The sequence below is a fragment of the Pseudoalteromonas sp. Z9A6 genome (assembly GCF_011378805.1).
Classification (GTDB): domain Bacteria; phylum Pseudomonadota; class Gammaproteobacteria; order Enterobacterales; family Alteromonadaceae; genus Pseudoalteromonas; species Pseudoalteromonas distincta.
The window spans coordinates 1-49,156 of the sequence record NZ_WTKZ01000032.1 but is presented as its reverse complement, the minus strand read 5'-3'; the positions used below and the strand labels follow the sequence as shown (position 1 = coordinate 49,156).

The window sequence follows — 49,156 nt, the reverse complement described above, 5'->3', positions numbered from 1 at the left end:
AGTGGCCTGACTTAAACAAACTGGTCTCCGATGAACTCGGGGCGATTCATCATTCTCTCTACAAGCATGCAAATATAAATAAACTGTATTATCTGCAATACTAAATACATCACCTTCGCGTTTAATATGAAATAAATGCAAAGGGTGTATTGGGTCAATTCTTGGCAGTAGTTCTAACTTAACTAGCACACCACTTACGCCTAAGTTGACAGCTGAATCACTATGAACTTCTACTTGTTTTGTAAATTCTATGAAAGGTAGGTAACCTTTCGAAAAAGTGTTCTCGGTGTATTTTAAAACATCTTCAACAGAGGGAGGTAAAGGTCTTGAAAACTGAAAACCTTGAATAGATTGAATTTGTGAGAGCAACCTAGAAGGCTCTGAAAAGCTATACAAGATAAGGTTTACACCCAAGGTTAAAAATAAACACTCATCTTGATGGCGAATAACACCATCTACATTTTGAATAACAAGTTTTAACCAGCGTCCGCAGTTTTTTCTAAGTTCAAAACACTGCTTACCCAATAGCGCCAAATCGGTGTAACGCGTAACTGCAAAAATTAAGGTGGCTGCTTCTACTTTTGGGCCTTTATTAAATAAATCATTATTATCTTTTACGCTTTTATAATGCATCGGTAACTTAGTACCTTCGGGCACAGCACTTTGCACGAGCCAAACATCGTCTTCATCGGAAAAGTCTGAGTGTTTAAGTGTTTTACTTTCGCTTGGCGTTCCAGTTTGAACAACAAACTGATTACCACTTAATAATAATTGGTAATGTTCACCAGCGATAACCCCCCTACTGTGACGCCAATAATCATATTCAAGTACTCGAACCGCAGAATCGTTATCAACAAATACCAGCCCATCAAATACATTGTTTAATCGTCTAAATAAAAAGCGATAATTTGCAATATCAGGTCCCGAAATTAAAAATAATAATGTAGCTCCCGTACTACGAACAAAATCGTTGTACTGCCTCATCATCAGCTCTAAGCTTTTCTCGTCAGTACTGCTTAACTGTGCTGTATTAAAATGAACAAAAATAAGCGCTTTGTTTAGGCGTTTATAAGCACTTATTTCTTTTATAATACCTGAATTAATTTTCTCTATAGAATGATTCTGTGTTTCTGAGGCCAACGAAAAAGGGTGTACTCTATTATGCTTATAAGCATAATTTAACGATGCGGAAAAAGAAGAATCAAAAAATGATTCAACCTCTTGGGAAACTATATATATATCATTAACCAAGCTTTGGTTAATTGAATGTAACGCCAATTCGATTACAAAATTGTCTAAAGGGGCTAAAACAGCATAACTTGAAGCCGATTTTAACTCTTTTGCAGCAGGCTCTAATCCCGTTATGTTAAAGTTATGCACTTAAAACGCCCTATAAAAAATACTTTTTTACTAGTTTTAACCGTTATTCTATATATAATAGCCAAATATTGTCCACTTTTAATCAAAATAATTAAAGTAACTGTAAAGGTAAGAATGAATAACTTGACGCCTAAAAATTCACAAACGTTAACATCAAGTGACATAGAAAACCTTGCACTACGTTTTGGTGGAAAGAGTGATGACTACATAGAAATTGTAAACAAACAGCAAAATAATAATACAATTAATAAGTACGCATTACTTAAAGAAATAAACAACGAACTAAACACATAAGTTAGTTCAATTAAAGATAGGTAAAACTTCCGTTGCAAAGAGTTTTCGTTAAAGGTATCAAAGGCGGTTTAGGCACTACCTCTGTGGTTGCAAATTTAGCGTGCGTGCTAAAAAAGTCTGATGTTGACGTTATTGCAATCGATCTAGATGCAAAAAGTGACCTAGGTTTACATTTTGGCTTGCCATGGAAGTATACCAAAGGCTGGAGTAATGAAGCGAGCTTTGAAGATGCACTTGTGCATTTTCATCAAGATGACGATGGCATTATATTTTTACCATATGGTGACAGCACTAATACTAGCATCGATAACATCACTAAAATGGTAAATAGATGCAAAAACCTAAATTATAGCCAAGAAGCGTGGGTAATTTTTGACTGCCCTGCACATATTAACCTTCCCCACTATCCGTTAGAGAAAAACGATATTGTAATTGAACTGGTTAATTGCGACGCTATTTGTCACAGCTTAATTTATAGACGCCTACAAACACTCAAAAATTCAGATACTGATTGGAAGCATTACTTTTTAGTTAACCGCTATAATTCTGCATCTACGCTAGAATTTGACTTGTTTTCTCTTTGGCAATCTACGCTCCCCCTTATGGCTCCGTTTTTTATCAACAGTGACGAAGTTATTAAAGAGTCAACCGCATACAGAAATGTAGCGCTTAATTGTGCGCCATATAGTGTCGCAAACGATGACTTTGAAACACTAGCTGGTTGGCTAGTTAGTAAAGCGACCTTATAAAATGAGCATTACATCATTTTATCAGCGCCCTATTCACAGCACTTTATACTTGCTGCTGAGCATTTTATTTACTGATAAGTTAGTCCGGTACATTTTATTTAAGTTTCATAGCTACTTTAATCAACATAAAGTAAATGTTATTGAAGCTTTTTTAATGCCTTTTATTACGCTTTTAAGCTCACTGTTTATAAATATTAAAAAGCACAAAATCAGCTTTGAATATACCCTTTATGACTACTACCCTCATTTAAGGTTGCCTTACCGAACCTACATTTACTCAAATATATTACGCTTTATTATACAAAGTGTTTTTTTAGTGTTTTTTAAAAACCAGCTTAAATCTAGTTCTGTAAAAGATGATGCTGTTAATTATTTTTATGATGGTGTTAGCTACCTTTTAAGGCAATTACGTTGGTTTGATTTAAAGCTAGGTAGATTGTTAAAGCGCTTACTATCAAAAAAAAAAGGCCCTAAAAAAAGTGCTTTTAAAGCAATGGCTGATGCACGTGTATGGCAAAATAAATTAGTTAAGTATGTAATTCTCGCATTTATTTTATTTTTACTAGCAATATTCATTACAATTCCTTTTAGTTTGGAAGCTCAAGCCGTTTTTATAAGCTTTATTTTATTAGTTGCGTATGCACTTAAGCGAGTAAAAGGCCAAATGGCAACTATTGTTATGATAACCCTGTCAGTAACTACGTCTTCTCGTTACTTATGGTGGCGCTACACTGAGACTTTAAATTGGGACGATCCACTAGCACTCGCACTAGGTGCCGGCTTATTACTTGCTGAAACTTATGCTTGGCTTGTACTTATTTTAGGCTTTTTCCAAACAGTTAATCCACTTGAGCGAAAACCAGTCCCTTTACCTAAAGACACTGACCTATGGCCAACTGTTGATGTATACATCCCAACTTATAACGAGCCGTTAAGCGTTGTAAGGCCGACTACTCTAGCTGCTCTGAGCATCGATTGGCCTGCAGACAAGTTAAATGTTTATATATTAGATGATGGAAAGCGCCCTGAGTTTAAAGATTTTGCAGCCGAGATTGGAGTGGGTTATTTAGCACGTGCGGATAACAATCATGCTAAAGCCGGTAATATGAATAGCGCTATGCGTTATACCGATGGCGAATATATCGCAATTTTTGATTGTGACCACGTCCCTGCTCGCTCATTTTTACAAATGACAATGGGGCAGTTTTTAAAAGACAGTAAAGTGTGTTTAGTGCAAACACCTCATCACTTTTTCTCAGCCGATCCATTTGAGCGAAACCTTAACAACCACAGCCAAATCCCTAATGAGAACATGCTGTTTTATGGACTTATTCAAGACGGCAACGACATGTGGGATGCAACCTTCTTTTGTGGTTCTTGCGCTGTATTAAAACGAGCAGCACTTGATGATATTGGCGGCTTTGCGTTTGAAACAGTAACGGAAGATGCTCACACAGCACTTCGTATGCAGCGTGCTGGTTATAAAACAGCTTATATAAACATTCCACAAGCAGCAGGCCTTGCCACCGACAGTTTGTCAGCGCATATAGGCCAACGTATTCGCTGGGCGCGTGGTATGGCGCAAATATTTAGACTTGATAACCCATTAATGGGCAAAGGTTTAAGCATTCCTCAACGATTATGCTATATAAACGCAATGCTGCACTTCCTTTCGGGTATTCCTCGTATTGTATTTTTAACAGCACCTTTAGCGCTAATATATTTTAATGCATACATAATTTATGCCCCATTTATAGCTATTTTTATCTATGTAGTGCCAACACTAATTCAAATAAAAGCGACTAACTCACGCATTCAAGGCAAGTATCGTTATTCCTTCTGGGGTGAAGTCTATGAGTCAGTACTTGCTTGGTACATATTAAAACCCACTACCGTTGCTTTATTTAATCCTAATAAAGGTAAATTTAACGTAACCGAAAAAGGTGGTTTAAATGATGAAGAACATTACGATTGGGGCATTTCTAAACCGTATTTAATTCTCTTACTTATTAACTTACTTGGAATAATAGTGGGTGTATTACGTCTGTTTTTAGGTGACTCAAGTCAGATTGGTGTACTTATAATAAGTATGGGTTGGGCTTTTTATAATATTATTATTTTAGGTGCTGCTGTTGCAGTTGCTGCTGAAGCACGCCAAGTGAGGCACTCGCATCGTATTAAGGCAAACTTTCCTGCCGGCGTTCGTTTAGCAAATGGTCATACTTTAAAAGTAAAAATAACAGATTATTCAGATAACGGTGTAGGCATAGAGACTGAACACGCACATTTATGCCGCGTTAACGATAAAATTGAATTATTAATGAGTCGCGGTAACAAGCAATTTTCGTTTACAACTTATGTATGTAATACCCGTAGAAAACAAATTGGCCTTACACTTAAAGATTTATCTCTCGAAAAACAGAGAGCGTTTATACAATGTACCTTCTCAAGAGCAGATGCTTGGTTAGATTGGCAAAATAACTTTAGACATGACCGTCCATCGTATAGCTTCAAAGAAGTGCAAAAAACCAGTTTACGGGGCTTTAGTAATTTACTATTTCATGCTCCAAGAGCGTTACAACCAATTATTAAGTTTATGACTAATACCGTCATTTACATAAATTCATTTACTCCAAAAAAACCGATAGTGCATAATAATCATGATTAAAAAGTTACTTAATACATTTCTAACATTGTTACTTATTAGTAGCGCATATAAAGTGCTCGCTATCGAGCCTATGCACGACAAAACTATGTTCGTAAATGGCTACCCTGAAAGCGCTCAGGTCTCTAGTTTACGTCTTAGTTTTGAAAAGTTAGGGTTCAACGACTATAAACTCGACGGTGTTAATAACAATTCTCGTGTCGATTTTACAAATAGAATCGACAAGTTAAGCACTAATTTAAAACTTAACTTTTCGTACACTAACTCACCTTCATTACTGGCTAATGTATCGCATTTAAAAGTTTACTTTAACGATAACCTAGTCACTGTATTGCCTATTAATGAACAACTAAGTGTTGTAAAAAATACGGTAAGTCACAGCCTAGATCTAAATGCTAAATATATTCAAGACTACAACCAAATCCGCTTTGAGTTAGTCGGTTACTATGACTTACGATGCCAAGATTACTTTAGCCGCTCAATCTGGACTGAAATAAACAAATCTAGCCATATTACGCTTGATCAAAAACAGTTAGCAATTGATAGCCGTCTTGAGTATTTACCAGAACCATTTTTTGATGCTAAAGATTACAATAAACTAAACTTACCTTTTGTATTTGCAAGCACACCTAATACACAAGCTATAGAAGCCGCGGCAACTTTATCGAGTTGGTTTGGCGCTCAAGCTGATTGGCGTGGCGCTAACTTTCCTGTAACCGTAAATAAAACACCAGAACAACATAGTGTGGTGTTTATTACTAATGACTCAAAACCTGATTTTTTAAAAGATTATCCTGATGTCGAAAAACCTACAGTTGAGCTAATTTCAAGCCCAATCCACAGATACAATAAAATGTTGTTAATTTTAGGCCGTGATGAAAAAGATTTAAAAACAGCGGTCACTGGTTTGGTATTTGGTCATAAAATTATGACAGGCAGAAGTGCAAGCATCGAAGCAATTAATAAGCTACCTCTGCGTAAAGCATACGATGCCCCGCGATGGCTTAGAAACGATCGTCCAGTCCACTTTGACGAGCTTATTGACTACCCAACTCAGTTACAAGCTGAAGGTCTTAACAACGGCCCTATAAAACTAAATGTCCGTTTTGCACCTGATTTATTCACTTGGCGTGAAAAAGGGATCCCGATAACTTTGCAATACCGTAATACACCTGAGAGCGAAACCTTAAATTCGCGTTTAAATATGCTAATAAACCAAGAATTTATAAGTGGCTTCTTACTTGATAAAAAAGATACATCGTTAACAACCGCTAAAACGTTGCTGCCTTTAATTGCTAATACAGACACAACACAAAGCGCAGAAGATTTTTCATTGGAAGGTATTAATCTTGCCAATCGCAATGAACTAAACTTTGATTTTAGGTTTGCAGTACTTAAGAAAGGCGAATGTGCCGTTGCTCCCCCTGGCGGCGAATACGGTGTAATTGATGGAAATTCTAATATTGATGTAAGTGGGTTTGACCATTACATGGCTTTACCTGATTTAAATGTATTTGCAAATAGCGGGTTCCCATTTACAAAGTATGCAGATTTACAGCAAACTTTAGTGTTAATAGACGAAGTTCCATCACCAAAAGCACTTTCTGTATTATTTAACCTAACAGGTCATTTTGGCGCTATTACAGGATACCCAGCTCATAGAATAAGCGTTGCTCATTTAAATGAAGATGCAAACTTAGATGACAAAGACATCTTAGTTATCGCAAAACCTAATAGCATTGCTAATAACTTAGATGAAGATGCACAAACTAATATCCTCCTTGATAACAATCAGCGTGCTATAAAACAAGCTATATACAATGGTGCATATGATGAACAAACTACAGATAAAGTAGAAGTAAGTATAAAAAGTAGCGGGGATATGGCCGTTATCACTGGCTTTCAATCACCGTTTGATTCAGAGCGTTCAATTGTATCGCTTAGTGCAACATCACAAAAAGCCTTTACTCTGCTTGATGATGCGTTAATGAGTTCAGAAGCGCTTGCACAAATTAAAGGCAGTGCGGCGGTTATAAACTCCCAAGGTATTAAAACTATTAAAACTGATGAGCAATATTTTGTTGGTCATATTCCAGTGCATACACTAATTTGGTTCCATTTGTCGGATCACCCATTTGTGCTGGCGCTATTGTCTATTTTAACACTACTGCTGATCTCATTTATAATATGGCGATTACTGCAAGCATTAACATACAAGCGCTTAGCTGAAGGAGATAAGTAATGAAGTCACTCATTAATGTATTTTTTACCATGATTGCATTATTTACTTTTAATGCCAATGCACAAGTAGAGCAGTGCCAGCCATGGGATGCATGGCAAACATTTAAAAATAATTTTATAAGCAAAGATGGCCGCGTTATTGATTTGGGGAGTGAGCAAAATATCACAACCTCTGAAGGCCAATCTTATGCGTTATTTTTTGCTGTTGTGGCAAATGACAAAGCAATGTTTGATCTAGTGCTTGATTGGACACAAGAGCATTTATCAGAAGGTGATTTAAGCACTCGTTTACCGGCATGGCAATGGGGTGTTAACAATCAAAATATTGGCGGAATTTTAGACTCAAACCCAGCGTCTGATTCTGACTTATGGATAGCATACAGCTTATCGCAAGCAGCTATTCTTTGGGATGACCGCCGCTACAGTATATTAGCAGCCGTACTCGCACAACGAATAATGCGTGAAGAAACCGCCTATATTTCGGGTCTAGGTTTATCATTACTACCCGCTCCTACAGGTTTTGAATTTGATAATGAGCGTTTTAAGTTAAATCCGAGCTACTCGCCATTATTTATTTATCAGCAGTTTAAAAAGCTCTACCCACACTCGCCTTGGCATCAACTGCACGAAGGCTCAGCAAAGTTGATTTTAGATACAGCAAAACAAGGCGTTAGCCCTGATTGGGTAATGTTTGATGCAAATAACGGCTTTTACTACGATAAAAAAACAACTGACTTGGGCAGTTACAACGCTATTAGAGTATATTTATGGGCAAGTATGATGGCAGACAACGCACCTTATAAAAAAGAGCTATTAGCGCAATTTAGCCCTTTTATAGAAACAATTAATAAACGTGGTTACGTGCCTTTAAATACTTATGCTAAATCAGGGAAATCTGAAAAAAGAGGTCCTCTAGGCTTTAACTCAGCTTTATTACCTTTACTAGCAACTAATAACGACAACTCTACAGTAATGGCAATTCAGCAAAAGCTAATGATTGATAAATCATTTACCCAGACTCGTTATTACGACAGCGTACTTAACTTGTTTGGTGCAAGTGCTTTGAATAAACGTTTTTCAATTACAGCAGATGGGACGCTACAACCGGTATGGAGCACTGAATGCCGTTAAGGTTTGCCCTAGCTTGCACATTAGCGCTTAGCTCTGGATTAAGCGCTAACACAGTCAACGATATTGATACGCAATCTGTTGATTGGTTACTAAGCCAAATAGGTATTGGTGAAGCACAGCAAAATAAAAAACTAGTTGAAGATAGCTTACGAAAGCTAGTCGCTATTGCTCCTGCCCGAATAGAAACACAGTGCGCAGTAGCGCGTTATGATTTTGCCAATGGAGAATCAGCAAAAGCCAACCAGTTATTAAGTAAAATAGATAATGGGCTTACCGAACAGGCTCCGTGCGTTGAAAAACTAAAAGTTCTTTCTCGTACTGAAGGCAAAGATAAATCTTCAATTCAACAAGCTAAATTATTGGCTCGTGCGGGTCGTTATGAACAAGCTCGCGAAATCTATAATAAGATTTTTAAAAATGTCTACCCAACACTAGATTACGAACTTGAACATTTAAGCTGGTATGGACAAGATAGCTCCCAATGGGAGAGTGTAAAAAAAGGCTATGATAGATTAGCTCAAAACTATCCAAGTATTGCGCAAGTAGAAGTCGCTTATGCGCGTCACTTACTTAGGCGTAATCTGACAGATAAAAAAGCGATTGATATTTTAAGTAAATATGGTGCAGGCCCTACTTTTATCAATGAAGTAGAATACATCTGGCTTAGTGCTTTACTAGAAATGCCCTTAACGGATGAAACAGTCAAGCAGTATCAGCGCTATTTCACGCTTTATCCCTTTAGTAGCAAAGGTGAATTGCAGTACCAAGATTTTCTAAAAGATTATAAAAAACGCCAAACACTCCTTGCCGACCCTGCTTATCAATTTTGGGTAAGAGGTGATAAATTACTTGAGAAAAATAAGCTAGCTGCTGCAGAGCCCCTGCTTTTAAAAGCTTTAAGAGGTCGTCCGCAAGACGGCGCTATAATGCGAAGCATTGGCACACTCTATTTACGCCTCGGTCAAAATCAAAAATCGTATCAATACTTTACGCGTGCGCAAAAATACACAACTGAGTTCGCTGAGCGTGAAACACTACAAGAATTAGCAAAAACAGCTAAGCTTTGGCTTTATATACGCGAAGCTAAAAATGCCATTAATAATAAAGAATTTAAAACGGCTAAGCTTAAGCTTGATTTAGCTGCCACCTTAGAACAAGAAACTAATACAGTAATATATAACAAAGGCTTATTACAATTTGCTCAAGGTCAATATTCACAAGCCGCACTTACATATCAAATTGTTTTAAAAAGCGAGCCGCTTAATAGCAGTGCTTTAATAGGCCTACTTGAAATAGCTGAATTAGAGCAGAATGAAAAAGCCCTAACCTCTTTTTATAACAGCTTATCGTTTAATCAAAAGAAACTAATTAAAGAACCTTATTCTGTATCTTTAAGCAGTCAGTACCGCGCAAAGGCAGAGGCGTTAACGCAATCTGGAGATTTAGAGCAAGCTGAAAAAGTATTAAAAAATGCAATTGAAATAGCGCCAGAACAGCCTTGGTTATACTACGATTTAGCCTTTATATATCAACAAAAAGGTCTGACAGAAGAGGCCCGCGCTTTATTTAATAATGTACTGTGGCAATTTCCGTTAAACCCACAGATTCGTTATAGCCACGCGCTTTTTTTACGCTCCCTTGATGACTATCAAGGTGCTATTAAAACATTGCAGTACATTCCATTTAAATCCAGAGATAAAGATATTATTGCGCTTGAACAGCAACTGCAACTCAATGAGTCTTTGACACAAAGTGAGCGCCATCTAGACGCTAAAAATAAAGCCACTGCGATTTATCATTTAAGTAGCTTAGAAGCACAGAACTTAACACCCGCTATGCAGGCAGAGTTATCGCGAAGTTGGTATAGAATCGACGAAAAAAAACACGCTATAAGACTTATAAGCAAAGCACTGAAAGCTGAGCCTTTGCTTTCTGCTTATTGGCATACACTTTATGGTGAATGGCTTTTAGATCAGGGCGATGAAAATAAAACCAAGCAATGGTTTGAAAATTACATATTACCAGAGAGCGCCACTGAGAACGAAACTACTCAATATGTACAGCTACAAAATAGCTATATTACTCAGTATTACAATGGTAGTGATTTAATCGCTAAGCTTAACCAGCTGGATCAAAAATATAAAAATACGCCAGCAACAACTACTGCCCTTATTAATGCAAACTTAGCGCTAGAACAGCGCGAAGCTGCTGTTATTTTATATCAGCAAAAAGTACAAAATAAACAAACCATAGAACCTCAAGCACTACTCGCTATTGCTAATGCATATATAGAACTTGGGGACGACTTTCAGGCAAAAGAAGTTACGCAAAAAGCGATTACGCAAACCACGTCGCAAGAAGGTTATTTACAACGCCAAATCATGTCATCTCTTAATGAGTTTAAGTACTCAGGGGATGCACTTTATTTAGCTAAGCAACTTGTTGAAAAGTCACCCAACGATCAAGAACTACGTTATTTAGGCGCTCAAGTAGCCAGCAAATTCAACGAAACCGAACAAGCACAATCTTGGTACGCACAAACCCTGTCACCTAATCGTACGCTAAATGAAAAAGAGCTTTACGGAGCGCTTTTAAAAATAGATGAAAACGATGAATGGTATGTAAATGGTGCTAAACGTGAGCTAATAAACGAGCAAAACAAAAACCAAGCCTACATTGCCATTGGTGTTAACTTTAGTGGACAAACAAGTACTGAAAGCGAAGCAACACTTGGTGCAGGCTTAGTCCCGATTGAAGCTTACTTTCCGCTTTGGCAAGGCCAGGGATTTATTAAAATAGACCCGACAACTATTAGTGCACAAACAACGCGCTTTGATGAGCAGTTTGCAGGTAGCCGCTACGGACAAGGTGCACTGTGTATTTTTACCTGCTCAATCGATGAAGTAACACCTGAGGAAAGTGGTGTAGATGTAGGTATTGGTTGGCAGAACGAAAACTGGCGTGTAGATGTAGGTACAACTCCACTCGGCTTTTTAATTGAAGACATTGTATGGGGTGTAAATTACGCAGACAGTTTTGGCGATTTTGGATACAGCCTAGAACTTGAAAAGCGCCCAGTTACAAGCTCGGTACTTTCTTATGCGGGCTTAAAAGATGTAAATACGGGTGAAGTTTGGGGTGGTGTACGCTCTACAGGCCTGACTGCTAATGTATCGCATGACTTAGGCGGAAAATGGGGGTTTTGGTCAAGTGCCGACTTTACCCTATATAAAGGCCAAAATGTAAAAGACAACCAACGCTATCGTATGATGGGCGGTACTTATTACCGTGTAATTAGCAATCAAGAGCGTGAATTTACCGCAGGCGCTAGCTTATTACATTGGGCATACAAGTATAATTTAAGTGAAGAAACATGGGGCCATGGTGGTTATTACAGCCCACAAAACTATGTAGGCTTATCTGTGCCACTCACTTATGACGCGCGTTGGGGCGATGATTTTGTTTATCGATTAAAAACCGGTGTTTCGTACTCGCAAACAAAAACTCAATCTATTGATTTTTTCCCTAATGATGGCGATTTGCAAATAGCTGCATATGATAGAGAGTCAATAACAGGTGTTGATCCTGTATTTGAAGGTGAAACAAGTTCTGGTGTTTCGTATAATCTTGAAGGTAGTTTTGAGTATAGAATAACGCCGAATTGGTTCTTTGGTGGTTATTTAGCCATCGATCGTTCTGACTTTTACGAACCAAACTTTGGTCAGCTTTATATACGTTACTACTTTAATCCTGTGTACGGAACACTTGAGTTTCCAGGCACTCCTATTATTCCTTATGCTGAGTTTTAACTTGGCATAAGGTGATATACCGCGAATACTTCCCCTAGCACAAAGGTATATGTATACTTGAGCGCAATTGTAACTAGGATAAGGGTGTGTCTCTTACTTTGTGGTGTTATAGCCATACAGCAAATCATTATCTTAGCTACAAATACTATACTGATGGTCGAGCATTTTAGTGGTTATAAATTCTAAAATAGCTAAAGCAAAAAATTATAAGGCCATCATAACAATACTTAAAGTTAGGAAGTAAATATGAGTTCAACTCCAGATAGTGGCTGGTGGGGCCACCCTAAAGGACTTTCGACATTGTTCTTCACTGAAATGTGGGAACGAATGAGTTATTACGGTATGCGAGCTATGCTCGTATTATTCATGACAGCAAGCTTACAAGAAGAAGGCCTTGCCTTTACTGTTGCATCAGCTGCTGCAATCTATGGCTTGTACACAGGCGCAGTATACTTTTTAGGCTTACCGGGTGGCTGGCTAGCTGATAGATTATTTGGTGGTCAAAAAGCAGTTTGGTATGGCGGCATAATTATTATGATTGGCCATATTATTTTGGCTATTCCACATGATTATTCTTTCTTCATTGGCTTAATATTTGTAGCAACAGGTACTGGTTTACTAAAACCAAATATCAGTGCAATGGTAGGCCAATTATATAGCGATGCTGATGAGCGTCGTGATGGCGGTTACGCTATTTATTACATGGGTATTAACATGGGTTCTTTAATAGGTTACTACGTATGTGGTTACTTTATGGAGAACGTAGGCTGGCACTGGGCATTTGGTGCGGCAGCTGTCGGTATGGCCATTGGTTTAGTTCAGTACAAACTCACACTTAATAACTTACCAGAGCACAGCGCTTTACCTGCCAATCCATTGGGTCCTAAAGGTACTTCACGTGCATGGATTGGTATTGCTGTATTTGTAATTGCAGCAGCTGCAGTTACTACAGCTGCAATGACCGGCGCAATTGTAATCAATCCAACAGTGGTTGCAGGTTACACAGCGATTGTATTTACTATTATCTTTTTTGTTTATTTTGGTGTTATTTACTTTACAGGTAAATTAACTGATGCTGAAAAACAAAGAATGTGGGCACTATTTTTAGTCTGTATTGCATCTGCATGTTTTTGGTCTGGCTTTGAACAAGCGGGTTCATCATTAAACTTATTTGCACGCGATTATACTGACCGTCTTATTGGTACTTTTGAAATCCCTACAACGTGGTTTCAATCATTAAATTCACTATTTATTATTGCCTTATCGCCATTTTTTGCAGCACTTTGGATTAACTTATCTAAAAGCTTAGTATCACCTAGCTACAGCGTTAAGTGTGCAATTGGTTTAATTATCATGGCATCAGGCTTTTTAGTGATGTTTATGGCAGCTCATTACGCAGCTGAAGGCTTAAAAGTAGCGCCTTACTGGCTTGTTACTACGTACTTTTTACATACTGTGGGTGAGCTTTGTTTAAGCCCTGTAGCGTTAAGTGCTGTAAGTAAACTATCGCCTAAACGTTACACAGGCCAAATGATGGGTGTATTTGTATTAACTTACTCAATCGGTAATATTATTGCAGGCTTACTTGCTGGTAATTTCGATCCGAACAATGTTGATGAAATTCCTAACTTATACTTACAAATTGCATTATTTAGCATTGGTGTTGGTGTTGTTTTAGTACTAATGACTTTTAAAGCTAAAGTATGGGAAAAACAAGGGTTAGAAGAGAAAGTCTCTTAATTGTTGTTTATTTAAAATATAACAACATAGCCTAAACATTCCTCCATAGCATCTATGGGGGAATTTTTTTATTCAACTTTGCCCCACTCTCGTTAACTGATATTATGTCCTGATTGATTATTGAATAGACTCAGGGACAGCAGTATATGCATTCATTAACGTTATCACGTACCACTCTAATCGCATTATTTCTCCTTATTTTTTTATCTGCCTGTGGTGGCGGTGATGAAGTAACAGTAAATCCAAATGATCCTGTAGAGCCCGAATCTAGTGGCTTAATTATTACCAATGCTAATGGCTTACAAACGTCATTAGATGAAGGTAACTTTACTATCAATGCCCCTGGGGAAATAGTGGCTACCGATACTGAAATAACCTACGGAAAATTAGTCCTTGATGAAAATAATCAAGCAAAAAATATCATTTCAGATATACATACGCTTACCCCGAATACACTTCAACTTTCTAGCCCAATGACAATCACTATAAAAATACCTGACGACTATGTACTAGGAGGCCAGTTATCTATTGCTCGTTTAAGCGGAGACTCTTGGTCAGGTATTACTAATTCAACGGTATCGCAAGGCTTTGTTAGTGCACAAGTAAACCAACTAGGTAGCTATGCAATCGAAATGCAACGTACAGTTGCATTTTCTGATATTGGCCCAACCTGTGATGCTAATGCAACAGAGCAATCTGTAAGGTTTGTTCACGTTGCCGACATGCATTCTCGCTTTGGATATCAAGAACAATATTTTAGTCGCATTAAAGCTTATTACAAAAAAGCGCTAAGCGAATCTCCGTATACATTATTCACCGATGGTGGCGATGATTACGAAAAAGGAACTGTAGCAGAGCAAATATCACAAGGGTTAGCCTCTGATGAAACCGTAAAGCTAATGGCTTTTGATTTACGTGTTTTAGGGAACCATGACTATGCGTGGGGCCCTGAAAAACTACTTGAATTTTCACAAGACGATAATGCCATTGTACTTGCCAGTAATACCCGCTTTGAGGGAGGAAACAGTCAGAATTTTGGTGGTGTCGATTTTGCTAAGGTGCAGGTTGGTTGCATAACATTAGGTGTGTTTGGGATGACGTCGGTACCATGGGATGAGCTTGACGAACCAATTGAAAACGACCCTATTCCTGACTTTATAAAACAATTTAAAATGAGTTGGAAATGGCAACAAATCGCACAAAGTATTGTAAGCCAATACAGCGATGACGTTGATTACATGATTATGCTAAGCCATTTGGGCAAAGGAACTGACGTTGAGATAGCAACCAATGTACCGGGTATAGATTTAGTGCTTGGTGGGCATACTCATGGTGGTGAAGACTTTATAGAGCTTGAAAATAATGCTTTAGTCATTCAACCAGAATTTTATGCTCGCGGAGTCACCGATTTAAATTTAGTATTTAATACTACCGATAAAGCACTAAGTCGTTACGAGTATCAACATGTAGATACGCGAACATCTATAGAACCTGACGAAGAAACTAAGCTAGCTATCGATGAAATAATGGGCCGATATGCACCCGATGCTGATACAGAAATTGCCATTTCAGAAAACTACCCAAGTAGCTTTGAAGTTGCAGAAATAACAGCACTTGCAACTAAACACTCAAGCTCAATCAACGCAGCGCTGCTTAACCCTGAACTTGTACAAAAAAGATGGACGCCTGGCACTGTTACACAAGAAGATTTTCACAAAGCATTTTATGTTGAAAGACAGCCTTCAAACACACCTGGCTTTAATTCACTGTATCAAGTAACCGTTACAGGCACTGATTTAAACACAATGATTGCCAGCCAACCCGATTGGTTTGTGTTAAAGCCAGAAAATATTCAAGTAACGACAAATTATAATGTCGCTTTATTTAAAGGTGCGGCACTTAATCCAGATTTATTTTTTAGCAGTGTTACTTTTAATGATGTAAAGCCAATTGCCGAAGCATGGTGGCTACTTGATCAATACGCGCGCTTTAGAACAACTCAATGTCTTCACCTTGATACAGACGCACAGCTTAATGCTTGCCAAGATGTTGCAAATATAACAACTTGGAACTTTGACGATCCAACAAACCCACTAACTCCAAACTCAGGCCCATCTGTTTTAAGCTACTTTGACCCAGAAAATGACGGTTGGGGCCCAGAAGATACACGCTATGAGACAACCACTGATCTTAATATTTCCGATTTAACTGATGGTCCTTCTGGTGTAATGGCTTTTACTCGTCACTCCCCAACAGAAGGCCTATTGATTACGTTAAACACAGCTGCAAATGGTGATTTTAAACATGACGGGTTAGTGTCTGACTACACAATAGTTATGGATATAAACTGGCCATTGGAAACAAACGACATTTACCGCGCAATAATCCAAGCCGATACCGAAAACTACGATACAGATGATGCAGATATATTTGCAAGCCCTGACGGTGGGTACGGTGAAGCAACCAGCAATAGTGGATACTTTGGCGATACTGAACCAGGTAATTGGCATCGTATTGCCTTTGTATTTTATGCTGCACCAACAAATGGCGTATTTGAAATATATGTAGATGGTGAACTCGAAGGTGTTAAAGAAGAAGGCGAGATAAACCGTCGATGGGCACTTGATAAAACAATCCTGTTATTTACAGATAACAACTACGAAACCCGGCCTGGTTACTTAAATGCATTACTTTATGCTGGTCGTGCGATGACCAGAGATGAAATTAAAAGTATGGGCGGCGCACAACAAAAGCTCTCTTTTGAGCAATCGACACGAGTGCTAAATCAAACCATTGAGCGCCATTACCAAGCAGCTCCAGCAATTAAAACTAACTTGTGGATAGAGCAGCGAAACAAGTTCTTTGGTAATGGCTCTTAAAGTGTAAACAATTAAATACAAACAGGCTTTGGCTTGTTCATTATAAAAGGGGGGTTGACGCAGTTTAAACCTCCTTTTTAGTATTTAAATACAACAACTTAAAAACAAGTGCTTCCACTTTAATTTTTACCATATAACTTCATTTTATTTAACTGTATTACAAACGCGTAACTTTATAATAACCGTCCTATTAAATTTACACATACCACATTTACTAAATAGTGCCCCCCTCTTCCCCAAATCAAGAATCTGGTTGATTATCTACTGCAATATGACAACAACACATAATCGCAGTGCTTAATTGCGGGAGTAATAATAATGAGTGAAGTAAATAACTATTTAGGTTTAGTCGGTATTGAATTTACCGAGTACGCAACACCTGATGCTGATTATATGGATAAAGTATTTACTGATTTTGGCTTCTCTAAGCTTAAAAAATTCAAAGGTAAAGACATTGTTTATTACAACCAAAACGATATTCATTTTTTACTGAATAACGAGCGTGAAGGTTTTTCTGCAGAATTTGCTAAAAGCCATGGTCCTGCTATTTGTTCTATGGGTTGGCGTGTTGAGAATGCGCAAAAAGCATTTGAAACTGCAGTAGAGCGTGGTGCAAAACCAGCCACTGATTCAACGCATAAAAATATGCCTTACCCTGCAATTTATGGCATTGGCGACAGCCTAATTTACTTTATTGAAAACTTTGGCGACAAAGGCACTATCTACGAAAGTGATTTTGAAGATTTAGAAACGCAAAATGTTGTAGAAGATAAAGGGTTTATCCGAATCGATCATTTAACTAATAACGTCTATAAAGGCACCATGGAAAAATGGGCTAACTTTTATAAAGACGTGTTTGGTTTTACAGAAGTACGCTACTTTGACATTAAAGGTCAAAAAACGGCGCTTATTTCGTATGCACTTAAGTCCCCTTGTGGCACCTTCTCTATTCCAATAAACGAAGGTAAAGGTAACGATAACAACCAAATTGATGAATACCTTGGTGAGTACAACGGCCCTGGCGTTCAACATTTAGCGTTTTTAACAGATGATTTAGTAAGCTCTCTTGATAAGCTTGATAAATCAACAATCGCTACTTTGGATATTATTCCAGAGTACTACGACACTATTTTTGACCGTGTACCTTGGGTTGCAGAAGATAAAGAAAAAATTCGTCAACATCAGATACTCGTAGATAGCCAAAGTGAAAATTGTTACTTATTACAAATTTTCTCTAAAAACTTATTTGGTCCAATCTTTATAGAAATGATCCAACGCGTTGATGATGGTGGCTTTGGTGAAGGTAACTTCCAGGCATTATTTGAATCAATCGAACGCGACCAAGAGCGTCGCGGCGTTTTATAAAATATTTGAGTAAATTAAAAGCAGCGAACTTCGCTGCTTTTGTCGTTTTAATATTTAAAAAGTATTGCGCTAAGTACAAGTATGATTAAATAAACTATACCTTGTCGCCATACAGTAAAATCCAAAGGAAATGTAATGAGCCTAATTAACGAAACCCATGATATTAATTTAACCAGCTGGGTAGAGTCAGCTAATGTTGATAATTGTGACTTCCCAATTCAAAACTTACCGTTTGCAGAATTTCGTCGCAAAGGGTCTGATGAGGCCTTTCGTGGTGGTGTTGCAATTGGCGACCAAGTAATTGATTTAGCAAAACTGAGCAAATTAAACGTTTTAAAAGGTGATGCTAAAACTGCCGCTGATGCAGCAAGTGAAGCAACCCTAAATACATTTATGGGTTTAGGGGAGCAGTATTGGTCAGCACTTCGTTTAGCGCTTTCAAAAGCACTACGAGCAGGCTCTGAGCACCAACAAGCACTTAACGATACGCTTATTTCACAATCTAATATAGAGTTTTCACTACCTTGTCGCATCGGTGATTACACCGACTTTTACACTTCTATTTATCATGCTACAGCCGTAGGTAGTTTATTTCGCCCTGATAACCCATTACTACCTAACTATAAATGGGTACCTATTGGTTATCATGGTCGCTCTTCATCTATTGACGTATCGGGTCAAACATTTCATCGCCCTAAAGGTCAAACCAAAGCGCCAGATGCAGAAGTGCCGTCATTTGGTCCATGTAAGCGCCTTGATTACGAACTAGAAATAGGTATTTATTTAGGTAAGGGTAATGCACTTGGCGATGCAATTGCGATTGAAAATGCAGAAAACCATGTATTTGGCTTTTGTGTATTTAACGATTGGTCAGCTCGCGACTTACAAGCGTGGGAATATCAACCGCTTGGTCCTTTTTTAGCTAAAAACTTTGCCTCAACTGTATCGCCTTGGATTGTTACAACCGAAGCACTAGCACCTTATAGAACAAGCTGGACACGTGATGAAAACGACCCACAGCCTATGGACTATTTAGAGTCAAAAGCGAATCGCGACCAAGGTGCTTTTGATATTCAAATGGATGTTAAAATCCAAACGGAAAAAATGCGTAGCGAAGGCCATAACCCAACGCGCGTATCAACATCTAGCTTTAAGCACTCTTACTGGACTGTGGCACAAATGGTTACTCACCACACAGTAAATGGTTGTAACTTTATGCCAGGTGACATGTTAGGTTCGGGCACTCAGTCTGGTCCAACGCACGAAGAAGCGGGTTCTTTACTTGAGCTTTCTCGTGGCGGTAAGGAGAAAATTACGCTAAGCAATGGCGAACAACGTAGCTTTTTAGAAGATGGCGATAACGTTATTATGCGCGGCTGGTGTGAAAAAGAAGGCTATGCACGTATAGGTTTTGGCTCGGTAGAGAGCACCGTACTGCGTATAAAATAATACATTTTCATAAATTAAACATAAAAGGGCCGCTTGCTAAAAGCAGCCCTTTTTTATTAATTTTTGAACAGTTACAATTTTTTTCTAGCTTTTTTAACTCAAATTGCTATCTTAATTCGGTTAATAACCAGTGTTTATATGCCATGTCAGTATTTATAAAGTCTTTTTATCATAAATTTTTCCCAGCTCGACAGCTACTTATTCGTCAAAATGGCGAAGTTAAGCACGTTGTTTTAGCTCCTTGGTTTCAACTTCTTGTAGCATTGCTTATTTTAGTCACTTTCACTTGGCTGAGCATTTCGAGCTTTCGTGTTTACACACAAACAAATAAAATTTCCGACATAGAACAAAGTCAAATAAACGAGCAAACACTTTGGCAACAAAAAGTAAATGAGCAGCAAGCCCTGCAAGTAACGCAATTAGAACAACTTGCAGTACTTGAGCAAAAGCAGGCGCTACTGCAAAGCATGATAGAGTCCCTTCCCGCTTCAATCAGTAAAGACGTTATTAAGCTTGATACAGATCTTGACGTACCAATCAATGAAAACAGCAATGAGTTTCACGAACCATTAGTCGATGAAAACCTAAAAGATAAACAGGCTCAGTTAGTAGCTCCGATTACATTCGCAGCAAGAATTGCTAACTTGGATAAGCATTATGAACAAAGCTTTAATTTTTTAGATAACCAGATTAGCGAACGTCACCAAGCTATTTTAGCTATGGTGAAAGGTGCAGGGATTGAGTCTGCGCTTGAGCAACATTTAATCTTAAGCGACCAAACAACCGCACAAGGTGGCCCACTTGATACATTTAACGAAACAAAAATCCCAAGCCACTTTTTAGCTATCGTTGATAAGTTATTAGCATTAAATAATTTAGAAAACTTTTTAACTGAGCTACCAAATACCCTGCCTTTAGCTAAAGCTAAATATTATATTTCAAGCAACTTCGGCCTCAGAAAAGATCCAATGAATAGCAATCATGCCTTTCATAAAGGAATAGATTTAGCCGGTTGGCATAAAACCGAAATATTTGCGCCAGCAGACGCTGTAGTGCTTCGTGCCGGTCGTAATGGTGGTTATGGTAACTTTATTGAGCTGGAGCATAAAAATGGCTTAGTGACACGATTTGGACACTTAAATAAAATTAAAGTGAAAAAAGGTCAGCAGATCACTAAACACGACATAATTGGTTTAATGGGCAGCACAGGTAGAAGCACAGGCACTCATTTACACTACGAAGTATTGCTTAACGGTAAACAAGTCAATCCTCTAAAAATAACAAAGGCGCTTTCTCGTGTTTGGTAGAAAAAAACAAAAAACAGTTAGCTCTAATTTAAAAAGAGTAAATCACACACCGTCTATTATTTCACAAGACGTCTGCCTTACAGGCACTTTAATTAGCCAGGGTGAAGTACAACTTGATGGCCGCATTGATGGCGACATAAAAGTGGAGCATTTAGTTATTGGTTCAACGGGTGTTGTTGAAGGTATTGTTGAAGCTAAAAGCGTCATTGTTAAAGGCAAAGTTATTGGCTCAATTAATGCCAGTGAAGTGAAAGTACAAAGCGGTGCGCATGTTCATGGCGATGTGTTTCACGATACATTGAGTATTGATGCAGGCGCAGTAATTGAAGGCAGTTTAAAGCAACGTTTTGAAAAAGAAGAGCCTGAACTAATTTCAAAAGAACTTAAACCTGCAAAAGAAGTTAAAGCATTGTTGAAGGAAGACGGCAGCGACTTATCGTTTGTAAATAAACAAGCCGCTGATAAAAGCTAAGTCAAATCAGCTTAACGTAAGTTACCTTTTTTCAGTAATGTACATTGTAATATCTGCAGTGAAAACAAGTTCATTGCGGGTGTTATAAAGCTTAACCGGTACCACTAAGTCCTCTTTATCAATCCACCTATGTGGTAAATCAATTTCCGCAATTGCAGTCACGTCAGTATCTACTTTTGCTAAGTAGCGGACAGTCATCCCTTTTGGGATCCAACGATGGGTTTTAACTGGCACTGTTGCATCGACCATCACACCCGCACACAACTCAGCTAAGTTACACTGCGCAATAGCATGAATAGTTCCAATATGATTATGAACGCTGCGACGATTTTTAACCACTGCGCTACAATGCCCTTCTCGAAGGTCAAGTACGTAAGGCTTCATCGAACCAAAGTATGGCGCTTTAAAACAAACAGCTTTAGTAAAAAGCCAATTCCCAAAAGGTAGACGCTTAAATTTATGCCATGTTTGTACAAGTGCAGATTTATTACTCATTATTATTTTTTCCATCAACAGTTACTTTTCTCAAATTAACACATCAGACCAGTTTTAAAAAGCGCATTTATACTGCCTTTTTAGCTTAATCTAATCAAATAATAACAATGACAATCTATGCAGGGGCCATAAGCCCTTTCTTTTTTACGAGTGCCCACCTAAAATACTCGGCAAAAGGAGACTCAATGCAAACACAGCCCGCTAAACCTAATATGACTTTATTACTTATCTTAGCGTTACTCGTTATATTTTGCCCTATGGCAATCGATATTTACTTACCCGCTTTTCCTACTATTGCAGAACAATTTGCAGTAACAGAACAACAAGTACAGCAAACCGTTGCTATTTTTATGCTAACAGTAGGTTTAGGCCAATTGATTGCAGGTCCTTTAGCTGATAAATTTGGCCGAAAGCCAGTGGCTATAGTGGGCATTAGTTTATATGCAGGCTCAGCATTACTTGCCTATTACTCACCATCTTTTGAAGTATTAATGATTGCACGTGCGCTTCAAGGTTTTGGAGCGTGTGCCACATTTGTTGTCGCATTTGCGATAGTGCGTGACAAATATGGTAGTGAACGAAGCGGGCAAATGATCACTTATCTTAACGGGATTGTGTGCTTTATTCCGGCAATGGCACCTATTTTAGGGGCCTGGCTTACCGTACAATTTGGCTGGCGTATGAACTTTATGTTTTTAACCGCGTTTGCCATTTTAGGCCTTATTGTTACTCTATTCTTTTTTAGAGAGACCCGTCCTGCTGATAGCCATTATCAGGGCCATATTTTAGATTTGCGTCGCTTTACACCGATTATTAAAACACCAATATTCTTGTTTAATAGTCTAATTTGTATGGTCGCCATGTCGGCTATATTAGTTTATGTAACGCTCGCACCAGGCTGGCTTATTACGCATTTAGGCGGCACAGTAGCCGACTTTACTTTTTGGTTTACGTTAAATGCCGTAATAAGTATTGTCGCAAGTTTTATACTACCAACGTACATTAAACGAAATAGCCAGCGCGCTTTGCGTGTCGGTGTGAGTGTACTGGTTTTTTCAGGCATTTTAATGCTAGCCCTTAGCGGTATAGAAACAGCATTTGCGCTTATGTTACCTATCTTAATTGCAGCATTAGGGTTTGCTTTAAGTTTAGGCTCTGCTGCAGGTATGTCCCTATCTAGCTTTCCTAAACAAGCAGGCACAGCCTCTGCATTACTTGGTGCTATGCAAATGAGTGGCGCGAGTATACTCGTTGTTTTAACCCAATATTTGGGGTTAAGTACACCGTGGTTAATTGCTTTTCATTTATTATTACTAGTTCCGCTTTGGATTATTTTAATGAGCAAAAAAGCACATACTTTACATCCAACTAAAAGCGCTCAATGATCAATCCTGATTTTTTAGTTTCATTTTTATTAGCCAGCTTTTTAATGGCAGTAGCGCCTGGGCCATCAAATGCATTTTTGATGGCACAAACATTTGCTAATGGACGAAGCGCTGGTATGCAAAGTGCTTTTGGTTTTGCATTAGGTGGGGTTGTTCATACACTGTTTGCTGTTGTAGGCCTAAGCGCAGTACTAAAAGCTTCTCCTAGTACCTATGCCGCAGTGCAATATGCAGGTGCTGCATACTTATGTTATTTAGGGCTTGTGATGATTAAAGGCACGTTAAAGCAGCAAGAGCTTGTATCAGAGGGCACGCAAACCGATAAACCGCATATAAATACCAGCAAAAAAAGTAACGTCATGTTTCAGGCCATGATGACTGAAGTACTGAACCCCAAAGTAGCGTTATTCTTTATTGCATTTATTCCGCAATTTGTAGATCCAACGCTTTCATCTGCTACTTTTCAGCTCGCTTTTTTTGGCTTACTTTACCCTCTTTTTGCTTTTCCGATTGACTGCACGTATATTTATTTTGGCGACAAAATTGCACAGTTTTTTAGACGTAACCCAAATAGCCAACTTTGGATTGATAGAATCACCGGCATTGTATTTATTGCCCTTGCTATCAATCTATTATTTTAACTAACCAAAACAGTGGTTAACTAATAAAAAGAATCAGCATGGAACAAAAAACACAATCTCTTCCCGCGCAAAAGAATATTGCTTTAGTTGCACACGACGGTAAAAAAGCAGCATTAAAAGTATGGTGTGAAAAGCACAAAGACATATTAAGCAAACACACTTTATATGGCACCGGTACTACGGGGCATTTAATCCAAAAGACCACAGGGCTTGATGTAGTTCAGCTTCTAAGTGGCCCAATGGGCGGCGATCAGCAACTAGGCGCTAAAATAGCGGAGCATGAAATACATGTTTTAATATTTTTTTGGGACCCATTAGCATCACAGCCTCACGACCCTGATGTTAAAGCACTGCTACGTTTAGCCGCTGTTTGGAATATTCCGGTGGCGTGTAATGAAGTAAGCGCCGATATGTTATTGAGCTCACCGCTTATGGACGTAGAGCTTGAGCGTACCTTGCCAGATTACGAAAAATACCTCGCAACCCGACAAATAGATCTTTAAATTTTTAAGCTACTTATAAAGCATGCTGGCCCATTTAGTCAGGCCAGCGGTTACACTACCAAAGTGATCCCCGTTAACCATTTTTATATTACCTAAGTGCTCACTTAAAGCCGCTTTAATCAATGGTGACTGTGCACTACCGCCTGTTAAGTAAATAATATCTGGCGTGGTTGCAGCGTCGCTGATTGCTTGTTTTGCTAAAGTAACTATTTGGCTAATACTACTCTCAACGGCAACGCTTAAGTCGCTCACCGATACATTTTTATTCAGCCCACTATCTAAAAAGCTTAAATCACAATCAAATGTACTTGCAGATGAAAGTGCTATTTTAGCCGCTTCACCTTGTTGCACTAACTGATGGCCTTGCTTGTTTTGCTGTAAATGTATTAAACGCTTATAAAGCTCTGGCGCACTTACATCACGTAATTGTGCATTCAGCTCTCGGGTATGGCTTTCACTATAGAATTGGCTTTGTAAGTTTACATCGTTAATTTTACACGCTTGCCAAAACGCTTGATTAGGCAAAGGCAAACCCGATTTAAACGTACTGCCTAAACCCAATAACGGCATTAAACCATGATAGCTCAATGCAATATCTAAATCATTTCCGCCAATACGTTTACCGCTGTGGGATAAAAAATCGCCATCGCGCTGGCTATTGCCTCTAAAGCTTGGGCCCATTTGTACAAACGAGCAGTCACTTGTACCACCACCAATATCAATAACAAGTACTTTTTGATCCTGAGTTAAATCACTCTCATAATCGATACCCGCAGCAAGTGGCTCATATAAAAACTCTACGTCTTTAAAACCAGCACGTTTAGCAGCGCGTTCTAAAATACCTACCGCTTGTTGATTTGATTGCTCACCACCTACAGCCTGAAAGTTTACTGGGCGACCAATCACTGTTTGCGTAAGTGTTTTACCTAGAGAGAGCTCAGCGCGTTGCTTAATTTTTAAGATCATCGCTGTTGCGATATCTTCAAAAAAGTTAATTTGACCTTGTTTAAGGCCCGTTGCGCCAAAAAATGATTTAGGGGACTTAACAAAGTAACCTTCTTCAGGAAACTGCACGTACTCGCTAATCGCTTCACGACCAATAAATAGGGTTTCATCTGAAGGTTGTAAATCAAGGTCTGACTTAATACGCGGCAAGGTATTTAATAATGCTTGGCGCTGAGTTAAAAAGTTATGTTCATGGTCTGTGCCGTGTAAATGCTTAGCAACAAAGTCAACAACCAAGGCACTGTGATGAGTGTAAAGTGTAGACGGTAGGTAATGTTTTCCTTGCTCTAGCGGTACTAATTGAACATTACCCTCGCTCATTACACCCATAGCACAATTAGAACTACCGTAATCAAAACCTACAAACATACTTCACCACACATTACCAAAAAGGCCGCGCAATTTAGCACACTTTGTAAAATTTATAAATGTTATAAACTGTCTCTGGCACGTAAAAAACTAGCGAAACGCGGTAAACCATTTTTTGTTAAACCATGAAATCGATATGTTACAGTGCTACCTATCTCGGGCGGGGCTGCGCGCTGTGCATCACTAAACCCAGTACCAATAGAAAACACCTGCCCTTGTGCTGTTTTTACTCTTAATGCCCCTAACATACCTTGGTACTTGCCTTTACCTGGTAAATGCGCAACTACAATCGCTTCAGCATCTAAATAAGGCTTTAATTTTAGTAATGAATTGCTCCGTCCATTACTGTGCTTAGCACTAGCCAAATGAAGCATTACGCCCTCACCGCCCTGTTTAGTTATGTTTTCAAAATACTCTGTAAGCTGCTCATTATTGGTAAAGCTATATTGAACTACAACACTAATATGCGGCGAGTTTAGGCTAGTAATGAGCTCATTATAGTTTTTATAGCGAGTGCTAAAAGGCAAGTTTTTATCTGGCATATCAAATACTTTATAAGTAATAGTTTGCCAATCATGATTATTAGGTTTTTTAGTTCTTACTATGCCACTAAGCACAGAAAAGTGCTTACGCTTGGTCCATAGCTCACCATCAAGCCATACATTTGGCAATGTGGCTGTAAACCAACTTGGCGAATTGATAATATTGCCCTTGCGAGTAACAAACTGCGTGCCAGTCCATATAGCTCTCACACCATCAAATTTTTCACTGACTAAATATTTACTTACATCGTAATTTTTAGTTTCGTCATATACTTTAGCCAGTAAAACAGAGGGTTGTGCTGCACTTATACATTGCGTAAAAAGTACAGCAACAATTAAAAGCAGATGTTTAAAAGTAAACATTGGCGCATCCAAGCAAGTAAAAGTTGGCTTAAACTATAGTTGAGATTGCGCCCATTGCCAAAACTCATCTAAGTTACTCATTTTATAAGTAGCTTGGCTAAAATCATGATCTTTAGTGTGGCTATTAGCAATAGCTACAACACGTAACAAGGCGTTGTTGGCCGCCGTAACGCCGGTAAATGTATCCTCAACAGCAATTGCATTGCCAGCTTGTATATTTATCTGCTTAAGCGCCAGTAAATATGGGTCTCCTGCTGGTTTAGGATTAGTTACATCATCTTTTGTTACCACCGTGTCAAACAGCTCATAAAACCCTAAACCTTTAAGTATTGGCATGGCTTCACTTTTAGCACTACCAGTTACTAGCGCCATTTTTAAGCCACTCGCTTTTACGGCTTTCAATGTTTGCTCTGTAAATGGCATGAGTGGCGGTAAATGTGTTATTACATATTCGCCAAATAGGCGGTATTTTTCATCCGCTAAAAACTGTGCACTTACCGATAAGTTATGCTCTTGCTTAATCTCTATTGCAGCTTCTAAAGTCGGGCGCCCCGAAAAACGCTGACAAAAATCATTTTCTAAATAACTAACACCATAAGGCTTAAGTAGTTTACTCCAACATACAAAATGCATGCTTTCTGAATCAACTAATGTGCCATCCATATCAAATAATACTGCCTGTAATGTCATCCTCATTCCTTATTTAACCTAAGCTAAATTTTGATAATAAAAAAGGCGCCTAAGCGCCTTTATTAAATTGTAGTTATTGCGTTAGACCAGCTGGTGGCTCACCAGTGGCTTCTTCACCCGTATCAACATCAACAAGCTCATAGCCACGCGTTTTACGCATAACTTTAAGTACAGGTTTTTCAAATGCTGTTTTTAAGCGTTCTGAGTCATCTTTCAATTCATCTAAGGTCGTACCAAAAGGGGCTGCGCCAGTTTCTGACCAGTTAGTTACTTTACCATTTAGGTTATATTCTACTTCGTGTATTTGATATTGCGCTGCTTCGTCTTTCGTTGCTTCACAAAAAATTACACGGTAATTCCAAAATCCAGCCATTTTCTTATCTCTTTAAATTAATTAACGCTACTTTACCAGCTTTATAAAAACATAAAAGCCTGCACAAGGCAGGCTTTTAAAAATTAATATAATTTAAGGTTATCTTTAGAAGAAGTTAACTTTAAATTCAGCACCAACATAACGCTCTTCGTTAACAATACCTGTATTGTTATTGAAATCTACCGCGCCAATAACTTGTTGCTCGTCAAATAAGTTACGAACAAAAGCAGCTACTTCGTATTCGTAATCGCCTTCAGACCATGTGTAACCTGTACGCAAACCTGTTTCAATAAGCTCTTTACCTTCAAACTCTACCGATTCGTAAAGGAACATATTGATTTTACTGCGATAAGAAATATCACCGCTTGCGAAGAAGTTACCATCGGCAAGTTCTTTAGTGTAGCGAAGCGTAAAGTTAGAGATCCACTCAGGCGCATGCGGTAAGCTATTACCATCAAGTACAGCAAGCCCAGAAGCATTAATTGGGTCAGTTACAGTACATTGTGCACAAACAGCTACAGCTAAATCGTTATCTTTGATTTCTGTTTTGTTATAGCTTAGGTTAAACGTTGCATTGAACTCATCACTCAATACCCACTGTGTATCTAGCTCAAAACCATAACCAGTCGTTTTATCAGCATTAACTAAACGGTTAAAGTTAGCACCACCGCCAACAGCTGTAAGCTGTTGGTCGTCCATTGTGTAATAAAACACAGTTGCGTTAACACGACCTTGGCCGTCTAGCACGTCTGACTTTATACCCGTTTCGTACGATGTTACAGTTTCTGATTCAGCTGTTGTTACATCATCACCAAACAAAATACGACCTTGTAAACTAGGTGCGCGGAAGCTATTGGCTACACGGCCGTACCAGTTAATATCATCGTTTACTTTATAATTTGCAGATAAATCCCAGCTAACATGGTCGTCACTAACATCACGCTCTACCAGTAATGCACCGCCGCCAATTGGGCTAAGTGTACGGTCTGCTACAAAATCTTTATCATCATCAGAGTAACGAAGTCCCGCTGTTACTTTTAAGTCATCTGAAAAAGTATAATCTACAGAACCAAATACAGCCCAAGCTGTAGTATCTTGCTGTTGGCGAACATAGCCATTTAAAGCACCAGCATCGGGTGTTGAGAATGTATCGTAGCTGTAGTTTTCAATAGTTAGTTCTTCATCGAAGTAAAAAACACCTACTTGATAATTTAAATCGCCATCAAAGTTACTAGATAAACGTAGCTCTTGCGTCAACTGGTCGTGTTCTGGAATACCATCAGCACTTTCTGAAGAGAAAGGGATAAAACCAGGCCCCATGAAATCAGGAATATAAGAAGCACCGTAACCGCCGTCGATGTCAGCGCGAGAATAAATTTCAGCACTTTCCCATGCAGAAATTGAAGTGATTGTGTGGTTTTTAAGTTCCCACTCAAGCTTTAAGCTCGCACCTTCAGATTCTACTTGTTGAGTAGAGCGAGATGCCGCATCTTGATAAACAACATCACTTTCATAGTTATCTACTAGCTCGTTAGTACCCGTTTTAATTACATTTGCACGAAAGGCAATTGGCGAGCCATCTAAATCACGTGTGTGATAGTTTAATAAAGCAGTAAAATCATCGCCTTCATATAAAAATTGAACACGTGCCGCTTTTTCAGTGTAACCACCTTGCTCGTCTTTAGCTTCAAAGCCTGGAGCTTGGTTATCAATGTAATCGTCTTTATCTTGCCATAATAATGAAACACGAGCAGATAACCGGTCAGTTAAAGCACCACCTACAGCACCACTTGTGTCTACAGCCCCACGGCTACCGTATGAAACAGAGCCATAACCATCAAATTCTTGGCTTGGTTTAACAGTATCAAACTTAACAAGGCCAGCCGGCGTGTTACGTCCAAATAAAGTTCCCTGCGGTCCACGTAATACTTCTACGCGTTCAACATCAAATACTGGGAAGCCTTTTAAAATTGCATTTTCTTGAACGACTTCATCAACAACAAGTGATACTGGTTGTGATGCATTCAGATCAAAATCGGTATTACCTAAACCACGAACGTAAAAGCGTGGGAATGAACGACCAAATGAAGATTCAATTGATAAACTTGGAATTTTCGCATTTAAAAAACGAATATCCATACCAGCTGAGCTATACGCATCAAGGTTATCACCTTGTAGAGCAGATACTGCTACTGGTACTTCTTGAGCGTTTTCTACACGTTTACGAGCTGTTACCTGAATAACTTCTAGTTGGTTACTTTTTTTAGCTGCTTCTTCAGCGGCTAAAGAAGAAAATGAAGTACCTGCTACTGCAGAGAACAACGTTGCATTGATTAGGGTGGCTAACGTAGATCTTTTCATTGCTTTCATGTTGGGTTTAACCTTTTTTGTGCACTCTTGTTCAACGGTTTTTTGTGTTGCGCTACTTATACCTTGAAGGTAAGTTGCGGGCTCGTTCAATTTTTCGCGACTTGCGTCATGCGCGCGGACCTTATTATCGAGAGTACAAAAACGATGCTATAAGGCTGAACGAACGATTAAGATTATATCATTTTGTAATAATTTTACTGCATAAATATTGACATAATTAGAAACTTTTTTGCAACATTTAACTACAAGATTACGCATTTTTATCACTATTTAGATGCAAAAACCTAATAATGCGGACATATGTCCTTTGTTGGTTTTAACAAACTGGAGTAGGAAGAATGGATTGTTTTACATGTTAACCTAAAATAGAAACATCTACTTATATACAAATAAAGCCATCCAAAAATGACTTTAAATAGCTACTGTATTTGGATTATGAGCGCTTAAACGCAATTTCACCGTCGATATGAATGTCGCGCTGAGGGAAGGCAATCACTACATCATGCTTTTCAAATACAGCGTAAATACTAAAACGAATATCACTGCGCACTTTTCTAAGCATGGTTTCAGACTCGGCGCACACCCAAAAAATAGCATTAAATACGAGCGAGCTATCAGCAAAGTCATCAAATAATACCGACGACTTTGGATTAACCAATATTGCTTCATGGTCGTCAAGCACTTGTTGAATAAGCTTTTTAACCAGTATCACATCTGAACCGTATGCAACACCTACACTGACCGATGAGCGTGCATTGCCATCTATTAGCGTCCAATTTGTTACTGTATTTTCGAGCAATTGAGAATTAGGAATAAGCATATGTACACCGTCATTTCGACGGATACGCGTTGAGCGAGTGTTAATTGTTTCTACTACGCCTTTTGCATTCCCTACCTCTAAAAAGTCACCAATACGTATTGGGCGTTCCCACATCAATATCCAGCCACTAATAAAGTTATTTATTATGTTTTGCGCACCAAAGCCTACACCAATGGCTATTGCACCCGACACAAAAGCAAACGCAGTCAGCGGTATGCTTAATACTTCTAAAGATGTAAAAATTAAAATTGCGATACTTAAAATAAAGTAGATACGTGTAAATAAATGCACGGCATCTTGGCTTAGTTTTTTTGCCAATAATGTTTTTGTTATTAGCTTGCCAATACGCGTCACAATAAACCAAATAGCGAAAAGTATTAAAGGCACTTTAATAATTTTTGCTACGGTAATGTGTACATCGCTGTAACTAAATACAACAAAGGCAAGAATTTGGTTTATGTGTTCTAACGTCATTTATTTTCCAAAACAAGCAAAGGAGCGCTTTAAATTAAAATCGCTATAAAGTGAAAGCGGTTCAGTGTTGGGTAAGTTTAGCAGTCATAATATAACTAAAACGCCAAGTTAATAAGTTCAATATGCTTTTTATGAACAATTTATTAACTCTTTATTGCACCGAGTGCTATATAAATAGTGTACAAGCACTGGAGATAACTATGTCACAACTAACTTTAAATCAAAGATTGGCAACATTGCAGCCACAGGTAGACTTACATTTATTTGAAAGTAGTCTAGATTATCGAAATAAAATTTTGTGTCTTCTTGCGGAGCAAGAGCAAGCCTTGGCAACTATTAACAAAGAATTTGGCCAACAACAACCTAGCAGTTTTGGCTCTGAGAGAAAATTTGTACTTGGATATAACTAAGTAAACAATGGCTCGACCGCTTAATTAAGTAGCTCAAGTGTTTACTTTTAGAGCTACTTTTACCTACCTTAAAGCTAAATATTAGCTAATTTGCGTTCAAATCCCCCTTAATACCGATAAACTTTATTGTATAAACTCCAAAATTTGATAAGTTAACTAGGTTTTTCGACTCGCAAAGCCTATTTCGGCTAATCTTTTTATGGAGTTATTATGCGTAAAACCCTGATCGCCACTACTATTGCTAGTGCTTTAATACTATCTGCCTGTTCATCTAACGATACACAAAACATGGCAAAAGAAGGCGCAGCACAAGTGCAAGACATGAACGCAAACAATGTTTTATTTAAGCCAAGCCCATTACAATACATGGCACCTGAGTTTGATAAGTTCGGTACCAAAGACTACGAAGCCGGCTTTGATGCTGGTATTGCTCAGCATACTGCGCAAGTACAAGCTATTGCTAACAACCCAGCTCCTGCAACTTTTAAAAATACATTAGTTGAAATGGAAATGTCTGGCGAGCTACTAAACCGTGTATCAGCTGCTTTTTATAACCTTTCAGGTTTGATTTCTGATGACGAATACCAGCGTATAAGTAAAAAAATGGCGCCAGTGTTATCAGCTCACTCTGATGACATTTACTTAAATGGTGCATTATTCAAGCGCGTACAAACTATTTACGACAACAAAGACTCGCTTAATGCTGAAGATCAACGCCTTGTAGATTTTTACTATAAGCAATTTGTAAAAGCAGGCGCTAAATTAAATGACGCTGAAAAAGCAAAAATGCGTGAAATCAACTCACAACTTGCAGAGCTTTCTACTGCGTTTTCTCAAAACATTTTAAAATCGTTTAAAGAAGATGTCATTGTAGTTACCGATAAATCTAAACTTGCTGGCCTTTCTGAAGGTGAAATTGCAGGTCTTGCGGCCGCTGCTAAAAAAGCAGGTAAAGACGGCTACATGATCACGCTAGTAAATACGACCCAACAGCCAATTTTATCAAGCCTTGAAAACCGCGACCTACGTGAGCAAATTTTTAAAGCCTCTGCTAACCGTGCAGCAAAAACTAACGGCCCAATTATTATTGAAGAAACAAACCTACGCGCTCAAAAAGCAGAGCTACTAGGCTTTAAAGATTGGGCATCGTATGTAATGACGTCGCGTATGGCGCAAACAACTGACAACGTGTACGGTATTTTAGATGACCTAGCACCAAAAGCAGTTGAAAAAGCTAAAATTGAAGCAGCTGCTATTCAAAAAGTAATTAACGATTCAGGTGAAAGCTTTGAGCTTAAACCATGGGATTGGGCTTTTTACGCGGAAAAAGTACGTGCTGAAAAGTACGACTTAGATCCTGCCCTTGTTAAGCCTTACTTTGAAATGGATTCTGTAATTCACGATGGTTTATTCTTTGCGATGAATAAGCTTTACGGTATTACATTTAAAGAGCGTAAAGATTTACCGGTTTATCATGAAGATGTTACAGCCTACGAAGTATTTAACGCTGACGGCAGCGCCATCGGTTTATTTTACTTAGACCCATACGCACGTGAAGGTAAGCGTGGCGGTGCATGGATGAGCGCTTACGTAAGTCAAAGCGGCTTAAAAGGCACTAAACCAGTTATTTACAATGCGCAGAACATTCCAAAACCTGCTGCAGGCGAGCCAACGTTAATGACCTTCGACGAAGTGTCAACTATGTTCCATGAGTTTGGTCATGCGGCGCACGGTTTATTCTCTGACGTTAAATACCCAAGCTTAGCGGGTACTGCTACAGCGCGTGACTTTGTTGAGTTTCCGTCGCAAGCGAATGAAGATTGGATGATTGAACCTACGGTACTTGCTAACTACGCCAAACACTACAAAACAGGTGAGCCAATTCCACAAGCTTTACTTGATAAAGTACTTGCATCGCAAAAATTCAACCAAGGTTTTGGTACCACTGAATATTTAGCAGCTGCTTTACTTGATATGGAATGGCACTCGTTTGGCTCAGATAAAAAAATTACTGATGTTCAAAAGTTTGAAAGCGATGCGCTTAAAGCACACGGTATTGATTACTACCCTGTACCACCGCGTTATAAATCAAACTACTTTAGCCATACATTTGCCGGTGGTTACTCTGCGGGTTACTACGCATACCTTTGGACTGAAGTATTTGCAGCCGATGCCTTTGCACACATGGAAAACAACGGCGGCTTAACACGTAAAAATGGTGATAAATTCCGTAAAGAAATCCTATCTAAAGGTAACAGCCGCGACTTAATGCAAAGTTACATTGAGTTTAGAGGTCAAAAACCAACTACAGACGCATTACTTAAGCGCCGTGGTTTAGTTGAGTAAATAACTTAATTTATTAAGCTCACTTTTATAAAAGCCCGCTTGCGGGCTTTTATTGTTTATACCCTCACATATAACAGATAAACTTAGCTCAATATTTATTAAAAGACGACGGCTATGCGGTACTTATTTGCAGTAACTTTACTTTGGGCATTTTCATTTAGTTTAATTGGCGTGTATTTAGCAGGTCAGGTTGACGCATGGTTTAGTGTGTTAATTCGCATAGCACTAGCAACCCTCGTATTTTTACCCTTTTTAAAGTTTAAACAAACACCTAAACCTTTAGCCTTAAAGCTTATGCTGATTGGCGCTATACAACTTGGTGTTATGTATAGCTTTTACTACCACTCCTTTTTATTTCTAAGCGTCCCCGAAGTACTGCTATTTACTGTAATGACTCCTTTGTACATTACCTTGCTAAATGATGCATTGAACAAACATTTTAACCCACGCTTTTTTATAGTCGCACTTATTGCTGTAATTGGTGCAATTACCATTCGTTACGAAAACCTAAATAGCGATTTCATAATCGGCTTATTAATCGTTCAAGGGGCGAATATAAGTTTTGCTGTAGGCCAAGTTACCTACAAACGCTTAATGAATAATAACCAGCTTGATGACAAAGCCGTATTTGGATGGTTTTTTATAGGCGCACTTATAATTGCCACAATTTGCTATGCATTATTTGGTAACTCAAACAAATTACCAACCACTTCCACACAGTGGGGCATACTAATTTATTTAGGGTTGGTTGCATCAGGACTTGGTTACTTTATGTGGAATAAAGGCGCAACCCTTGTCAACGTAGGTGCTTTGGCAGTTATGAATAACTTGCTTATCCCAGCTGGGATTATAATTAACGTGCTGATCTGGAACCGAGATGCCGATATAGTCAGGTTAAGTATTGGGGCAGCTATAATGTTAGGTGCATTATTGGTCAATCAAATGCTTAATAAAAAAGTAAATTAATAAGCTTGTAGCAAAATTGTCACTAATAATCATTAAGGTAGTACAAATTTTACTTTTAAGGATAAACAATGAAACGTATTACCCTACTGACAAGCTGTATATTGTTAGCCACACTTGCTGGCTGCGATGACGATGTAGAAATAGTAGAAAAAGAAGTGGTTGTTACCAACACCGAAGTGGAAATTGTTGAAGTACCTACGCCTATTGTTGTAGAGGTTGCTGAAGGAGTAAATATTCAGCTAGGGACTCGCCCTGACTATTTAGTTAACGATATGGCGCAAAGCACACTAAAAACAAAGTTAGAGTCATGCAGCGAAGGTCCTTTTTACCGCACCGATTTTTCTATTGGTCATCGCGGTGCATCAATGCAATACCCAGAACACACTAAAGAAGCCTACATTGCGGCAGCGAGAATGGGCGCTGGCATTGTTGAATGCGATGTTACATTTACAAACGACAAAGAGCTTGTTTGTCGCCACTCTCAATGCGATTTACATACCACAACTAATATTTTAGCCATTCCTGAGCTTGCAGCTAAATGCAGTGTGCCATTTACACCAGCCGACCCTGCTAATGGTATTGCCGCTTCTGCAAAATGTTGTACCAGCGATATAAGCTTAGCGGAGTTTTTAACCCTTGAAGGTAAAATGGATGGTGCAAACACTAATGCAACGACCGTTGCCGATTACATGGATGGCACACCAAGTTGGCGCACTGATTTATATGCCACCAACGGCACATTGATGACCCATAAACAAAGCATTGCACTGTTTAATGAGCTAGGTGTAAAAATGACACCAGAGCTAAAATCGCCACAAGTAAGTATGCCATTTGATGGAATGACACAAGAACAATATGCGCAAAAAATGCTAGACGAGTACACGCAAATGGGTGTGCCAGCCTCAAAAGTTTATCCGCAATCATTTAACCTTGAAGACGTAAAATACTGGATTAACAATAACCCTGACTTTGCAGATAAAAGCGTTTACCTAGATGGTCGCGATAGTGAAGCCGGATTTGATCCAAGTAACCCACAAACATGGCAACCGGGTATGGATGAACTTGTTGCTGATGGGGTGAAAATTTTAGCTCCTCCAATTTGGATGATGCTAACAATAGATAACGAAAGCAATATTGTGCCATCGCAATACGCTATTGACGCAAAAGCAGCAGGTTTAAAGCTTATTGCATGGAGCCTTGAGCGCTCGGGCCCGCTTAATGAAGGTGGGGGTTATTACTATCAATCAATTGCTGATGTTATAGATAACGATGGCGACATGATGACAGTAGTCGACGTGCTCGCAAAGGACGTGGGGGTAATGGGTATTTTTTCAGATTGGCCGGCTACGGTAAGTTATTACGCCAGCTGTAATAAAATGCCTGCAAGTATTTAAAAACAGACTACAAAAGTCGTTTATTTTATCGCGCTCAGTTACCATATCAGCATATATAATTTTATTTTACTGAGCGCTTTTTATGATAATCCAACAACATAATGCTGACTTGCCAACACCGACAGGTTTAATGCGAACAACTGTATATCGCCCTCAAGCGCAAGGACAGTTTCCTGCTATCATTTTTTATTCTGAAATATTTCAACAAACTGCACCTATTGCACGCAGCGCAGCTATTTTAGCAAGCCATGGTTTTGTGGTGTTAGTGCCTGAAGTGTTTCATGAGTTAAACCCTATAGGCACTGTGCTTGCTTATGATGATGCAGGTAAAGACAAAGGCAATGCCGACAAATGGGCAAAGCCACTTGAGCACCACGACAGTGACACACAAACTATGATCGACTTTATTAGATTACAAAGCTATTGCACAGGCACCGTCGGCGTAATGGGCGTATGTATTGGCGGTCACTTAGCTTATAGAGCGGCACTAAACCCTGAAATTAATGCGGCTTTTTGTTTATACGCAACTGATATTCACAGCAATACATTACCTGCGCAACCTGGGAATAACTCGTTCGAGCGTATGGCTGATATACAAGGTGAAATTCACTTTATATGGGGTAAACAAGACCCGCATGTGCCAAAAGAAGGCCGGGCTAAAATATACCAACAATGTGTAAGCACGGGCATCAATTACCAATGGCAGGAAGTTAACGCACAGCATGCCTTTATGCGTGATGAAGGTGAGCGATACGATGCAGCCCTTGCGATAAATATGTATCAACAAGCGGTGGCATTATTTAGCCGAACTTTATAAATGCTGTAAAAACTACTCATTAACTACTTTTCAGCATACCTAAAGCGGTATGCTGTTTTACAAAGTATGCTTTTAAGTAGTCAATAAACAATCGTAGCTTTTTAGAGCCCGCAGCCCCTGGCGGAAATACCCCGTAAAGCTCAATATCTTTACTTTTATAATCATCTAATATTATTTCAAGCTGTCCAGCTTGCACTTTTGGCCACGCATCGTAAAGCGGAATACGCCCAATGCCATGCCCAGCTTCAACAAAAGCAGTACGAGCAGCGGCATTATTGGTGCTTAAGGCGCCTTGCATTGTAATATCGTGTTTTTTGCCATCTTTTTGAAGTGTTAATGTTTTACTGCCCAATTGATAAACGACCCATTGGTGCTCTGCTAACTCTAAAGGCGTTTTAGGTTTACCAAAATGTGCAAAGTATTCCGGCGCGCCACAAATACAAGTGCTCATTGTAGTCAGCTTGGTTGCCTGCAAGTTAGAGTCACTCAGTGCCACGCCTCTAATTGCAAAATCAAACCCATTTTTAATAATATCAACCACATCGTCAGTAAGCTGTAAGTCTATTTGAATCTTAGGATATTGGCGCTTAAACGTATTTATTGCAGGCACAATTAATTGCATTCCCACATTTACTGGGCAACTAATTTTAAGTAAACCTTGTGGCTCGCTCTTTATATTTTCTATTTGCTGATTAGCCGCATTAGCTTGTTCGGTAATTATTCTACAACGCTCATAATAAGCAATACCCGCTTCAGTGAGCGCCATGGTACGGGTTGAGCGATTTAGTAAAGTAACTTCAAGCTGCGTTTCTAATTTTTTTAAATGATAACTTGCAACTGCTCGCGTAAGCCCTAGCTGTTTGGCAGCAGCGGTTAAGCTGCCCTGCTCTACAATTTGTGCAAATACAACCATGCTCTTTAACTGCTCAAACGACACTTTCATAAATGCTCCATAGTGTGTTTTAAATTCAACCTTTTTATTGTATCAATAATTAAATCAATAAAGTTAAATTTATCATCGTTGTTTAAAGCAGTGTTAGTGCATATAGTAATTGGTAAGCAAAATAAACTAATTCAAATCATCAGAAGGAATATATTCAATGTCTAAAAAAATACTTATGGTTCTTACATCTCACGCAGAACTTGGTAACACTGGCGAAAAAACAGGTTTTTGGGTAGAAGAATTTGCAGCCCCTTATTATGCATTTGTTGATGCAGGCGTTGAAGTAACATTAGCGTCTCCAGCTGGCGGCCAACCACCCATTGATCCGACAAGTACACTTTCTGATTTTCAAACAGATGCAACAAAACGTTACGACGCAGACAGCGCGGCGCAAACATTAATGGCAAACACTAAAGTGTTAAGTGAAGTAAAATCTAGCGATTTTGACGCTGCATTTTACCCAGGCGGTCACGGTCCATTATGGGACTTAGTTGACAACACAGATTCAATTTCACTTATCGAAAGCTTTGTAAAAGAGCAAAAACCTGTTGCTGCGGTATGCCATGCAAGTGCTGCATTTTTAAATGTTAAAGATGCCGATGGCAATGCACTAGTAGCGGGTAAAAAAGTAACTGGTTTTACTAACTCTGAAGAAGCTGCAGTGCAACTTACCGATATCGTGCCATTTTTAGTTGAAGACGAGCTAATTAAAAAAGGTGGCGATTATCAAAAAACTGACGACTGGGGTGTATTAGCATTAGAAGACGGTTTAGTAATTACCGGCCAAAACCCAGCAAGCTCTGAACTAGCTGCAAAAAAACTATTAACTAAATTAGGTTAATAGTAAGTAATAATTAAAATTAAGCACAGCATTTTATGCTGTGCTTTTTTAATTGCTTTTCATTAGCAAATACAATTCCTATACTGGCAACTCTTAAAGTCAATTAGGGCGATTATATGGCAACCAAGCCAACCACACTGTCATTACTAACTAGTACCCGTTTCGCAATATTTAGTATTGTTGTTATTTGCTTCGTACTACAGGTGATCAATAGTCTACCTGGCATAAATCTTAATGGTTTAGGCATATATCCACGCAGTATCCAAGGATTAATTGGCATACTATGCGCACCTTTTTTACATGGTAGCTGGTGGCACTTTGCCAGCAATATGATCCCATTTGTAGTATTAAGTTGGCTAATTTGCCAGTACAGCGTAAAACGTTTTTATAACGTATTTATTTTTACCGCTCTAGTCGGTGGACTTTTAGTTTGGGCATTTGGGCGCAGTAACATACATGTTGGTTTAAGCGGTGTTATATATGGTTTATGGGGCTTTATTCTATGCTACGGCTTAGTAAGACGCTCATTAAAATCAATTATAATTGCAGTTGTAGTGGCTATACTTTATAGCGGTTTTATATGGGGTGTTTTACCTCAGCGCTATCATGTATCGTTTGAAAGCCATTTATTTGGAGCGCTAAGCGGGTTCTTTTTAGGTTATAGATTAGCAAAAGCCGATAAATTAAAAGGTCGGTAAATTAAATATTTAGGGCCTTTAATTAATTTTTTATGGCCACATTTATGAGTAAGTATTAAACATTTTCATTTAACATTGAGGTTATTTATGAGTGATCAAAACGAATACACGCCAGCAAAAGTATGGACGTGGGAAAGTGAAAGTGGCGGTAAATTTGCCAGCATTAACCGCCCAATTGCAGGCGCGACTCATGACAAAACTCTACCTATTGGCGAGCACGCATTTCAGCTTTATTCTCTTGCTACGCCAAATGGCCAAAAAGCTACAATTATGTTTGAAGAGCTTTTACAGCTTGGTTGCACCGATGCAGACTATGACGCATATTTAATAAACATAGGTGATGGCGATCAGTTTGGATCTGACTTTGTTGATATTAATCCAAACTCAAAAATCCCAGCGCTAATGGATCATTCAACCACCCCACCTACTCGCATCTTTGAATCTGGTTCTATTTTACAGTATTTGGCTGAAAAATTTGATGTACTCATCCCTAAAGATTTAAAAGCTAAAACAGAGTGTCGTAACTGGCTATTTTGGCAAATGGGTTCAGCGCCATACTTAGGTGGTGGTTTTGGTCACTTTTATAGCTACGCCCCAAGTAAAATGCAATACCCTATTGATCGTTTTACCATGGAAACTAAACGCCAACTTGACGTGTTAAACCGTCATTTAAGCGAAAATGAATACATGGCGGGTGATGAATACTCAATTGCCGATATTGCAATTTGGCCTTGGTATGGCTCGCTTGTTTTAGGCGACTTATATGATGCAGCTAAATTTTTAGATGTAGCCTCATACACTCATGTTGTTCGCTGGGCAAAACAGGTTGCTGATCGCCCTGCTGTAAAGCGCGGCCGTCGCGTAAATCGCACATGGGGCCCTGAAGAAGATCAAATGGCAGAGCGCCATAACGATAGTGATTTCGAAGGTTAAATCTACTAAACAGCAAGTAAAGTCGTTAACACTTTAACCTGCTTAATAATTTTAAGGCTCATAATGATTATTTATTATGAGCCTTTTTACTGTGCTAGCTTTTTTTTTTGCTTTCATAAACTATATTTATTCTTATACTCAGGATTAGAGCCTAACTAATCGATGTTTAATACGCTTTTGTTTATCTGAAATATTTACTGTATTTCTTGAACGTTTCTCCATCGCTAGTTGGAGTGACTTTTGTATAAGGTTTTACTTAGTGCCATATAAAAATCTAAATAGTGAAGAACGCAGAGAAACCGTTAAAATTTTATACTCTAATGCCATCTCTGGTATTGCCATTTCGACTGTAGTCAGTTTTATATTAGTGTTCGCTTTTGATTTAAGTAACCACCAAATATCCTACGAAAAAAGTATTTGGCTAAGCATTATGGTTGTCTTATTAGCAGCTCGCGCTATTGATGTAATATGGTTTTATAAAACCAAAAAGGATAACCTATTATTTAATGCTGACAAATACTCAAAAAGATTTTCAACAGGGTGTATTTTAACTGCGCTATCGTGGTGTGGGTATGCACTTTGGTTTCATAGCAGCTCATCAGCAATAGAGACTACAACAACAATTGCTATTTTATCTGCCTTTGCAGGAGGATCTGCAAACCTACTTTCAGGAAGCCGAGTAACCGCTGTACTCTATAGTATTATTTTATTGGCCCCCTATTCTTTTTTATTAACCCTTTCTAATGATAACTACAACTCTGTTCTCGGTATTTTAGGTCTATCATTTACTGTTATTATGGTGGCTTCATCGTACAGATCAGCCACATTTACACACAGTGCAATCAAGCTCAAAAACCAAAACAGAGAGCTGCTTAATGAAATGGAAAACAAGGTCGAACAACGCACTGAAGAAATTTACCGTTTATCGAATACCGATCCACTCACAAATCTATTAAACCGCACCGCATTTTTAAAAAATGCAAACAAACAACTAGCAGATAACCCTAAAGAACCCTTTGCTTTATTATTTGTAGATTTAGATGGTTTTAAGCAAATCAACGATTCGTTGGGTCATAAAGTGGGCGATAAAGTATTAAAAGAAATAGCACTGAGAATTAGTACTGTATGCAACCAACAACTCTATAAATGCCGTTGGGGCGGGGATGAGTTTTTAATTTTAGCAACGTATCAAAACCAAACTGAGCTTATCGAGTTTGCTAATAAAGTGCTTCAAAGCATTAGCGCCGAGCATGAAACATATAAATATCAAAAATGGGTATCCGCAACTATTGGAATGGCCATGTACCCTGAGCACGGGAGTGATTTTAATACTTTAATTCGCTCTGCTGATACTGCAATGTATCACCAAAAACGCATGGCGAAAGGTAATATCAATATTTATAACGATTCACTCAAATTAATACAAGAAAGAGAGTATCTTTTGAGTCAACGCTTAGCCAGTGCCATAGAAGAAAATAGTTTAAGGCTAGTATTTCAACCAATTGTTGATAGCAAAACCTCAAAAGTAACCTCTTTTGAATCATTATTACGCTGGCAACTAGATGGTGAAAATATTTTCCCTGATGAATTTATAGCTATTGCCGAGCAATACGGTTTAATAACCGAGTTAGGTATTTGGGTAATAGAACAGGCATGTATACAAGCAACAAAATTAAGTCACTTACAACCACAAATTGCTATAAGCGTAAACGTATCCGTTATTCAGCTACAAGATCCTGATTTTGTATCTAAGGTATTAAAAATAGTAAATTGCCACCAGGTAGAACCTAAAAACCTACACATAGAAATTACTGAGTCAGTATTTGCCGAGGATAAACTCACATTTTTGACAGCCGTTAAAGCACTCCAAAAACAAGGCTTTTGTATTTCAATTGATGATTTTGGTACAGGCTACTCATCACTATCAAGCATGCTTGATATTGGTGTAGATATAGTAAAAATAGACAGAAGCTTTATTCAAAATATGGATAAAAGAGGGTTAAGTATTATTCATGCAATTGTACAAATGGCCTCTACTTTAGATTTTACTGTTGTTGCAGAAGGCGTTGAAACTATTGAGCAAGCAAACACACTCACTAAAATTGGTGTATCTCACCTACAAGGTTATTACTTTTCAAAACCGATGGAAGTAGGTTTTGTAGATGCTTATTTAAATGAGCAAAATAAGCAATGTAGTTAATAACCAAGCACTTCTAAAAGCGCTTAGCTACCATATGAGTTATGCGCTACCTTTCTTATTAGGGCCTGTTTATTTTTTGAGGTTAAATTTGCAGCAAACTGTTTGGTATTTAGGCAAGGTAGAGCCTGTGGAGTGTGGTTATCCCCCATAACCGGTTGATAACGTAGTATTAATGCCAAACATGCGCTGCCCAAAGGGTTCTGCCTAGGGAGATTGACTCTTTGTTACTAGGTTACAAACCTCGCGCCACGATTAAATCGTCCTTGAATTGAACAAATTTCAATCCTTAAAGGTCAACAGCCCCTCCCTAAAACATAATCTTACAATTGCTTACACCCAGTACATAGTAATTAGCGTAGGCTAAATATAATCCAATTTACATATGTATATTACGTTTAAACGAAAAAGCCCCAGCGCTGGATAGTAGGTAAAATTATGTGCTGACGTTGCTTAAATAATAAAAATTTTAACGATACAACTAAATATAAAAAAGGAATTTGCATGATAAAACCACTTTGCTATTCACTCATCACTTTACTTACCCCCATAAGCGTTATAGCTCAAACAATGGCAATAAAAACAACGGATGAATTAGTACCAACCGATTCAGAGATTTTATTTGCATATAATAAAGAATCAAAACAATTAGAAGCCATCAATTTACTTACATCACTTAGTAGTGAACTTGCTTTACCAAAAAACGCCATCGGGTTTGATGTGGCAACACTTGCTAACATCACCGATAAACAAGCACTCGTACTAACAAGTGATGGCGTATATAAAGCCCAAGCAGGTAAACCAACATTGTTGTTTAATTATGAGTCGGTTCTTAATCAATTAAAAATAGATAAGTTTGAAAAAGTAGACTTTGTTTTCGATGCTAACAACGACGGTCTAAGCGATATTTTTATCCCTGGGTTAGCAAGCAGTACTTTATACATTCAAAATAAAGATGGCAGCTTTAAGCCTAACAAATTTAAACAAACGCCTAAGTATGAAGGCCGCTTTTCAGGAAAAGGGCTTTCTTTAGAAGTTAATATTAACAATAAACCTGTCGTTATCGATTTTAACCACGACGGATTAAACGACCTGGTTTTTTCAAATGACTTTGGAGCAGATGTACTACTTGCTAATTCAGAGGGCTTTGAGCAAAAGCTCACCTCAATTAATTTTAACATCGAGTTAGGCGAGCTAAGCAATGGCGAAACCCGCAAAATTAAGCAAATTATTGATATTAATAACGACGGATTTCTAGATTTTACAACTAGGCAGTTTAAACCTACGCAAGGTATGGATTCGTTAGATATAAAAATAGCGCACACTTTGTACCTAGGAAGTGCTAAAGGGTTTAGTAATACGCCCATTCCCTTATTTGAAACACAAGGCCCTAGCGAGTTATTACTCAAAACAGATTTTAATAATGATGGTTTAATTGATTTACAAAAAATGGATTTAGATATTGGCTTAGGTACTATTGCGTCTATGGCATTAGGCGGCGGCAGTACTGATGTAGATGTAGAAATGAATCTTTATAAGCAGCAACCCGACGGCTCATTTGCCAATAAACCGAGTATAGAACTTGATTTAGAAATGGAAGTGGGAATGAATGGCGAAGACTCCGAGCCAGCCCTATATTTAGGTGATATTAACGGCGACAGTTATATTGATGCGGTATACAAATACAGTAAAAAAACACTGTATATTTATTATGGAGAGCAAGACTCACTGCTAAATGATAAGCGTAAAAAATTAAAATTAACGCTGCCTAAGAATAATAAAGATATTCTTTTGGTAGATATAAACCAAGACGGTAAAAAAGATTTTGTATTTAAATTTACCGAAGAAGATGGCACCAGCAAAATAGAAACGCGTTTAAATTAAGCCATTAAAAAAGCCCAACAGAATTAACCGTTGGGCTTTGGACTTAAGACTTTCGAGTAACAGTCAGCTTTACTCTAAGTTATAACACCTAAGCAGTTACATTTAGCAGTGAATCGCCTTCACTTAAACCAAACTTCTCTTGCACTGATGCAAGGATTGATTCTTTATCTTCATCTGACAACTGGCTTGAATACTCAGTTAATAGCTCATCTAAGTAGCTTACTACTTCGTCTGTATCTACTGATTCTAATGAGTTTTGTGGCGGTGGCGGCGGTCTTTGACCTTCCACTCGTCCTGCATCACCTATACTTTTAGCATCAAACTCAAGTTCGCTCATTAAATCAGCAAGCTCTTTTGTTGGCTCAATACCTTGTTCTTTAAATGCCGCTTGAATACTTTGCGCGTCTTCTGCGCTTAAGTTTTCTGCATCAAACTCTGCAAGCGTTTCTTTAACAAAATCGCTTTGCTCTGTTGTTAATTTTGAAGCTTGGCTGCTTTGTTGCGATATGAAACTCGCAGAACTACCACTAATACTATTAATCATTTTATTATCCTTTCAACGTTCACGACGAGGTGGTTTATGTTCGCTAAGTTCTTGCTCACTAATTTCACCATTATCATCAGCATCTATAGAATCAAAAATTGTTTGTGCATCGCCGTGCGGCGGTTTTTTTGCACTAAACTCTTCAAAGCTAATTACGCCATCACCATCAGTATCAATAGCTGAAAAGTCAGGTTTTTCAGGAGGATTGTCACCGCCTCGAGCAGCTACATTAGCTGAAAAAGCAATAGATAATATTGCCACAGTGGCAAGAGTTGAAAAATGCTTCATAGTAATAACCTCGTATTTAAGAATTAAACTAAGCTTACGCTTTAAAAACGCAAACAATGTGCAAATAATGAGGAAGTAATAAATTATTTTAATAAAAAATAGTAATCTAAATACTTATTTAAAAAGTTCTGGTTGATTGCTTTGCAATCAATATATAAGCTAATAAAATAATACGATTAATTACTCTCAGGCAGTAGTGTTACTGCCCTTAATTCTCAAAGCTGATATACTGCTTGAGCCAATTAAACAAACAAATACAGAGCACTTTCATAAATAATGATTAATAACCAACCCTACTTAGCAGGCAATCTGTGAAAATACCTAAACGCCTACAACCCCTTGTTGATGATGGCCTTATTGACGAAGTTATAAGCCGACTAATGAGCGGTAAAGAAGCCGATGTATTTATTGTCCGCTGTGGTGAGCATATTCGCTGTGCGAAAGTGTATAAAGATGCGGTTAAACGTAGTTTTAAAAAGGCGGCACAATATCAAGAAGGCCGAAAAGTACGTGGTGGACGCCAAGCGCGTGCTATGGGTAAACGCTCTAGCTATGGCCGCCAATTAGAAGAAGAAATTTGGCAAAATGCCGAAGTTGATGCGTTATCTCGTTTAGCTGGCGTGGGTGTACGTGTTCCTGATACTTACTTTTGTATTGATGGCGTGCTGCTTATGGAGCTCGTCTCTGATGAAGATGGTAACGTAGCCCCTCAACTAGGACATGTCGTTTTTAGTGAAGAGCAAGCGATTGAGCAGTATAAACTCATGATACATTACATTAAGCTTATGCTTTGCGCTGGTATAATACACGGTGATTTATCTGAGTTTAATGTACTTGTAGATAATAACGGCCCTGTAATTATAGATTTACCGCAAGCCGTTAACGCTTCAGCAAATAACAGTGCACAAGCTATGTTTGCACGCGATGTAAATAACATACGCCGCTACTATGGTGAATTTGCGCCAAGCATACTAAAAACTCAATACGCTAAAGAAATGTGGGCACTATTTGAAGAGGCCAATTTAACGCCTAATTCAACGCTTACAGGTGAATTTGAAGACAGCGACGAACTTGCTGATGTAGATTCTATTCTTGATGAAATTCAAGCTGCCGAATACGAAGAGTTTGACCGTTTAGAGCGAATTAAAAATGCTGACGACGATGAGTAACTCATCGTCATAGCTCATTTCACCTTACTGTGGATGCACAAACCGGTAGCCAACCCCATAAACAGACTGGATAACACTTTCAGTTTGTGTCACTTCATCTAGTTTTTTACGCAACTTTTTAATATGGCTATCAATAGTACGATGGCTCACAATACGCTGATCGGCGTACATAGTGTCCATTAAGCTATCGCGCGAATAAATACGATTTGGGTTGTTAAACAAAGGTTTAAATAGTTGAAATTCAAAGTTCGTCAATTCTATACTGTTTGATTTAAATTTTACGCTGTAGCTGCTTTCGTCAAGCTTCATTGTTGACTCTGTAACGTCACTTGCGTTATTTAATCGCCTTAAAATAGCTTTTACGCGTGCCACCAGCTCAGCATAACTAAACGGCTTACAAATATAATCATCTGCACCTAATTCCAGCCCAAGCAGCCTATCTATTTCTTCTACTTTTGCCGATACCATAATAATAGGCACGTTTGAAAAGCGCCTAATTGCTTTACACAGTTCAATACCACTTTGGCCTGGTAACATTATGTCTAGCAAGATTACACTCGGCCTGTTAATTTCAAGCCAAGGTAATACTTCATCCCCGTGATGTATTTGATGTGTAATAAAGTGATGGCTACTTAAAAAGTCACTCATTAAGTTAGCTAGCTTTACTTCATCTTCCACAATCAGTATTTGTTCACTCATAGGCATCTCTGTAAGTAACCTCAACTTTATTTTTATAAATTAAATAGTTGGCAATCTAATAATAATAGCAAGGCCGCCTAAGCTGGCTTTTTCTGCAGCTATTTCACCTTTATGACCTTTAACTATATGCTGGCAAATAGATAAACCTAAGCCCGAACCGCCCTCTTGGCGATTACGCGAACTATCTACTCGATATAAATACTCAAACAAATGCGATAAATGCGACTGCTCTACACCTACACCATTATCTTCAATTATAAGCTCTAAATAAGTTTGCCCTTTAATACTTATATTTTTAGCTGTTAATGAAATAGTTGTACATTGTGCATAGTGCACGGCGTTCATTAAAATATTATCGAGTAGCTGCAAAAGGCGTGTTTTATCTGCTTGTACAGTTATGTGTTTAGCGCTATTTAGCAAGTATATTTTTATATTATGTTGTTCAAGCAAAACCTGATATTTTTGCTCAATAGTATTTAATAATAATGCCATATCAGTAGGTTGCATTGTGTAGTGCATACCTCCTAACTCTGCGCTATTGAGCATATGCAAGTCGTCTATTAAGCGTTTTAAATGTAGGGCTTCATCGTTAGCCGAACTTATATTTTTTGCGTTCGGTTCTCGTATACCAAGTAGCATAGCTTCAAGTTCACCGAGTAAAATACTCATTGGCGTCCTAAGCTCATGAGAAATATTAGCAAGCCAACGCTTACGTACTTGCTCATCTTTAGCGAGTGTAAATGCAAGCGTATTAAAATCTTCGCTCAACTGTCCTAGCTCGTCTTTTCGCTCAAGCGTGAGTTTGGTCTCGTAATTACCTTGCGTTAAACGATGCATACCGTTAGCAATTTGCTTTACAGGGCTTACTAGGTGACGAGACAATAAAAAAGTAACCATTAATGTTAGCAATACCGCAGCTAAAGCAATAAACCATAAGTAGTTAGTTTGCTGCTGTAAAAAATCAAGCTCATAGCCATCAACCAAGCTATCTCTTTTAGAAACTGCTAAGTAACCCACTATTTTATCGTTAACAATAATTGGGGTTGTTATATATTTTAAATCGCTGAGGTATCTACCCACTACTCGCTGTTTATTTTCGTCAAGCAAAGCGTAGTGAGCAATATTTTCTGGCGGTGGGCGGCGATCTTCCTCTAAACGAATATGATCTGGCGGCGGTCGTCGCATCATTCGCCCACGCGGACCTGAGCCTTCTTGTGGCCTAGGCAAAAACTGGCTATTTTCTAATTGCGATTCAACACGTTTTCTAAAGTTTTCGCTATCGCCAACAACTCGTTCCCATGAGGGTGTTTGTTCGTATTGCTTTGCAAGTTGCACAACAAGTGGTTCAAGCGCTTTTACTTCTTTTGCATTAACAAAATCAATTACGCCTTGCCCTATACTCCATTGTATAAGAACCACCAGCCCTGCAATAACACTAAAGGTAAAACTAAATAGTATTAAAAAAAGGTAACTATTCAGCCTCATCTGAAATGAATATATCAGGCAGCTGATTTTT

Annotated in this window: 39 protein-coding genes; 26 read left to right on the top strand and 13 right to left on the bottom strand. The window is 38.4% G+C overall.

Annotation, left to right across the window (positions count from 1 at the left end; all coding sequences use genetic code 11):
- Positions 1-1,380 (bottom strand): cellulose biosynthesis protein BcsE (bcsE, locus tag GQR53_RS12795; protein ID WP_165744104.1); only part of this gene is annotated, 1,380 nt, incomplete at its 3' end.
- 114 nt (positions 1,381-1,494) lie between these two features.
- Between bcsE and bcsR the strand changes: the two genes are divergently transcribed.
- The 12 genes from bcsR to GQR53_RS12735 all read left to right on the top strand — a co-directional run bounded on the left by bcsR (position 1,495) and on the right by GQR53_RS12735 (position 21,481).
- Positions 1,495-1,674 (top strand): BcsR/BcsP family cellulose biosynthesis protein, encoded by a 180-nt coding sequence (gene bcsR / locus GQR53_RS12790; protein WP_002958211.1) that lies wholly within the window; start codon positions 1,495-1,497, stop codon positions 1,672-1,674.
- Positions 1,675-1,706: 32 nt separating this feature from the next.
- Entirely contained in the window at positions 1,707-2,423 is a 717-nt protein-coding gene (gene bcsQ / locus GQR53_RS12785) for a cellulose biosynthesis protein BcsQ (protein ID WP_165744103.1), read from the top strand.
- 1 nt (position 2,424) lies between these two features.
- Positions 2,425-5,091 (top strand): UDP-forming cellulose synthase catalytic subunit, encoded by a 2,667-nt coding sequence (bcsA, locus tag GQR53_RS12780; protein ID WP_165744102.1) that lies wholly within the window; start codon positions 2,425-2,427, stop codon positions 5,089-5,091.
- On the top strand, positions 5,084-7,330 hold the full coding sequence (gene bcsB / locus GQR53_RS12775) for a cellulose biosynthesis cyclic di-GMP-binding regulatory protein BcsB (protein ID WP_165744101.1): 2,247 nt from the start codon (positions 5,084-5,086) through the stop codon (positions 7,328-7,330). Before bcsA ends, bcsB begins: the two co-directional genes overlap by 8 nt.
- A complete protein-coding gene (bcsZ, locus tag GQR53_RS12770) occupies positions 7,330-8,460 on the top strand; it encodes a cellulose synthase complex periplasmic endoglucanase BcsZ (RefSeq protein WP_165744100.1) in 1,131 nt (376 codons plus the stop codon). The genes bcsB and bcsZ overlap by 1 nt, the downstream gene beginning before the upstream one ends.
- Positions 8,451-12,269 (top strand): cellulose synthase subunit BcsC-related outer membrane protein, encoded by a 3,819-nt coding sequence (locus GQR53_RS12765; protein WP_165744099.1) that lies wholly within the window; start codon positions 8,451-8,453, stop codon positions 12,267-12,269. Before bcsZ ends, GQR53_RS12765 begins: the two co-directional genes overlap by 10 nt.
- 246 nt (positions 12,270-12,515) lie before the next feature.
- Positions 12,516-14,009, top strand: coding sequence for a peptide MFS transporter (locus GQR53_RS12760; protein ID WP_076925446.1), 1,494 nt, complete (start codon positions 12,516-12,518; stop codon positions 14,007-14,009).
- 146 nt (positions 14,010-14,155) lie between these two features.
- On the top strand, positions 14,156-16,888 hold the full coding sequence (locus tag GQR53_RS12755; RefSeq protein WP_165744098.1) for a metallophosphoesterase: 2,733 nt from the start codon (positions 14,156-14,158) through the stop codon (positions 16,886-16,888).
- A 318-nt stretch (positions 16,889-17,206) separates the two neighbouring features.
- Positions 17,207-18,253, top strand: a complete 1,047-nt coding sequence (gene hppD / locus GQR53_RS12750; protein ID WP_024589439.1) for a 4-hydroxyphenylpyruvate dioxygenase — start codon at positions 17,207-17,209, stop codon at positions 18,251-18,253.
- 135 nt (positions 18,254-18,388) lie between these two features.
- Positions 18,389-19,702 carry a fumarylacetoacetase gene (fahA, locus tag GQR53_RS12745; RefSeq protein WP_165744097.1) on the top strand — a complete coding sequence of 438 codons (1,314 nt, stop codon included), beginning with the start codon at positions 18,389-18,391 and terminating at the stop codon, positions 19,700-19,702.
- Positions 19,703-19,845: 143 nt separating this feature from the next.
- Entirely contained in the window at positions 19,846-21,009 is a 1,164-nt protein-coding gene (locus GQR53_RS12740) for a M23 family metallopeptidase (protein ID WP_165744096.1), read from the top strand.
- Positions 20,999-21,481, top strand: coding sequence for a polymer-forming cytoskeletal protein (locus GQR53_RS12735; RefSeq protein WP_076925442.1), 483 nt, complete (start codon positions 20,999-21,001; stop codon positions 21,479-21,481). Before GQR53_RS12740 ends, GQR53_RS12735 begins: the two co-directional genes overlap by 11 nt.
- 21 nt (positions 21,482-21,502) lie before the next feature.
- Here the strand turns inward: GQR53_RS12735 and GQR53_RS12730 are convergent, their stop codons facing one another.
- A complete protein-coding gene (locus GQR53_RS12730; protein WP_165744095.1) occupies positions 21,503-21,976 on the bottom strand; it encodes a hotdog fold domain-containing protein in 474 nt (157 codons plus the stop codon).
- Positions 21,977-22,161: 185 nt separating this feature from the next.
- Here GQR53_RS12730 and GQR53_RS12725 point away from each other — a divergent pair, with 185 nt between their 5' ends.
- From GQR53_RS12725 to GQR53_RS12715, 3 genes are read left to right on the top strand one after another with little or no spacing between them, the layout of a single operon-like run.
- A complete protein-coding gene (locus GQR53_RS12725; protein WP_076925441.1) occupies positions 22,162-23,361 on the top strand; it encodes a multidrug effflux MFS transporter in 1,200 nt (399 codons plus the stop codon).
- Complete coding sequence (locus GQR53_RS12720; protein WP_076925440.1) at positions 23,358-24,002, top strand: LysE family translocator; 645 nt, start codon at positions 23,358-23,360, stop codon at positions 24,000-24,002. The genes GQR53_RS12725 and GQR53_RS12720 overlap by 4 nt, the downstream gene beginning before the upstream one ends.
- A 38-nt stretch (positions 24,003-24,040) precedes the next feature.
- A complete protein-coding gene (locus tag GQR53_RS12715) occupies positions 24,041-24,505 on the top strand; it encodes a methylglyoxal synthase (RefSeq protein ID WP_076925439.1) in 465 nt (154 codons plus the stop codon).
- Positions 24,506-24,514: 9 nt separating this feature from the next.
- Here GQR53_RS12715 and yegD read toward each other — a convergent pair whose 3' ends face one another.
- From yegD to GQR53_RS12685, 6 genes are all read right to left on the bottom strand, one after another.
- Entirely contained in the window at positions 24,515-25,879 is a 1,365-nt protein-coding gene (gene yegD, locus GQR53_RS12710; protein WP_165744094.1) for a molecular chaperone, read from the bottom strand.
- Between the two features lie 62 nt (positions 25,880-25,941).
- Positions 25,942-26,784: a DNA ligase gene (locus tag GQR53_RS12705; RefSeq protein ID WP_165744093.1), complete on the bottom strand. Its 843-nt coding sequence runs from the start codon at positions 26,782-26,784 to the stop codon at positions 25,942-25,944.
- 33 nt (positions 26,785-26,817) lie between these two features.
- Positions 26,818-27,474: an HAD family phosphatase gene (locus tag GQR53_RS12700; protein WP_165744092.1), complete on the bottom strand. Its 657-nt coding sequence runs from the start codon at positions 27,472-27,474 to the stop codon at positions 26,818-26,820.
- Between the two features lie 73 nt (positions 27,475-27,547).
- Positions 27,548-27,847: a hypothetical protein gene (locus GQR53_RS12695; RefSeq protein WP_007376885.1), complete on the bottom strand. Its 300-nt coding sequence runs from the start codon at positions 27,845-27,847 to the stop codon at positions 27,548-27,550.
- A 105-nt stretch (positions 27,848-27,952) separates the two neighbouring features.
- Positions 27,953-30,217, bottom strand: coding sequence for a TonB-dependent receptor (locus tag GQR53_RS12690; protein ID WP_165744091.1), 2,265 nt, complete (start codon positions 30,215-30,217; stop codon positions 27,953-27,955).
- Between the two features lie 433 nt (positions 30,218-30,650).
- Entirely contained in the window at positions 30,651-31,511 is an 861-nt protein-coding gene (locus tag GQR53_RS12685; RefSeq protein WP_076925435.1) for a mechanosensitive ion channel domain-containing protein, read from the bottom strand.
- 200 nt (positions 31,512-31,711) lie between these two features.
- On the opposite strand from GQR53_RS12685, the gene GQR53_RS12680 reads away from it, so the two are divergent.
- The 5 genes from GQR53_RS12680 (at position 31,712) to GQR53_RS12660 (ending at position 37,444) form a co-directional block, all read left to right on the top strand.
- Positions 31,712-31,921 (top strand): hypothetical protein, encoded by a 210-nt coding sequence (locus tag GQR53_RS12680; protein WP_076925434.1) that lies wholly within the window; start codon positions 31,712-31,714, stop codon positions 31,919-31,921.
- A 210-nt stretch (positions 31,922-32,131) separates the two neighbouring features.
- Positions 32,132-34,267, top strand: a complete 2,136-nt coding sequence (locus tag GQR53_RS12675) for a M3 family metallopeptidase (RefSeq protein WP_165744090.1) — start codon at positions 32,132-32,134, stop codon at positions 34,265-34,267.
- Positions 34,268-34,381: 114 nt separating this feature from the next.
- Positions 34,382-35,233 (top strand): carboxylate/amino acid/amine transporter, encoded by an 852-nt coding sequence (locus GQR53_RS12670; RefSeq protein ID WP_165744089.1) that lies wholly within the window; start codon positions 34,382-34,384, stop codon positions 35,231-35,233.
- A 68-nt stretch (positions 35,234-35,301) separates the two neighbouring features.
- Positions 35,302-36,627, top strand: a complete 1,326-nt coding sequence (locus GQR53_RS12665; protein ID WP_165744088.1) for a glycerophosphodiester phosphodiesterase family protein — start codon at positions 35,302-35,304, stop codon at positions 36,625-36,627.
- Positions 36,628-36,709: 82 nt separating this feature from the next.
- Positions 36,710-37,444, top strand: coding sequence for a dienelactone hydrolase family protein (locus GQR53_RS12660; RefSeq protein WP_165744087.1), 735 nt, complete (start codon positions 36,710-36,712; stop codon positions 37,442-37,444).
- A gap of 19 nt (positions 37,445-37,463) precedes the next feature.
- Here the strand turns inward: GQR53_RS12660 and GQR53_RS12655 are convergent, their stop codons facing one another.
- On the bottom strand, positions 37,464-38,387 hold the full coding sequence (locus GQR53_RS12655) for a LysR family transcriptional regulator (RefSeq protein ID WP_165744086.1): 924 nt from the start codon (positions 38,385-38,387) through the stop codon (positions 37,464-37,466).
- 157 nt (positions 38,388-38,544) lie between these two features.
- Here GQR53_RS12655 and GQR53_RS12650 point away from each other — a divergent pair, with 157 nt between their 5' ends.
- The 5 genes from GQR53_RS12650 to GQR53_RS12630 all read left to right on the top strand — a co-directional run bounded on the left by GQR53_RS12650 (position 38,545) and on the right by GQR53_RS12630 (position 44,940).
- Positions 38,545-39,228 (top strand): type 1 glutamine amidotransferase domain-containing protein, encoded by a 684-nt coding sequence (locus GQR53_RS12650; RefSeq protein ID WP_165744085.1) that lies wholly within the window; start codon positions 38,545-38,547, stop codon positions 39,226-39,228.
- Between the two features lie 116 nt (positions 39,229-39,344).
- Positions 39,345-39,926: a rhomboid family intramembrane serine protease gene (locus tag GQR53_RS12645; RefSeq protein WP_165744084.1), complete on the top strand. Its 582-nt coding sequence runs from the start codon at positions 39,345-39,347 to the stop codon at positions 39,924-39,926.
- Positions 39,927-40,013: 87 nt separating this feature from the next.
- Positions 40,014-40,859, top strand: coding sequence for a glutathione-dependent disulfide-bond oxidoreductase (yghU, locus tag GQR53_RS12640; protein ID WP_165744083.1), 846 nt, complete (start codon positions 40,014-40,016; stop codon positions 40,857-40,859).
- A gap of 259 nt (positions 40,860-41,118) precedes the next feature.
- Positions 41,119-43,059 carry an EAL domain-containing protein gene (locus tag GQR53_RS12635; protein WP_165744082.1) on the top strand — a complete coding sequence of 647 codons (1,941 nt, stop codon included), beginning with the start codon at positions 41,119-41,121 and terminating at the stop codon, positions 43,057-43,059.
- Between the two features lie 501 nt (positions 43,060-43,560).
- Entirely contained in the window at positions 43,561-44,940 is a 1,380-nt protein-coding gene (locus GQR53_RS12630) for a VCBS repeat-containing protein (protein ID WP_165744081.1), read from the top strand.
- Between the two features lie 88 nt (positions 44,941-45,028).
- Here the strand turns inward: GQR53_RS12630 and GQR53_RS12625 are convergent, their stop codons facing one another.
- Together GQR53_RS12625 and GQR53_RS12620 are read right to left on the bottom strand one after the other, a co-directional pair.
- The gene (locus GQR53_RS12625; protein WP_165744080.1) at positions 45,029-45,484 is read right to left on the bottom strand and encodes a hypothetical protein; all 456 of its coding nucleotides are present in this window, start codon (positions 45,482-45,484) and stop codon (positions 45,029-45,031) included.
- Between the two features lie 12 nt (positions 45,485-45,496).
- The gene (locus GQR53_RS12620; protein WP_165744079.1) at positions 45,497-45,772 is read right to left on the bottom strand and encodes an EF-hand domain-containing protein; all 276 of its coding nucleotides are present in this window, start codon (positions 45,770-45,772) and stop codon (positions 45,497-45,499) included.
- A 311-nt stretch (positions 45,773-46,083) separates the two neighbouring features.
- On the opposite strand from GQR53_RS12620, the gene GQR53_RS12615 reads away from it, so the two are divergent.
- Entirely contained in the window at positions 46,084-46,941 is an 858-nt protein-coding gene (locus GQR53_RS12615) for a PA4780 family RIO1-like protein kinase (protein ID WP_002958167.1), read from the top strand.
- A 24-nt stretch (positions 46,942-46,965) separates the two neighbouring features.
- Here the strand turns inward: GQR53_RS12615 and GQR53_RS12610 are convergent, their stop codons facing one another.
- Positions 46,966-47,640, bottom strand: a complete 675-nt coding sequence (locus GQR53_RS12610) for a response regulator (protein ID WP_165744078.1) — start codon at positions 47,638-47,640, stop codon at positions 46,966-46,968.
- A gap of 39 nt (positions 47,641-47,679) precedes the next feature.
- Positions 47,680-49,125, bottom strand: coding sequence for an ATP-binding protein (locus tag GQR53_RS12605; protein WP_165744077.1), 1,446 nt, complete (start codon positions 49,123-49,125; stop codon positions 47,680-47,682).
- Between the last annotated feature and the right edge of the window lie 31 nt (positions 49,126-49,156).

Bases quoted from the DNA above. Each gene is read 5' to 3' on its own strand.
- GQR53_RS12725 (WP_076925441.1), top strand. From the start codon at position 22,162: ATGCAAACACAGCCCGCTAAACCTAATATGACTTTATTACTTATCTTA.
- GQR53_RS12695 (WP_007376885.1), bottom strand. From the start codon at position 27,847: ATGGCTGGATTTTGGAATTACCGTGTAATTTTTTGTGAAGCAACGAAA.
- GQR53_RS12740 (WP_165744096.1), top strand. From the start codon at position 19,846: ATGTCAGTATTTATAAAGTCTTTTTATCATAAATTTTTCCCAGCTCGA.
- GQR53_RS12730 (WP_165744095.1), bottom strand. From the start codon at position 21,976: ATGAGTAATAAATCTGCACTTGTACAAACATGGCATAAATTTAAGCGT.
- GQR53_RS12670 (WP_165744089.1), top strand. From the start codon at position 34,382: ATGCGGTACTTATTTGCAGTAACTTTACTTTGGGCATTTTCATTTAGT.
- GQR53_RS12690 (WP_165744091.1), bottom strand. From the start codon at position 30,217: ATGAAAGCAATGAAAAGATCTACGTTAGCCACCCTAATCAATGCAACG.
- bcsB (WP_165744101.1), top strand. From the start codon at position 5,084: ATGATTAAAAAGTTACTTAATACATTTCTAACATTGTTACTTATTAGT.
- GQR53_RS12680 (WP_076925434.1), top strand. From the start codon at position 31,712: ATGTCACAACTAACTTTAAATCAAAGATTGGCAACATTGCAGCCACAG.
- bcsA (WP_165744102.1), top strand. From the start codon at position 2,425: ATGAGCATTACATCATTTTATCAGCGCCCTATTCACAGCACTTTATAC.
- GQR53_RS12630 (WP_165744081.1), top strand. From the start codon at position 43,561: ATGATAAAACCACTTTGCTATTCACTCATCACTTTACTTACCCCCATA.
- GQR53_RS12720 (WP_076925440.1), top strand. From the start codon at position 23,358: ATGATCAATCCTGATTTTTTAGTTTCATTTTTATTAGCCAGCTTTTTA.
- GQR53_RS12665 (WP_165744088.1), top strand. From the start codon at position 35,302: ATGAAACGTATTACCCTACTGACAAGCTGTATATTGTTAGCCACACTT.
- GQR53_RS12610 (WP_165744078.1), bottom strand. From the start codon at position 47,640: ATGAGTGAACAAATACTGATTGTGGAAGATGAAGTAAAGCTAGCTAAC.
- GQR53_RS12765 (WP_165744099.1), top strand. From the start codon at position 8,451: ATGCCGTTAAGGTTTGCCCTAGCTTGCACATTAGCGCTTAGCTCTGGA.
- GQR53_RS12715 (WP_076925439.1), top strand. From the start codon at position 24,041: ATGGAACAAAAAACACAATCTCTTCCCGCGCAAAAGAATATTGCTTTA.
- GQR53_RS12650 (WP_165744085.1), top strand. From the start codon at position 38,545: ATGTCTAAAAAAATACTTATGGTTCTTACATCTCACGCAGAACTTGGT.
- yghU (WP_165744083.1), top strand. From the start codon at position 40,014: ATGAGTGATCAAAACGAATACACGCCAGCAAAAGTATGGACGTGGGAA.
- GQR53_RS12655 (WP_165744086.1), bottom strand. From the start codon at position 38,387: ATGAAAGTGTCGTTTGAGCAGTTAAAGAGCATGGTTGTATTTGCACAA.
- yegD (WP_165744094.1), bottom strand. From the start codon at position 25,879: ATGTTTGTAGGTTTTGATTACGGTAGTTCTAATTGTGCTATGGGTGTA.
- GQR53_RS12660 (WP_165744087.1), top strand. From the start codon at position 36,710: ATGATAATCCAACAACATAATGCTGACTTGCCAACACCGACAGGTTTA.
- GQR53_RS12705 (WP_165744093.1), bottom strand. From the start codon at position 26,784: ATGTTTACTTTTAAACATCTGCTTTTAATTGTTGCTGTACTTTTTACG.
- GQR53_RS12760 (WP_076925446.1), top strand. From the start codon at position 12,516: ATGAGTTCAACTCCAGATAGTGGCTGGTGGGGCCACCCTAAAGGACTT.
- GQR53_RS12625 (WP_165744080.1), bottom strand. From the start codon at position 45,484: ATGATTAATAGTATTAGTGGTAGTTCTGCGAGTTTCATATCGCAACAA.
- GQR53_RS12645 (WP_165744084.1), top strand. From the start codon at position 39,345: ATGGCAACCAAGCCAACCACACTGTCATTACTAACTAGTACCCGTTTC.
- bcsR (WP_002958211.1), top strand. From the start codon at position 1,495: ATGAATAACTTGACGCCTAAAAATTCACAAACGTTAACATCAAGTGAC.
- GQR53_RS12755 (WP_165744098.1), top strand. From the start codon at position 14,156: ATGCATTCATTAACGTTATCACGTACCACTCTAATCGCATTATTTCTC.
- GQR53_RS12685 (WP_076925435.1), bottom strand. From the start codon at position 31,511: ATGACGTTAGAACACATAAACCAAATTCTTGCCTTTGTTGTATTTAGT.
- fahA (WP_165744097.1), top strand. From the start codon at position 18,389: ATGAGCCTAATTAACGAAACCCATGATATTAATTTAACCAGCTGGGTA.
- GQR53_RS12620 (WP_165744079.1), bottom strand. From the start codon at position 45,772: ATGAAGCATTTTTCAACTCTTGCCACTGTGGCAATATTATCTATTGCT.
- bcsZ (WP_165744100.1), top strand. From the start codon at position 7,330: ATGAAGTCACTCATTAATGTATTTTTTACCATGATTGCATTATTTACT.
- GQR53_RS12675 (WP_165744090.1), top strand. From the start codon at position 32,132: ATGCGTAAAACCCTGATCGCCACTACTATTGCTAGTGCTTTAATACTA.
- hppD (WP_024589439.1), top strand. From the start codon at position 17,207: ATGAGTGAAGTAAATAACTATTTAGGTTTAGTCGGTATTGAATTTACC.
- GQR53_RS12605 (WP_165744077.1), bottom strand. From the start codon at position 49,125: ATGAGGCTGAATAGTTACCTTTTTTTAATACTATTTAGTTTTACCTTT.
- GQR53_RS12700 (WP_165744092.1), bottom strand. From the start codon at position 27,474: ATGACATTACAGGCAGTATTATTTGATATGGATGGCACATTAGTTGAT.